Raw genomic sequence first — 55,924 nt, forward strand, 5'->3', positions numbered from 1 at the left:
CGGTTACATTCCGAACCCGGAAGCTAAGCCTCACAGCGCCGATGGTACTGCAGGGGGGACCCTGTGGGAGAGTAGGACACCGCCGAACAATTCTTATAAAAAGGTCGGATCCTGAACTTCGGTTCGGGGTCCGGCCTTTTTACGTTTTGCTTAACGTGTCGTTCACCCTGGGCACCCAGCATCCAGCACATGGGAACTGCTGCAATGCTCAGGGCCGCCGGCGTCGGAGTCGGTGACGAGGTCGTCGTACCTGCCTTTGGGAACGTCGAGGTCGCCGAGGCGGTGACCCTGGCCGGTGCGCTCCCGGTGTTCGCCGACATAGACCCGGTGACCTACTGCCTCGACCCCGGCTCTGTCGAGGCAGCTGTAACTCCGCTTACCGCGGCGGTCGTTGTCGTGCACCGCTTCGGACGGCGCGCCGATGTACGGCGGTTGCACGGGCTCGGGCAGCGGCACGGTGTCCTGGTGCTGGAGCAGGGCGAGTCCGAGGCGCCGTACGACGAGATAGCGCAGCGCAGGCAGCGGGCCGCCTACCTCGACGGCAAGCTCAAGGGCGTACGGACGCCGGACGGCGGTGACGGGCACACCTACCAGCAGTACGTCGTGCGAGTACCTGGCAACGGCCGGCCTGACCGGGACGCCTTCGCGATGGCCCTGCGGGCCAAGGGCGTTGACTGCCGGGTGCCGGTCAAGACGCCCGTGCACCGGCTGCCGGAGTTCCGTCGGTGCGTGTCCCTGCCGGACACCGAGCTGGCCGCCGACGAGACGCTGACGCTGCCCGTGGACGCCTCGCTCACCAAGCGGGAGATGCAGCGGATCGTGTCCGCGTGCAACGCGCTCGGGGGACTGCTGCAGCCCGCCTACTGAGCGGGTTCCGAACGAATTTGGGAACTCGGGCCCGCTCGGGGTAGAGTTTCTTCGTCGCCGCGAGGGAAACCTCGAAAACGACAGGCCCCTATAGCTCAGTCGGCAGAGCGTCTCCATGGTAAGGAGAAGGTCAACGGTTCGATTCCGTTTGGGGGCTCAAAGAGAAAGACCCCGCCCTTCGGGCGGGGTCTTTCTCATGCGTCCTTGTGGATTCCCGGGACGCGCATCGCCAGGATCGCCATGTCGTCCGACGGGGCGTCCGACGCGAAGCGTTCCACCGCCCGCATGATGCGCGCGGCGACCGCGCCCGCCGTCAGCCCCGTGCAGGTCGTGAGGACGTCGGCGAGGCCGTCGTCGCCCAGCATGCGCGCGCCCTCACGGCGTTCGGTGACGCCGTCCGTGACGCAGAGCAGCACATCACCGGGGTCGAGGGTGACCGTCTCCTCGTGCAGCTCCAGGTCCTCGATCACGCCCAGCAGCGGCTGCGGTTCGGCGGCCGGCGTCACCGTGCCGTCCTGGCGCAGGCGCAGGGGGAGCGGGTGGCCGGCGCAGACCACCTTCAGCTCGGCACTGCCGTCCTCCTGCGGGCGCATCTCGCCGTAGAGGAGGGTCAGGAAGCGGCTGCGGTCGCCCTCGTCGAGGATCGCGGAGTTCAGGCGCTGCAGGACCGCCGGCCCGGACAGGCCCTCGCGGGCCAGCAGGCGCAGGGCGTGCCGGGCGAGTCCGGTGACCGCCGCCGCGTTGGGGCCCGTACCGCAGACGTCGCCGATGGCGAAGCCGTAGGCGCCGTTGCCGATCGGGAAGAGGTCGTAGAAGTCACCGCCGACCTCGTTGCCCTCTCCGGCGGCGCGGTAGATGACCTCGACCTCGACGCCGTCGATCTGCGGCAGGCCCGGCGGGAGCAGGCTGCGCTGGAGGGACTGGCTGATGGCCGTGCGCTCCGAGTACAGGCGGGCGTTGTCCAGGGCGAGTGCCGCCCGGCGGGACAGGTCCTCGGCCAGTTCCAGGATTTCCTGGCGGAAGTGTTCGTCCGTGGGCTTGCCCAGGGTCAGCATGCCGATGACGCGGTTACGGGCGACGAGGGGCAGCACGACCGTTTCGCCGCCGACGGCGGAGGCCGTGGCGAGGGTGGGGCCGATGCCCGCGCTGACCCGGTGGGTGGGACCGCCGGACAGGCCGAGGCTGCGCATGGACGAGCGCAGGGCCGCCCGGTGCGCCACCTCGGCGGGGACGGCCCACACACGGGCGCCGGGGGTCGGTACCGGGTCCGGCGGCGGGACCTTCGACAGCAACGACTTGATACCGTCGATGAGTTCCTCGTCCTCGTGCAGGACGTACGACAGATACGGCTCGGAGGCCTGGTCGGCGATCGTATAGACGGCGCACCAGGTGGCCAGGGTGGGGACCGTCATCTGGGCCATCAGGGCCAGCGTCTGGTCGCGGTCCAGGGTGCCCGCCAGCAGGTCGGAGGCCTCGACCAGGAAGCTCAGGGAGCCGCGGCGCAGCCGCTCCAGCTCGCCGAGGCGGGCCGACTCGACGGCCAGGGCGATCCGGTCGGCGGCGAACTGCAGGCGCAGCGCCTCCTCGTTGGAGTACCGGCCCGGTGCCTCGGCCGCGACGCCGAGCGAGCCGGTGAGGCGGCCCTCGACCTTCAGCGGGACGGTGACGACCGAGCGCATCCCGGTGCCGGCGAGCAGCGGTACGGCGCCGGGGACGGACGTGAGGTCGTCGTGGACGGCCGGCATGCGTGCGGAGCCGTAGCGGCCGGGGCCTGCTTCGACGGGCACACGCGCGAAGCGCTGGCGGGCGGAGGGCAGGCCGGTGGAGGCGCGGACCTCCAGCTCGGTCTCGTCGTCGGTGGCCAGCAGCAGGAACGCGGAGTCGGCGTCGAGCATGTCGCGGGCGCGCTCCACCGTGCGCTGGAGCAGGCCGTCGAGGTCGTCCGGGGCGGGGGAGCCGATGAAGACCTCGAAAGGGTCGGTGCTCTGGCCGTCGGCGGACGGGGTCTGGTCGCCGGCCGGGACGCGCGGGGGAGTCTGGAGTACGGCGCGCTCGTGGTCGCGGACCAGGAGGCAGACGGTGGAGGGTTCGCCGCCGGTGTCGCGCACCCTGAGGTGGGAGGCGTAGACCGAGGCCACGCGGCCGTCGGCGCCGCGGATGCCGTAGCTGCCCTCCCAGCGGGAGAGCTGCAGGGCCTCGGCCACGCCGGTGCTGGTCCCCGGGGTGTGCGGCCAGGCCGCCAGTTCGGTGAGGGGCTTGCCGATGACCTCGCCGGCCGGATAGCCGAACAGTTCTTCGGCGTCCTCGTTCCAGGAGGTGATCGAGCCGTCCCGGTCCACCTGGAGGACCGCGACGCGCACCCGGCTGTCGGCCAGCGGGAGCAGGTCGGCGGGGAGGGAGGGGCCGGCGGTGCGGGTGCCGACGGGGCGTTCGGGGAGGTTGAGCTGGAACCAGACGTTCTTGTGGGTGGGCGTGTAGTCGACGCCCCAGCGGGTGGCCAGGGCCGCGCACAGCTGCAGGCCGCGGCCGCCCTCGCGGTCGGGGCTGCCCATGGAGGAGGCGGCGTGCTGGAGGGGGACCTCGCGTTCGGGGTAGCGGTCCGAGACCTCGACGCGCACACCGTCCTCGGTGCGCAGGCACAGAACGTCCGCGTGCGTGCCCGCGTGGACGACCGCGTTGGTCACCAGCTCGCTGGTGAGGACCACGGCGTCGTCGACGATGTCGGCGAAGCCCCAGCCCTGGAGGGTGTCGCGGACGAAGGACCGGGCGGTCGCGACCGATCGCCCCACGGGCTCGAAGGTGGCGGCCGCGCGCGCGGTGATCACAGAACTCCTCGGCCGGTTGTCTACGTGCAGGGCTGCGTGGCCGGCGGGCTCGCGCCGCTGCTGCGGCATCAGCTCGCCCGTCGGCTGTGGCTCCGGGGACTGTCCCCCGGGGATGACTCCGGTGGTCATGGTCTGCGGCCGCCCCTCCGATGCCCGCTCGTTCTCGTGCCACCGCCCAAGCCGGTCGGACCGGTGCGGCTGGACAGCCGCATGCAAGGTTACTTACCTTCGCCGTCCGAGCGGATGCCGGTCGCCGGTGTTTACCCCCCATGGTGTGCGGACGATGTGCGAAGCTGCCGAACTGTTATGGCCTGGTTGGGCCGGGGTGAAACACTGGGCAAGCTTCTGATGAAGGTCGGGTCAGCCTGCGTGTGTTCCGTGTACGGCGGGCAGCAGCCTCTGGTGTGGCCGGATCTCGTCTGGCAGAAATACGCAGCAGTAACCGGTACGCCGAAAGTAACCGGTATGCCGAAACCGGCAGGCCGGGCCGAAGCGGCCGAGCACAGCAGTAACGGTCTACCCCTCCGGGAGGGACACAGTGGAGTCTGGCGCGGCGACGCGTGGCACGAAGACGCGCGCGAAAGGCGGACCGTCCCTGGGCAGGCGCGGTGAGACCACCGCCGTGGACACGGCTGCCCTGAACCGGCTGCTGGCGGCTCTCGTCTCGATGCGGGACGGGAACTTCCGCAAGCGGCTCACGGTCTCCGGGGACGGCGTGATGTCAGAGATCGCGGCCGTCTTCAACGAGGTGGCCGACCGGAACCTGCATCTGACCGGTGAGCTGTCCCGGGTGCGGCGCATGGTGGGCCGTGAGGGCAAGCTGACGGAGCGGCTGGAGAAGGGGGCCTGCGAGGGCTCCTGGGCGTCCGCGATCGACGCCTCCAACGCGCTCGTCGACGATCTCGTGTGGCCGGTGTCGGAGGTCGGCCGGGTGCTCACGGCGGTCGCCGAGGGCGATCTGTCGCCGCGGATGGAGCTGCGGACGCAGGCGCTGGACGGCGGCACCGGGCACCCGTTGCGGGGCGAGTTCCTGAAGGTCGGCCGTACCGTCAACAATCTGGTCGACCAGCTGTCGACGTTCACGGACGAGGTCACGCGCGTGGCCAGCGAGGTCGGCACCGAGGGCAAGCTCGGCGGTCAGGCCCGGGTGCGCGGCATGTCCGGTTCGTGGAAGGACCTGACGGAGTCCGTCAACACCATGGCGCGGCAGCTGACCGCCCAGGTGCGCGACATCGCGCTGGTGACGACGGCGGTCGCTCGGGGTGATCTGTCACGCAAGGTGACCGTGCAGGTCGCCGGCGAGATGCTGGAGCTGAAGAACACCGTCAACACGATGGTGGAGCAGCTGTCGTCCTTCTCCGTGGAGGTGACCCGGGTCGCCCGTGAGGTGGGCACCGAGGGCATCCTGGGCGGTCAGGCGCAGGTGCCGGGTGTGGCCGGTGTGTGGAAGGAGCTGACCGACTCCGTCAACACGATGGCGGGCAACCTGACCGCGCAGGTGCGCGGGATCTCGCAGGTCACGACCGCTGTCGCCAGTGGTGATCTGTCGCAGAAGGTGACGGTTCCGGCGCGCGGTGAGGTGGCGCAGCTCGCCGAGACGATCAACCAGATGACCGAGACGCTGCGGATCTTCGCGGACGAGGTCACGCGCGTGGCGAACGAGGTCGGCGCGGAGGGCCGGCTCGGCGGGCAGGCGAACGTGCCGGGCGCCGCGGGTACGTGGAAGGACCTGACGGACTCCGTCAACACCGTGTTCCGGAATCTGACCATCCAGGTGAGGGACATCGCGACCGTGACGACGGCTGTGGCCAGTGGTGATCTGTCGCAGAAGGTCACGGTCGACGTGGCCGGCGAGATGCTGGAGCTGAAGAACACCGTCAACGGGATGGTGGACCAGCTGTCGGCGTTCGGTGCCGAGGTGACGCGGGTCGCGCGGGAGATCGGTGTCGAGGGTGAGCTGGGCGGTCAGGCGCAGGTGCCGGGCGCGGCCGGTGCCTGGAAGGACCTGACCGACTCCGTCAACACGGCGTTCCGCAACCTGACCGGTCAGGTGCGCAACATCGCCCAGGTGACGACGGCGGTGGCCAACGGCGACCTGTCGCAGAAGGTCACCGTGGATGTCTCCGGCGAGATGCTGAAGCTGAAGAACACCGTGAACACGATGGTGGACCAGCTGTCGAGCTTCGCCGACCAGGTCACGCGGATGGCCCGTGACGTGGGTACGGAGGGCCGCCTCGGCGGTCAGGCCCGGGTGGACGGCGTGTCGGGCACGTGGAAGGAGTTGACGGACTCCGTCAACTTCATGGCCGGCAACCTCACCTCGCAGGTGCGGCAGATCGCCCAGGTGACGACGGCCGTGGCGCGCGGTGACCTGTCGCAGAAGATCGACGTCGACGCGCGCGGCGAGATTCTTGAGCTGAAGAACACGATCAACACCATGGTCGATCAGCTGTCCGCCTTCGCCGACCAGGTGACCCGGGTGGCCCGTGACGTGGGTACCGAGGGCCGCCTCGGCGGTCAGGCGCAGGTTCCTGGTGTGGCCGGTGTGTGGCGGGACCTGACCGACTCCGTGAACGGCATGGCCGGCAACCTGACGGCCCAGGTCCGCAATATCGCGCAGGTCGCGACGGCCGTGGCGCGCGGTGACCTCTCCCAGAAGATCACCGTGGACGCGCGCGGGGAGATCCTGGAGCTGAAGAACACCCTGAACACGATGGTGGACCAGCTGTCGTCGTTCGCCCAGGAGGTCACGCGAGTGGCCCGTGAGGTGGGTACGGAGGGCATCCTGGGCGGTCAGGCCGAGGTGCAGGGGGTCTCCGGCACCTGGAAGGACCTCACGCAGTCGGTGAACTTCATGGCGAACAACCTGACGATCCAGGTGCGCAACATCGCCGAGGTCACGACCGCGGTCGCCAAGGGCGACCTGTCGAAGAAGATCACTGTTGACGCGAAGGGCGAGATCCTCGAACTCGTCACGACGGTCAACACGATGGTTGATCAGCTGTCCAGCTTCGCCGAGCAGGTGACCCGGGTGGCCCGTGAGGTGGGCACCGAGGGCATCCTGGGCGGTCAGGCGCACGTACCGGGTGTCACCGGTATCTGGAAGGACCTCAGCAACAACGTCAACCTCATGGCCAACAACCTGACCATGCAGGTGCGGAACATCTCCCAGGTGGCCTCGGCCGTCGCCAACGGCGACCTGACGCGGCAGGTGACGATCGAGGCGCGCGGTGAGGTCGCGCAGCTCGCCGACACCATCAACATCATGGTCAAGACGCTGAGTTCGTTCGCCGACCAGGTCACCAAGGTGGCCCGTGAGGTGGGCACGGACGGCATCCTGGGCGGCCAGGCGCACGTACCGGGTGTGGCCGGCACCTGGAAGGACCTCACCGAGTCCGTGAACCAGATGGCGTCCAACCTGACCGGTCAGGTGCGGAACATCGCCATGGTGACCACGGCGATCGCCAAGGGTGACCTGACCAAGAAGATCGACATTGACGCGCGCGGCGAGATCCTCGAGCTGAAGACGACGATCAACACCATGGTCGATCAGCTGTCCAGCTTCGCCGAGGAGGTCACGCGCGTGGCTCGTGAGGTGGGTACGGAGGGACAGCTCGGCGGCCAGGCACGCGTGCGTGACGTCGACGGCACCTGGCGGGACCTGACCGAGTCGGTGAACGAGATGGCCGGGAACCTGACCCGGCAGGTGCGTGCCATCGCGCGCGTGGCGACCGCGGTGACCCGCGGCGACCTGAACCTGAAGATCGACGTCGACGCGTCCGGCGAGATCCAGGAACTCCAGGACTACATCAACAAGATGATCGCCAACCTGCGCGACACCACGATCGCCAACAAGGAGCAGGACTGGCTCAAGGGCAACCTGGCCCGTATCTCCGGCCTCATGCAGGGCCGCCGGGACCTGGAGGACGTGGCCTCGCTGATCATGAGCGAGCTGACGCCGGTGGTGTCCGCGCAGCACGGCGCGTTCTTCGTGGCGATGCCGCTCATGGAGGAGGGCAAGGACGGCGGCGATGGCGAGGAGAACTACGAGCTGCGCATGCTGGGCTCGTACGGCTACTCGATGGGCTCCATGCCGACGTCGTTCCGGCCAGGTGAGGCGCTGGTCGGCACGGCCGCCGAGGAGAAGCGCACGATCCTTGTGGAGAACGCGCCCAGTGGCTACCTGAAGATCTCCTCCGGGCTCGGTGAGGCCCCGCCGGCGCAGGTGATCGTGCTGCCGGTGCTGTTCGAGGGCACGGTGCTCGGTGTGATCGAGCTGGCCTCCTTCACGCCGTTCACGCAGATCCAGAAGGACTTCCTCAACCAGATCGCCGAGATGATCGCGACGAGCGTCAACACCATCTCGGTCAACACCAAGACCGAGCAGCTGCTGAAGCAGTCGCAGGAACTGACCGAGCAACTCCGCGAGCGTTCGGCCGAGCTGGAGAACCGCCAGAAGGCGCTGCAGGCCTCCAACGCCGAACTGGAGGAGAAGGCCGAGCTGCTGGCCCGGCAGAACCGCGACATCGAGGTGAAGAACACGGAGATCGAGGAGGCCAGGCAGGTCCTGGAGGAGCGTGCCGAGCAGCTCGCGGTGTCGATGCGCTACAAGAGCGAGTTCCTCGCCAACATGTCGCACGAGCTGCGTACGCCGCTCAACTCGCTGCTGATTCTGGCCAAGTTGCTCGCCGACAACGCCGAGGGCAACCTGTCCCCGAAGCAGGTGGAGTTCGCCGAGACCATCCACGGCGCCGGATCCGACCTGCTCCAGCTGATCAACGACATCCTCGACCTGTCGAAGGTCGAGGCGGGCAAGATGGACGTCTCCCCGACGCGTATCGCGCTCGTGCAGCTCGTGGACTACGTGGAGGCCACCTTCCGGCCGCTGACCGCGGAGAAGGGCCTGGATCTGTCCGTACGGGTCTCCCCGGAGCTGCCCGCGACCCTGCACACCGACGAGCAGCGGCTGCTGCAGGTGCTGCGCAACCTGCTGTCGAACGCGGTGAAGTTCACCGACTCCGGGTCGGTGGAGCTGGTGATCAGGCCGGCCGGCGCGGACGTGCCGGTGGGCATCCGGGAGCAGCTGCTGGAGGCCGGCTCGCTGACCGATCCGGACGGACCGCTGATCGCGTTCTCGGTGACGGACACCGGCATCGGCATCGCGGCCGGCAAGATGCGGGTGATCTTCGAGGCGTTCAAGCAGGCGGACGGCACGACCAGCCGCAAGTACGGCGGCACCGGCCTCGGTCTGTCGATCTCCCGGGAGATCGCGCAGCTGCTCGGCGGTGAGATCCACGCGCAGAGCGAACCGGGGCGCGGCTCGACGTTCACGCTGTACCTGCCGCTGCACCCGAGCGAGCTGCCGCCGCAGGGCTACCAGCAGTCGGTGCCCCCGCTGGAGGCGGGCGAGCTGCTGGCCTCCGAGGCCCGGCAGTCCTCGGAGCTGTCCGCCGTGGAGATCGAGACTCCGGCCGAGGTGAAGTCGTACCGGGAGACGCAGAACGGTCCCGCCGCGCTCTTCCGGCGCCGGCGCCGGGGTCTGCCGCAGGGTGAGCAGCGGCCCGAGCACTGGGCGGTGCCGGAGCAGGAGAGCGCGCCGCAGTCCGCGCGCGGGGTGCGGTTCGGCGGCGAGAAGGTGCTGATCGTCGACGACGACATCCGCAACGTGTTCGCCCTCACCAGCGTCCTGGAGCAGCACGGTCTGTCGGTGCTGTACGCCGAGAACGGCCGCGAGGGCATCGAGGTGCTGGAGCAGCACGACGACGTGGCGGTCGTGCTGATGGACATCATGATGCCGGAGATGGACGGGTACGCGACGACCACGGCGATCCGCAGGATGCCGCAGTTCGCCGGGCTGCCGATCATCGCGCTGACCGCGAAGGCGATGAAGGGCGACCGGGAGAAGGCGATCGAGTCCGGTGCCTCCGACTACGTGACCAAGCCGGTCGACCCGGATCATCTGCTGGCCGTGATGCAGCAGTGGATGGGTGGGAAGTGACGAGATCGGCGCACCGGGATGTGAACACCCGGAGAACCCTTGGCGTGGGTCGGGAGTTGTCCACTTGAGGTGAGGGCGAAGGTACGGCTTAGGGTGGCCTGCGAACGTATGGGAATGTGGGATTCCGGGAACCATCACCACCCCCGCCGCGTTTTCGCTATGTGCACAGTGACATCGCGGTGACAGGGTGTGGCGACGGGCGGGGTGCGGCTACGATGACCGGCACAAGGACGGGCGGCGAAAGGGAGTCGTCCCCTGGGGCGGCGCCCGGTGTACCGCCGGGGCGAGGAGGGCGGGCCATGGTGCAGAAGGCCAAGATCCTCCTGGTCGATGACCGGCCGGAGAATCTGCTGGCGCTGGAGGCGATCCTCTCTGCGCTCGATCAGACGCTGGTGCGGGCATCGTCCGGGGAGGAAGCGCTCAAGGCACTGCTCACGGACGATTTCGCGGTCATTCTGCTGGACGTCCAGATGCCGGGCATGGACGGATTCGAGACCGCCGCGCACATCAAGCGGCGCGAGCGGACCCGGGACATCCCGATCATCTTCCTCACGGCGATCAACCACGGCCCGCACCACACCTTCCGGGGCTATGCGGCGGGCGCGGTCGACTACATCTCCAAGCCCTTCGACCCGTGGGTGCTGCGCGCGAAGGTCTCGGTGTTCGTCGAGCTGTACATGAAGAACTGCCAGCTGCGGGAGCAGGCGGCGCTGCTGCGGCTGCAGTTGGAGGGCGGCGGCAAGGGCGCGGTCGGCGGCAAGGAGTCCGCCGGGCTGCTCGCCGAGCTGTCCGCGCGGCTCGCGGCCGTGGAGGAACAGGCCGAGGCACTGTCCAAGCAGCTGGACGACGACTCGGCGGACGCCGCCGCGGTGGCCACGGCGGCCCATCTGGAGCGCAAACTCACCGGGTTGCGCCGCGCGCTCGACGCCCTGGAGCCGGGCGCCGGCCCCGGCGGCTCGTCGGTGCCGGCGCAGAACTGACGTACACCCGGGCGGCGGTTGCCCATGAGCGTGCGTCAGTTCCGGTCCTCGACAAGGGCGACACGAACGGGTGAAGCTGTGGGCACACGTGTCCGCCGTCGTCTCCCCCGGTAACCTCACACCCATGGCCTCACGTCCCTCCGCAGCCAAGAAGCAGCCCGCCAGGAAGGCGGCCGCTCCCGCGAAGGCTCCGGCGAAGAAGGCCGCAGCGAAGAAGGCTCCGGCCAAGAAGGCGCCCGCCAAGAAGGCCCCGGCCCGAAAGGCCGCGCCGCCGAAGCCGGCGCCCAGCCCCACCGGGGGCGTGTACCGACTCGTGCGCGCCCTCTGGCTGGGCCTCGCGCACGCCGTCGGCGCCGTCTTCCGCGGCATAGGGCAGGGCGCGCGGAACCTCGATCCGGCCCACCGCAAGGACGGCATCGCGCTGCTGCTGTTCGGCATCGCGCTGATCGTCGCCGCCGGCACCTGGGCCGACCTGAAGGGCCCCGTCGGCGACCTCGTGGAGATCCTCGTCACCGGTGCCTTCGGCCGGCTGGACCTGCTGGTGCCGATCCTGCTCGCGGTGATCGCCGTACGGCTCGTCCGGCACCCGGAGAAGCCGGAGGCCAACGGGCGGATCGTGATCGGCCTGTCCGCGCTCGTCATCGGCGTGCTCGGGCAGGTCCACATCGCCTGCGGCTCGCCCGCCCGCAGCGACGGCATGCAGGCCATAAGGGACGCAGGCGGCCTCATCGGCTGGGCGGCGGCCACTCCGCTGACGTACTCCATGAGTGACGCGCTCGCCGTACCGCTGCTGGTGCTGCTGACGGTCTTCGGGCTGCTCGTGGTGACCGCCACCCCGGTCAACGCCATCCCGCAGCGGCTGCGGGCGCTCGGCGTACGCCTGGGCGTGCTGCACGACCACGAGGCGGAGGACTTCACCGAGGACGACGAGCGCTACGACGAACAGTGGCGCGAGGCGCTGCCCGCGCGCCCCGGCAAGCGCTCGTCCGCCCCCAAGGCGTACGACCCCGACAGCGCCGAGGAGGAGGCCCTCTCGCGGCGCCGTGGGCGCCCCAGGCGCTCCGCGGTGCCCCAGCCGGATCCGCAGCGCCGGATGGACGCCGTGGACGTCGCGGCGGCCGCCGCCGCGGCGCTCGACGGCGCGGTGCTGCACGGCATGCCGCCCTCCCCGCTGGTCGCGGACCTGACCCAGGGCGTCAGCGTGGGCGACCGCGAGGAGACCACGCCGGTGCCCACCCCGGCACCGGCCCCCGCGCCCGCCCCGGCGCCGGTCCCGGCAGCGCGCCCCAAGCAGGAGAAACTCACGGCCGGGATCGTCCCCGACCTGACCAAGAGAGCCCCCGAGGAGCCGCGCGACCTGCCGCCGCGCGCGGAGCAGCTCCAGCTCTCCGGGGACATCACCTACTCACTGCCGTCGCTGGACCTGCTCACGCGCGGCGGGCCCGGCAAGGCGCGCAGCGAGGCCAACGACGCGGTCGTCGCCTCGCTCACCCAGGTCTTCACCGAGTTCAAGGTCGACGCGGCCGTCACCGGCTTCACCCGCGGCCCGACGGTCACCCGCTACGAGGTCGAGCTCGGCCCCGCCGTGAAGGTCGAGCGGATCACCGCGCTGACCAAGAACATCGCGTACGCCGTCGCCAGCCCGGACGTCAGGATCATCAGCCCCATCCCCGGCAAGTCCGCGGTCGGCATCGAGATCCCGAACACCGACCGGGAGATGGTCAACCTCGGCGATGTGCTGCGGCTCGCGGAATCCGCCGAGGACGACGACCCGATGCTGGTCGCCTTCGGCAAGGACGTCGAGGGCGGGTACGTGATGCACTCGCTGGCGAAGATGCCGCACATGCTGGTCGCCGGTGCGACCGGCTCCGGCAAGTCGTCCTGCATCAACTGCCTGATCACCTCGGTCATGATGCGGGCGACCCCGGAGGACGTCCGGATGATCCTGGTCGACCCCAAGCGGGTGGAGCTGACCGTCTACGAGGGCATCCCGCACCTGATCACGCCGATCATCACCAACCCCAAGCGGGCCGCCGAGGCCCTCCAGTGGGTCGTACGCGAGATGGACCTGCGCTACGACGACCTGGCGGCCTACGGCTACCGGCACATCGACGACTTCAACCAGGCCGTCCGCGACGGCAAGGTCAAGCCGCTGGAGGGCAGCGAGCGCGAGCTGCAGCCGTACCCGTATCTGCTGGTGATCGTGGACGAGCTGGCCGACCTGATGATGGTCGCCCCGCGCGACGTCGAGGACGCGATCGTGCGCATCACCCAGCTCGCGCGCGCGGCCGGCATCCATCTGGTGCTCGCCACCCAGCGTCCGTCGGTCGACGTGGTCACCGGCCTGATCAAGGCCAACGTGCCCTCCCGGCTCGCCTTCGCCACGTCCTCGCTCGCCGACTCCCGGGTCATCCTCGACCAGCCCGGCGCCGAGAAGCTCATCGGCAAGGGCGACGGCCTGTTCCTGCCGATGGGCGCGAACAAGCCGACCCGTATGCAGGGCGCGTTCGTCACCGAGGCCGAGGTCGCGGCCGTCGTCCAGCACTGCAAGGACCAGATGGCGCCGGTCTTCCGGGACGACGTCACGGTCGGCAGCAAGCAGAAGAAGGAGATCGACGAGGACATCGGCGACGACCTGGATCTGCTGTGCCAGGCGGCCGAGCTGGTCGTCTCCACCCAGTTCGGGTCGACCTCCATGCTCCAGCGCAAGCTGCGTGTCGGCTTCGCCAAGGCCGGGCGGCTCATGGACCTCATGGAGTCCCGCAACATCGTGGGCCCGAGCGAGGGATCCAAGGCACGTGACGTTCTTGTGAAGCCTGATGACCTGGACGGCGTGCTCGCCCTGATCCGCGGGGAGTCTGGGGAGTAGGGCGAAGGCCGTCCGGCGGGCGCCGGTTACGCCGGGTGGCGGCATCGTCCGTGATCCACCCGTTAGGGAGCGGCGAGCAACCGTTTCCCTTTGTCGTACGTCCAGTTGAGCGAAAGGACAGATGGGCATCCCACGATGGGGTACCTGCCTGTCGAACCATAAAAATGTCCGGCCATTCCTATGGTGTACAAAGTCAGACCGCCCGGTTGCCCCACCCTTTCGTACCCCCCCTAGACTGAGCTTCCAGCACAGGTGGCTACACGCTCGAAAGGCGCCCCCGTGTCCATCGGCAACTCCCCTGAAGACGAGCGTCCGTTGCAAGACGAGTCCCAGGAAGCCCGTGTCTCCGTGGGCCGCGCCCTGCAGCAGGCGCGGATCGCGGCCGGGCTCACCGTGGACGACGTGAGCACCGCCACTCGTGTCCGTATCGCCATCATCCACGCCATCGAGGCGGACGACTTCGCCCCCTGTGGCGGCGATGTGTACGCCCGCGGACACATCCGAACGCTGGCCAAGGCCGTCCACCTCGATCCCGCACCCCTGATCACCCAGTACGACGCCGAGCACGGCGGCCGTCCCGCACCCACCCCGGCGGCACCCCTGTTCGAGGCCGAGCGGATCCGGCCGGAGCGGCGCGGGCCGAACTGGACCGCCGCCATGGTCGCCGCGATCGTCGTCGTGATCGGCTTCGTCGGCTTCACCGCGGTCAAGGGCGGCAACTCGGGGAATGACGCGAAGTCGCAGGTCGCCGGGGGCGGCGGCACGCCCGCGGCGAGCAAGTCCGCCTCGCCCACGCCGAAGAAGGACAAGCCCGCCACACCGAGCACCGCGCCCTCCGACAGCGCCATCGCCGCCGCGCCCCAGGACAAGGTGACCGTCCAGGTCAGCGCGCCCAACGGACGCAGCTGGATCTCGGCCAAGGACCACAACGGCCGGATGCTCTTCGACGGGCTGCTGAGCAAGGGCGAGTCCAAGACCTTCCAGGACAGCTCCAAGATCAACCTGATCCTCGGCGACGCCGGCGCGATCGAGCTGTACGTCAACGGCAAGAAGATCGAAGACAACTTCCAGGCGGGCCAGGTGGAGCGCCTCACCTACACGAAGGGTGACCCGGTGGCGGGCTGAGGAGCCCTCGGGAAGAGCGTGTGGGACGGGGTTGGCCAAGATCGGCCAACCCCGTCGACGTGGGCTGTCAGTGAGACGAAGTACTCTTGAGCCCATGCCTGAACGCCGTACCGTCGCACTCGTCACTCTCGGCTGCGCCCGTAACGAGGTGGACTCGGAGGAGCTCGCAGGCCGTTTGGAGGCGGACGGCTGGCAGCTCGTCGAGGACGCCGCGGACGCCGATGTCGCCGTGGTCAACACGTGTGGCTTCGTCGAGGCCGCGAAGAAGGACTCCGTCGACGCCCTCCTCGAGGCCAACGACCTCAAGGACCATGGGAGAACCCAGGCCGTCGTGGCGGTGGGCTGCATGGCCGAGCGGTACGGCAAGGAGCTCGCCGAGGCGCTGCCCGAGGCGGACGGCGTGCTCGGCTTCGACGACTACGTGAACATCTCCGACCGCCTGCAGACCATCCTGTCCGGCGGTGTCCACGCCTCCCACACCCCGCGCGACCGCCGCAAGCTGCTCCCGATCAGCCCGGCCGAGCGCCAGAAATCGGCCGCGTCCGTCGCCCTGCCCGGGCACGCCCCTGCCGATCTCCCGGAGGGCCTGGCGCCCGCCTCCGGCCCCCGCGCCCCCCTGCGCCGCCGCCTCGACGGCTCCCCGGTCGCCTCGGTGAAGCTCGCTTCCGGCTGCGACCGGCGCTGCTCCTTCTGCGCCATCCCGTCCTTCCGCGGCTCCTTCGTCTCCCGCCGCCCCAGCGACGTGCTGAACGAGACGAGATGGCTGGCCGAGCAGGGTGTGAAGGAGATCATGCTGGTCTCCGAGAACAACACCTCCTACGGCAAGGACCTGGGCGACATCCGCCTGCTGGAGTCCCTGCTGCCCGAGCTGGCCGAGGTCGACGGCATCGAGCGGGTGCGGGTGAGCTATCTGCAGCCGGCCGAGATGCGTCCGGGTCTCATCGACGTGCTGACCTCCACCCCGAAGGTCGCCCCGTACTTCGACCTGTCCTTCCAGCACTCCGCGCCCGGCGTGCTGCGCGCCATGCGCCGCTTCGGCGACACCGACCGCTTCCTGGAGCTGCTCGACACCATCCGCTCCAAGGCGCCCGAGGCCGGCGTGCGCTCCAACTTCATCGTCGGCTTCCCCGGCGAGAGCGAGGCGGACCTGGCCGAGCTGGAGCGCTTCCTGAACGGCGCCCGCCTGGACGCCATCGGTGTCTTCGGCTACTCCGACGAGGAGGGCACGGAGGCCGCGACCTACGACGACAAGCTCGACGAGGACGTCGTGGCCGAGCGCCTGGCCCGGGTGTCCCGGCTGGCCGAGGAGCTCGTCTCGCAGCGCGCCGAGGAGCGCGTCGGCGCAACCGTGCGCGTCCTGGTCGAGTCCGTCGACGAGGAAGAGGGCGTGTACGGCCGTGCCGCGCACCAGGCGCCCGAGACCGACGGCCAGGTTCTGCTCACGAGCGGCGCGGGCCTGAGCGTCGGACGTATGGTCGAGGCGAAGGTGGTCGGTACGGAAGGTGTCGACCTGATGGCCGAGCCGCTGGCCGGCTCGCTCGCGTGCAGTGAGGAGGCGGACAGATGACCGGAGTCCCGGCATCCGCCGCGGGTGGCTCCTCCGGCGCGCACGGCGCCCGGAGTTCCGCCGCCGCTGCCGACGGCGCTCGGTCCGAGGTCTCCGGTTCTGCTCCAGGTCCCGACAGTGGCGGCCGGCCCGCGCGCGGCGGGAAGATCGCGGCCGCGGCCGTCAACCAGGCCAGCGTCTGGAACGTGGCCAATCTGCTGACCATGCTCCGGCTGCTCCTGGTGCCCGGCTTCGTGGCGCTGATGCTGGCGAACGGCGGCTATGACCCGGCCTGGCGCTCGCTGGCCTGGGCGGCCTTCGCCATCGCCATGATCACCGACCTGTTCGACGGGCATCTGGCGCGCACCTACAACCTGGTCACCGACTTCGGGAAGATCGCCGACCCCATCGCCGACAAGGCCATCATGGGGGCAGCGCTGATCTGTCTGTCGGCCCTGGGCGATCTGCCGTGGTGGGTGACGGCCGTGATCCTCGGCCGGGAACTCGGCATCACGCTGCTTCGTTTTCTGGTCATTCGCTACGGCGTGATCCCGGCCAGCCGTGGGGGCAAGCTCAAGACCCTCACCCAGGGCGTGGCGGTCGGGATGTACGTCCTGGCGCTGACGGGATGGCTGGCCACGCTGAGGTTCTGGGTGATGGCCGTGGCGGTCGTCCTCACCGTCGTCACCGGACTCGACTACGTGAGACAAGCCATTGTGCTGCGCAGGCAGGGAATCGCCGAGCGCGCGGCGGCGTTGGAGGAGAAGGAAGCGTGAGCTCGCAGGCCACCGAACTGGTGCGGCTACTGACCGTGAGGGGCGAGACCCTCGCCGTCGCCGAGTCGCTCACCGGTGGCCTGGTGGCGGCGGAGATCACCTCGGTCCCCGGAGCGTCCAAGGTGTTCCGGGGTTCGGTCACCGCCTACGCCACCGAGCTGAAGCATGAGCTGCTGGGCGTCGACGCCACCCTGCTGGCGCAGCGAGGAGCGGTGGATCCGCAGGTCGCGGGTGAGATGGCAGCCGGAGTACGGAAGGTTTTGGACGCCGACTGGGGCATCGCGACCACCGGAGTCGCCGGCCCCGAACCGCAGGACGGCCAGCCCGTCGGGACGGTCTTCGTGGCCGTGGACGGGCCGCTCACCGACCGCCCCGGTTCCGCCGGCGGCGGAAAAGTGGAAGCCCTGCGGTTGAACGGCAGCCGTGCGGAAATTCGTATGGAGAGTGTACGGAGCGTACTCGCAGTGCTCCTCGAGCAGCTGGCGGGCGAACAGACCGGTAATGAGCGGGCACAGGATACGGAACGGAACGGGGGGTTTTGATGTTTGCAGCCCTGAGTGAACACGACATCGCTCCCCGCACGGCCGCAGCGCGAGGCGGTACGGTGGGGCGAGAAGGATGCGGCTACGCGGTCCGAGGAGGGAGCCACCGATGATTCTGCTCCGTCGCCTGCTGGGTGACGTGCTGCGTCGGCAGCGCCAACGCCAGGGCCGTACTCTGCGCGAAGTCTCCTCGTCCGCCCGAGTCTCACTCGGCTATCTCTCCGAGGTGGAGCGGGGGCAGAAGGAGGCTTCCTCCGAGCTGCTCGCCGCCATCTGCGACGCGCTGGACGTACGGATGTCGGAACTCATGCGAGAAGTGAGCGACGAGCTGGCGCTCGCCGAACTGGCCCAGTCCGCCGCGGCCACCGAGCCCGTGCCCACGCCGGTCCGTCCGATGCTGGGTTCCGTCTCGGTGACCGGTGTGCCACCGGAACGGGTGACCATCAAGGCGCCCGCGGAGGCAGTGGATGTGGTCGCCGCGTGACACACGTGTGCGCGGCCTAGCGAACGTGTGAGGCCCCGGTCGGCTTCTCGGAACGAACCGAGAAGTGCGGCCGGGGCTTTCTTTTTGCCGGTCGCGCGTGTGGGTTGCATCACTTTTGTGCCCGTTTGCCGGGTTCGGTCCATGCGGTCATGGTGGAGGGACGTGACGGCGCCGAAGCACCGGAGGAAGCGGATGTACGTCGTGAAGAGCCCGTTGGCCGAGGGGGACCTGAAGACCGTGGCCGAGGCGCTGCAGGGTGCCCTCGTCGACCTGGTGGACCTCTCCCTGGTCGCCAAGCAGATCCACTGGAACATCGTCGGGCCCCGCTTCCGCTCCATCCACCTCCAGCTCGACGAGGTCGTCGCCTCCGCCCGTACCCACTCCGACACGGTGGCCGAGCGGGCCTCGGCCCTGGGCGTACCGCCGGACGGACGCGCCGCCACGGTGGCTTCCGGCAGCGGCATCGGCACCACTCCGGCGGGCTGGATCAAGGACGGGGACGCGGTCCGGGCGATGGTGGACGCGCTCGGCGCGGTGATCGCCGGGATGCGGGTGCGGGTGGCGGCGACGGGGGAGCCGGATCCGGTGTCCCAGGACATCTTCATCGGGATCACAGCGGATCTGGAGAAGCATCACTGGATGTTCCAGGCGGAGAACGCGTAGGTGTTCTGGCCGGGGTCGGTTGCCGGTGCTGCTCAGGTGCGGACGGGCTGATGTTCGTGCGCCGGTGAGCCCGTGGTGCGCCTTCCCCGCCGGGCGGGCGGAGGCCTAGCGTCCGGCAGGAGGTGGTGGCGGGCATGGTGGCGTGGACAGTGCGCTGGGCGGTCGGGCTGGGGTTCGCGGCCTTGTGGTGGTGGGCCGTGCTCCGGATCGCTCTGGGCCAGGGCGCGGGTCTCCTGGAAGGCGCCGTCGCGGCCGGCGGGTGGGGGCTGAGCCTGCTGCCCGTGCACTGCGTCCCCAAGGGGCAGACGGTGGGGGCCGTGTCGAAGGGGCGCTGGGTGGTCGCCTGGCGCGAGGGGGACGCTACCAGGGCATCGCCACACCCCCGTTCGGGCGAAGTATCTGACCAGTGGTGAACGCCGAGGCGTCCGACGCCAGGTAGAGCACGGCGTGAGCGACGTCGTCCGGCTCACCGACCCGGCCCAGCGGTGCCATCCGGGCCATCACGCCCTCGGTGTGCGCCTGCGTCTCGCGGTCGTGGCGGTCGGTCATCGGGGTGCGGATCCAGCCCGGCGCGATCGCGTTGACCCGGATGCCGTGCCGGCCGACCTCGGTGGCCAGCGTCCTGGTCAGCTGGACCACGGCCGCCTTCGCCGCGCCGTAGCAGAGCAGCCCGGGGCCTCCGGTGTCGACCGCGCCGGAGGCCATGGTCACGATGCTGCCCCGCGTGTCATGGGCCAGCATCGAACGGACCGCCTCCTGGCAGGCGTACAGCACGCCCTTGAAGTTGACGTTCAGCACCCGGTCGAGATCCTCGTCACGCGTCTCCAGCACGGGGCTGCTGTGCATGATCCCGGCGATCGCCGCCATCACGTCCAGGCGCTCGCAGGACCGGACGGCCTCGGCGAGCCGGGCCCGGTCGGTGACATCCAGGACATGCGTACGGGCCGTGCCGCCGCGCTTCTCGATCAGCTCCGCCGTGCCCTGCAGGCCGTCCGCGTCCCGGTCGGCGCAGTGCACGGTCGCCCCCGCCTCGGCGAGCAGCACGGCGGAGGCCCGGCCGATACCGCCGGCGGCTCCGGTGACGAACGCGGTGCGTGCGGTGAGGTCGTACGCGGTGAGGGGCATGGAGCGACGGTACGGCCGTTTCTGACGGATCGTCAATTACGGTGTCAGTGGCCGCCGATGTCGCTCCGACAACGCCAGTGCCGACGACGCCGGAGCGGTGTCGGGCGGGGCGTCAGGCGGTGCGGCGGGGTCGGCGGTCTCGCCGGTGTTGCGGTGAGCCCGGGGCCGGGGCGGGGCCCGTCTGGCAGGTCGGGCACCAGTAGGTGGGGCGTTCCCGGGAGCCGTCGCCCTGGTCGGCCATGCGGACCGGGGTGTGGCAGCGCAGGCAGGGGCGGGGTGCGCGGCCGTAGACGAACAGGTCGTGCCGGTGCAGGCCCGTGGTCTGGCGGACCGGGCGGTCCCGGTTCGCCTCCAGGAGTCTCTTGGCGAGCGCAGGCAGCTTCTCCGCGCGGTCCGCGGGCAGCGCGCCGACCGGCAGCCATGGGGTGACGCCCAGCAGGAAGCACAGCTCGCTCTTGTAGATGTTGCCGATGCCGGCGAGGTTGCGCTGGTCGAGCAGGGCCTCGCCGAGCGCGCGGGCGGGATCGCCGAGGAGGTTGGCGAGGGCACGCTCGGGATTCCAGTCCGGGCCGAGCAGGTCGGGGCCCAGATGGCCGACGACCCGCTCCTCCTCGCTCGTGCGCAGCAGCTCCAGGACCTGGAGCCGGTAGCCCACGGCCGTGCGGTCGGCGGTGCCGAGGATCGCCCTGATCTGGTGTGCCGGACCGCCCCGCCAGCGCTCGCCGATGCCGTACACCTTCCAGGCTCCCTCCATGCGCAGATGCGTGTGGAGGGTCAGGCCGCCCTCGAACCGGGTGAGCAGGTGTTTGCCGCGCGGGATCGTGCTGAGCACCGTAGTGCCGGTGATGTCGACCGTCGCGTACTTCGGCACCCGGAAGTCGCTGCGGGTCAGCGCCTTGCCCGCGAGGGCCTCGTGCAGCCGCCTCGCGGCCTGCCAGACCGTGTCACCTTCGGGCATGCGTCAAGGGTGCCACGGTCGGGTGAGGTGGGCGTTCGGGTGGCGGTGGCGGTGGCGGTGGCGGTGGCGGTGGCGGTGGCGGTGGCGGTGGCGGTGGCGGTGGCGGCGGGGACGCCCGTCGGCGGTCACGCTCTCAGGCGCAGGCCGCGCGGTGTCGCCACGAAGCCCGCTGCTTCGAGAAGGGTGCCTATGGGCGAGGTCAGGGCCTGGGCGCCGTTGATCCGCTCGACCGTGACCGTGCCGAGGGAACCCGCGCGGGCCGCCGCGGCCAGGGCCTGCGCGGCCGTACGGAGCCGGGGGTCGTCCGGGGCAGCGGTGTCCGGGCCGGCGGGCCAGGCCAGCAGGGTCTTGCCGCCGCGCTCCATGTACAGCGTCAGCTCGCCTTCCACCAGGACGACCAGCGAGCCCGCCTTGCGGCCCGGCTTGTGCCCGGCACCGGTCGGCGGCTCGGGCCAGGACAGGGCGGCGCCATACGCGTTGGCGGGATCGGCCGCGGCGAGGACCACGGCACGTGGGTCGGGTGCGGCCGTGCCCGTACGACCACTGCCATAACCCCGGTGCGCCGGTGAGCCGTAGGCGCCGGCTCTGGGGCCGCCGTAGCCGGGGGAGGCGAAGGGGTCGGCGAGGTCGCGGGGCGAGACATAGTCGCCGGGGCCGGGCGGGGGGTCTGCCGGTGGCCAGGTGAAGTCGCCGTCGAGGCCGGGGTGGGCGAAACCGCCGTCCGACCCGTCGAAGGCGCCGGGGAGGGGGTGTTCGTGGGGTGGGCCGTCGCCTCCGCCGAAGTCGTTCGGGAACGGCGGTGCGGCGAAGCCGTTCGAGGGACTTGGGAAACCGTTTCCGGGGGCCGCGGCGGTCAGGCTCTCGCCGCGGTCGCGGGCGTTGGACACCGCCCGGAGCCGGTCCACCGCGCCGTCCATGGCGAACTGGGCCGCGCCCAGGCCCTCGACCACATAGCCGCGCCGCGCCTGGCCGCTCTCCTCGAACGCGGACAGCACGCGGTACACCGCCGAGAAGCCGCCCTCGACCCCCTCCGCGGCGACCGCCCCGCGGGTGACCACGCCGTGCCGGTCCAGCAGGGTGCGGGCCAGCGCGTGCGCGCGCACGGTGGGGTCCGGCTCGGCCGTCGGGAGCAGTGACCAGCGCCCGGCGACCGTCGGCGGACCGGTACGGGACGCAGTACGCGCGGCGGCCGTCAGGGAGCCGTAGCGCCCGCGCGGGACGGCGCGCTTGGCGCGGTGCGCGGTCGACCCCGCCGTACGGCCCGAGCCCAGCAGGGAGCGCATCGGCGCGAGGGTGTCGTTGGTGAGCCGGCCCGACCAGGCCAGATCCCAGAGTGCATCGGCCAGTTGGGGGTCGGTGACGTCGGGGTGGGTGGTGGCACGGACCTGGTCGGCGATCTGGCGGAAGAACAGGCCGTAGCCACCGGAGAGGGCGTCCAGTACGGACTGGTGGAGCGCGGTCAGCTCCAGGGGATGGGGCGGCGGGAGCAACAGCGGGGCCGCGTCCGCCAGATAGAGGGAGACCCAGCCGTCCTTGCCGGGCAGCGCGCCCGCGCCGGACCACACCACTTCGCCGGCGGCCGTCAACTCGTCGAGCATCGCGGGCGTGTAGTTCGCCACGCGGGAGGGCAGGACCAGCTTCTCCAGCGCGGAGGCGGGCACGGAGGCGCCCTGCAACTGCTCGACGGCGCGCACCAGTCCGTCGACGCCGCGCAGACCGTGCCCCTTGCCGATGTGCTGCCACTGGGGCAGGAATTGGGCGAGCGCGGCCGGTGGCACGGGCTCCAGCTCATGGCGCAGGGCCGCCAGGGAACGGCGGCGCAGGCGGCGCAGTACGGCCGCGTCGCACCACTCCTGGCCGATGCCCGCCGGATGGAACTCGCCCTGCACCACTCGGCCGCTCGCGGCGAGCCGTTGCAGGGCGCCCTCGGTGACCGCCACGCCCAGGCCGAAGCGGGCCGCGGCCGTGGCCGACGTGAACGGGCCGTGGGTGCGGGCGTACCGGGCGAGGAGATCGCCCAGCGGGTCCTTGACCGGCTCGGTGAAGGCCTCGGGCACGCCGACCGGCAGTGCCGTGCCGAGCGCGTCGCGCAGCCGGCCCGCGTCCTCGACCGCCGCCCAGTGGTCGGCGCCGGCGATCCGGACCTTGATGGCCCGGCGGGCGCCGGCCAGCTCGCGCGCCCACTGCGCATCCGCGCCCCGCGCGACCAGCTCGGCGTCGGTCAGCGGGCCGAGCAGCCGCAGTACGTCGGCGACGCCTTCCACGTCCTTGACCCGGCGGTCCTCGGTGAGCCACTGCAGCTCGCGCTCCAGCTCGGTCAGCACCTCGGCGTCGAGCAGTTCGCGCAGCTCCGCCTGGCCCAGCAGCTCGGACAGCAGCCGGGAGTCCAGGGACAGCGCGGCGGCGCGGCGCTCGGCGAGCGGGGAGTCGCCCTCGTACAGGAACTGGGCGACGTACCCGAAGAGGAGGGAGCGGGCGAAGGGGGACGGCTCCGGGGTGGTGACCTCGACCAGGCGTACCTTGCGGGACTCGATGTCGCCCATCAGCTCCGTGAGCCCGGGGACGTCGAAGACGTCCTGGAGGCATTCGCGGACGGCCTCCAGGACGATCGGGAACGAGCCGAACTCGCTCGCCACCTGGAGAAGTTGGGCAGCGCGCTGGCGCTGTTGCCACAGAGGGGTGCGCTTGCCGGGGTTGCGGCGCGGCAGCAGCAGCGCGCGGGCGGCGCACTCGCGGAACCGGGAGGCGAACAGGGCGGAGCCGCCGACCTGGTCGGTGACGATCTGGTCGACCTCGCCCTTGTCGAAGGCGACGTCCGCCGCGCCGACGGGCGCCTGCTCGGCGTCGTACTCCGTCCCGGCCTTCATCGGTGCCTGGTCGAGCAGGTCCAGGCCCATAAGGTCGGCGTCGGGCAGGCGCAGCACGATGCCGTCGTCGGCGTGCATGACCTGCGCGTCCATGCCGTACCGCTCGGACAGGCGGGCGCCGAGCGCGAGGGCCCACGGGGCGTGCACCTGGGCGCCGAAGGGTGAGTGCACGACGACCCGCCAGTCGCCCAGTTCGTCACGGAAGCGCTCCACGACGATCGTGCGGTCGTCCGGGACATGGCCGCAGGCATCGCGCTGCTCGTCCAGGTACGACAGCACGTTGTCCGCCGCCCAGGCGTCCAGGCCCGCCGCGAGCAGCCGCAGCCGGGCGTCGTCCTTGGGCAGCGAGCCGACCTCGCGCAGGAACGCGCCCACCGCGCGGCCCAGTTCGAGCGGGCGGCCCAGCTGGTCGCCCTTCCAGAAGGGCAGCCGGCCCGGCACGCCGGGCGCGGGGGAGACCAGGACCCGGTCGCGGGTGATGTCCTCGATGCGCCAGGAACTCGTGCCCAGCGTGAAGACGTCGCCCACCCGGGACTCGTAGACCATCTCCTCGTCCAGCTCGCCGACCCGGCCGCCGCCCTTCTTGGGGTCGGAACCGGCGAGGAAGACCCCGAACAGGCCGCGGTCGGGGATCGTGCCGCCGGAGGTGACGGCCAGGCGCTGGGCACCCGGGCGGCCGGTGATCTCGCCGGTCACGCGGTCCCACACCACGCGCGGACGCAGCTCCGCGAACGCGTCGGACGGATAGCGGCCCGCGAGCATGTCGAGGACCGCCGTGAACGCCGACTCGGGCAGCGAGGCGAAGGGGGCCGCACGGCGGACCACGGCGAGCAGGTCGTCGAACTGCCAGGTGTCCAGGGCCGTCATCGCGACCAGTTGCTGCGCTAGCACGTCGAGCGGGTTCGCCGGCACCTTCAGGGACTCGATCGAGCCCGTGCGCATCCGCTCGGTGACCACGGCTGCCTGGACGAGGTCGCCGCGGTACTTGGGGAAGACGACACCGGTGGAGATGGCGCCCACCTGGTGCCCCGCGCGGCCGACGCGCTGGAGACCGGAGGCGACCGAGGGCGGCGACTCGACCTGCACGACCAGGTCGACGGCGCCCATGTCGATGCCCAGCTCCAGGCTGGACGTGGCGACCACGGCGGGCAGCCGGCCCGCCTTCAGATCCTCCTCGACCAGGGCGCGCTGCTCCTTGGAGACCGAGCCGTGGTGCGCGCGGGCGATCACCGGGGGTGCGCCCTGGGCCGCGCCGGAGCCGCCCATCAGCTGGGCCGGCGCGTGGTGCTCGTCCAGGGTCTCGCCGGTCGCCCGTTCGTAGGCGATCTCGTTGAGCCGGTTGCACAGCCGCTCGGCGAGCCGCCGGGAGTTGGCGAAGACGATCGTGGAGCGGTGGGACTGGACCAGGTCGGCGATCCGCTCCTCCACATGCGGCCAGATCGACGGCCGCTCCCCGCCCTCGGCCGCGTCCGTCGCCGGGGAGCCGCCCAGTTCGCCCATGTCCTCGACCGGGACGACCACGGAAAGGTCGAACTCCTTGCCGGACTCCGGCTGAACGATCTCCACCTTGCGCCGGGGCGAGAGATACCGGGCCACCTCGTCCACCGGACGGACCGTCGCCGACAGGCCGATCCGGCGGGCCGGCTTCGGCAGCAGCTCGTCGAGTCGCTCCAGGGAGAGCGCGAGGTGGGCGCCGCGCTTGGTGCCCGCGACCGCGTGCACCTCGTCCAGGATCACCGTCTCCACGCCCGTGAGCGCGTCGCGCGTGGCCGAGGTCAGCATCAGGAACAGCGACTCGGGGGTGGTGATCAGGATGTCCGGCGGGCGGGTGGACAGGGCGCGCCGCTCGGCCGCCGGGGTGTCGCCGGAGCGGATGCCGACCCTGACCTCGGGCTCGGGCAGGCCCAGGCGCACGGATTCCTGTCGGATGCCGGTCAGCGGGCTGCGGAGGTTGCGCTCGACGTCGACCGCGAGGGCCTTCAGCGGGGACACGTAGAGCACCCGGCAGCGCTTCCTCGGGTCGGCCGGGGGCGGGGTCGCGGCCAGCTGGTCCAGGGCGGCGAGGAACGCGGCCAGTGTCTTGCCCGAGCCGGTCGGGGCCACCACCAGCACGTCCGAGCCCGCACCGATGGCCCGCCACGCGCCGGCCTGGGCCGCGGTGGGCGCGGAGAACGCCCCCGTGAACCAGCCGCGGGTCGCGGGTGAGAAGCCGTCGAGGGCTCGGTGTGCGGAGCTGACCATGCGTCCATGTTGCACCCGGCCACTGACAATCACCCTGACCTGGGCAAACGCCGTGCGGCAGGGAGTGGGCCCCGGGGCGCGGTCGCGGGCAGTGATGTAGTGGCGGCTGCGGGACTGTGGGACGGGGAGCGGGCCGCGGGCGGGTGCGGGCGGTGGGCGGAGAATGGACGCATGGCGGGTGCGGCTCGGCGGGGCGAGCAACGGACGGGCGGGGAGACGGGCGGGCGTCGGCCGGTGGAGCGTGCGCGGCACTGGCGGTACGACGACCTGCCGGGCGTGGACCTCCTGCGGGCCCGGTACATCCACAAGACCTTCGTCCGGCACACCCACGAGCACTTCGTGATCGCGGCCATAGCCGACGGCGTCGAGGTCTTCCACCACCGCGGCTCCGACGTGTCCGCGGGCGCGGGAGCCCTCGCCCTGGTCAACCCCGACACCGCCCACACCGGGCGCGCCGGCGTCCCCGAGGGCTGGCGGTACGGCGCGGTCTACCCCTCGCCCGAGGTGGTCGCCGCGATCGCCGCCGAGACCACCACCATCCGGGGCACGCCGGGTTTCGTCAGTCCCGTCCTCGACGACCCCTACACCGTCCGCCTGGTCCACCAGGTGCTGCGCGCCGCCGACGAGGGCAACGCGCTGGCCGCCGACACCCTGCTGCGGGTCGCCGTGACGAGACTGCTGCGATTGAACGGCGGACCGCTGCCCCAGCGGCCGGTCCGCACGGCCGGAGCCGGTATCGCGGCACGCGCGCGTGCGGTGCTGGACGAGCGGATGGCCGAGCCGCCGACCCTGGAACGGCTGGCCGCCGACCTCGGCACCAGCCCGTTCGCGCTCCTGCGGGCGTTCCGTGACGCGTACGGCATGCCGCCGCACACCTGGCTGACCGACGCCCGCGTGCGCCGCGCGCGGCTCCTGCTGGACGCGGGGTCGCCCCCCGCCGAGGCGGCGACCGCGGTCGGCTTCACCGACCAGCCGCACCTCAACCGGCACTTCACCCGGATCATCGGCGTGCCCCCGGGCGCCTACCAGCGCGAGCGCAGGAACACCGGCGAGCCGAAGAACATGCGCGGGCGCAAGAACGTACAAGACCCGGGGTGAGGGATGTCCGTACCGTCTGCGGCGTGGCACAGCAGACAGCACTCGCGGACATGATCGCCGACGGCGCGGACAAGTCCGACCGGGCCGTCGTACGGGACGCCCTCGGGGTCGGCGTCGCCGTCGGCCTGTCCGGATTCGCCTTCGGGGTGACCTCGGCCGGCAGCGGGCTCGGACTGCTCCAGACCTGCGCGCTCAGCCTCCTGGTCTTCACCGGCGCATCCCAGTTCGCCCTGGTCGGAGCGCTCGCCGCGGGAGGCAGTCCGTTCACGGCGGCCGCTGGCGCCTTCTTCCTCGGCGTGCGCAACGCCTTCTACGGGCTGCGGCTGTCGCAGCTGCTCGACCTCCCGCGCGGGGTACGGCCGTTCGCCGCCCAGTGGGTGATCGACGAGACCACGGCGGTCACCCTGGCCCAGCCGACCCGGCGCGCCCGGCGGATCGGCTTCACCGTCACCGGGCTCACGCTGTACGCGCTCTGGAACCTCACCACGCTGCTCGGCGCGCTCGGCGCCAAGGCGATCGGCGACACGCGCGCGTGGGGGCTGGACGCGGCCGGGCCCGCCGTGTTCCTGGCGCTGCTCGCGCCGATGCTGCGGACGGCCACCGAGCGCGCGGTCGCCGGCCTGGCGGTCCTGCTGGGCCTCGGTCTGCTGCCCGTCCTCCCGGCCGGCGTCCCGGTCCTGGTGGCGGCCCTGGCGGCACCGATCGCTCTGGTCGCCGAGGGACGCAGAAGGCCACGCGGCCCACAGGGCGAGCCGGTGAGCGGACCGAACGGCGGCGCCGCAGCGGAGGAGGACCGGTGAACACCTGGACAGCGATCGCCTTGACCGCCTTCGGCTGCTACGCCGTCAAGCTCGCCGGGCTGCTGGTGCCCGCGGGCGCCATGGAGCGACCGTTCGTACGGCGGCTCGCCGCCCTGCTGCCCGTCGCCCTCCTCGCCGCGCTCACGGCGCAGCAGACGTTCGCCGACGGGCACGGGCTCGTGCTGGACGCACGGGTCGCGGGGCTCGGCGCGGCCGCCGTGGCGCTCGTGCTGCGTGCGCCGTTCCTGCTGGTCGTCGCGGCGGCCGTGATCGTGACGGCGGGCGTACGGGCCCTCGGCGGATGACGCGGGACCGACGCGGGCCGACGCGGCTCACGGGGGCGGTTCCGCGCGCGAACCGGTCGGGCCCGGACGCCGGGCGGGCGGCCGTACGCCACCGGCTCACCCGACGAAACGGCCGTACGCCCGCAGGGTGCGCAGTGCCTCGATCGTCACCCGGGGGCGTGCCTCCAGTGCGGGGGCCGGTGCCCACTGGTGCCACCGGATCGGCCAGCCGCCGTCGTCCTGCTGCTCGGCGGCCAGGTGGTCCAGGGAGCGTGCCATCTCGTCGTCCGTGAACCACGCGCGCGCGAGTGAGTCCGGAGTCCTGGCGAAGTCGTGCGGGAAGTGATGCTCGCCCGGAGCGTAACCGGGCGCGACCGGATACGCGTCGAGCCGGTCCGGCTCCAGGGCCGCGAGCCGCTGCTCCCGCACCAGGCGGCCGAGCCGGTCCGCGGCGGCCTCAGCGCGCGAGCGGTCGGGAGCGGAGTCCAGGAAGGCCACGGCGGCCTCCACCTCGTACGGATGGGACTTCTCCAGGGACTCCACGGCCTGCCAGCAGAAGTCGGTGGCCCGGAACAGCCAGGCGTGCCACACCTCGTTGCGGTGCAGCAGCCCCACCACCGGTCCCGTGGCGAGCAGCGCGCTGGGAGGGTCGTCGACGACCGGGACGAACGGTGCCACCGGATATCCGCGCTGGCTGGGATGGATCGCCGGCAGGGCGCCGTCCGCGGTGGAGATCGAGGTCAGATAGCGGCACACGCGCTCGACCCGCTGCCCGCCGCAGCGCCCGATGTCGTCCAGGACGCGCAGCGCGTGCGCAGAGTGCAGGGGCTGGCTCACGGGGCCGCGCAGATCGGGCTCCAGCGCGTGCCCGTACCCGCCGTCCTCGTTGCGGTAGGCGTCCAGTGCCGCTTCGACCGCGTCCGGGGTGCCGTGCAGGAAGTGGTACGCGAAGAGGCGCTGCTCCAGCACGCGCGCGGTGAGCCACACGAACTGCTCGGCGCGGAAGAGCGGGGAGCGCGCCGGGGGCGTGGAAGGGAGTGGGGAAGCTCCTGTTTCGGCCATGCGTCAGACCGTAGGACGGAAAGCGGTCTCGGCAAGCGCTCCCGGCCGGGGCCCACCCCCAGGGGCGGGATACTGGAGTCATGCGGTTGACGGTCTTCTGGCAGCGGATGGCGGAACACTTCGGTCCGGGGTACGCCGACACCTTCGCGCGCGATCACGTCATGTCCGAGCTGGGCGGGCGCACGGTGCACGAGGCGCTGAACGCCGGCTGGGACGCGAAGGACGTGTGGCGCGTGGTCTGCACGGTCATGAACGTGCCGGGCGAGCGGCGCTGACGCGCTGCCTGGAAGTTTCCGATTCGTCCGTGAAGAGACCGGCCGTACGGCACCGATCGGTCACGAAGATCGCAGGTGGGCGCCGGTTGTCGGTGGCGTGGGCGAGACTTGGCCGGTGGCACCGATTGACGAGGACAACGAGTCGCTGACCGGGGACGCGGCAGCGACCGGCACGACACGGCCCGAGCGGCCCACGGCTCCCGACGCCGTCGCCGCGGTCGGCCGCATGCCGCGCTGGCTGCCGCGCGCCATGGTGCTCGCGCTCGCGCTGATCGCCGCGTTCCAGCTCGGCAGCTGGGCCTTCCACCAGCTGACCGGGCTGTTGATCAACATATTGATCGCGTTCTTCCTGGCCCTCGCGATAGAGCCCGCGGTGAGCCGGATGGCCGCCCGCGGCATGCGCCGGGGGCTGGCCACCTTCCTGGTCTTCCTCGGGCTGACGATCGCCGTCGCCGGGTTCGTCACCCTGCTCGGCTCCATGCTGGCCGGCCAGATCATCAAGATGGTCGAGGGCTTCCCGGACTACCTTGACTCGCTCATCAACTGGATCAACGAGAGCTTCCACACCGAGCTGCGGCGGGTGGACGTCCAGGAGGGCCTGCTCCACTCCGACTGGCTGCGCAAGTACGCGCAGAACAGCGCCGCCGGTGTCCTCGACGTCTCCGCACAGGTGCTCGGCGGGCTGTTCCAGATGCTGACGGTGGGGCTGTTCTCCTTCTGCTTCGCGGCCGACGGTCCCCGGCTGCGCCGCGCCCTGTGCTCCGTCCTGCCGCCCGCACGTCAGGCCGAGGTGCTGCGCGCCTGGGAGATCGCCGTCGACAAGACGGGCGGCTACCTCTACTCGCGCGGCCTGATGGCGCTCATCTCCGGCATCGCCCACTACATCCTGCTCCAGGCCCTCGGCGTGCCGTACGCGCCCGTGCTCGGCGTCTGGGTGGGCCTGGTCTCGCAGTTCATCCCGACCATCGGCACCTATCTCGCCGGCGCGCTGCCGATGCTGATCGCGTTCACCGTCGACCCCTGGTACGCGGTGTGGGTGCTGGCCTTCGTGGTGGTCTACCAGCAGTTCGAGAACTACATGCTCCAGCCGAAGCTGACCGCCAGGACCGTCGACATCCACCCCGCGGTCGCCTTCGGCTCGGTCATCGCCGGCACCGCGCTGTTGGGCGCCGTCGGCGCGCTGATCGCCATCCCGGCGGTGGCCACCCTCCAGGCGTTCCTCGGGGCGTATGTGAAGCGCTACGCCGTCACGGACGACCCCAGGGTGCACGGGCACCGGAGCCGGGGCCCGGGCGGTGCCGGGGTGCTGGCGCGGATACGCCGACCGCGGGCCGTGCAGCCCGAGCCGGAGGAGTCGTCGTAGGGCGGTGCGCCTCGGAAACGGATGCCGCGGGCCGGTGACCGGAGAAGCACGGGGTGGGCCGGTGCCGCCTGGGTCCGGTCATCGGTACGTCAGCACCGCCCGCACTCCCGCTGCGGCGACGGCCGCCGTATAGCAGCCGACCGCTGTGGCCACGATCCGCCGGCGTGTCCGTTCGCTCCAGGGTGAGCGGGACAGCAGCCAGGCCAGCGCGGGCAGGGCGAACACGGCGTGCAGGCTCACGCCGTGCAGGGGCTTGAGCGGGGCCGTCGAACGGTAGGCGGCCTCCTGATGGCCGGTGCGGGTCAGTACGACCCCGCGCGCGATCATCGCCGCCCCGGAGGCCAGTGCCACCAGCAGGATCGCGAACCCGGAGCGGACCGCGAGCGGCATTCCGGCCGGGCCTGTCGGCCGGTGCGGGAAGGACGCGACGGCGAACACCGTGAGCAGGGCGACCAGGACACCGCCGCCGACCGCGAGGGTCATGGACACCGCCGTGTCGAAGGGGGTCTCCATGTTCAGGTGCGAGGGCACCCTGCGCCACGCCTGGAGGGTGATCCCGCCGGCCTCCACCACGCAGTCGGCGGCGAGGACGAGCAGCAGGGCCGAGCGCAGCCGCGGGCCGACGTGCAGATACGACGTGACCCATGTGATCGCGATGAGCGTCAGCCCGAAGGACAGTCCGAACGTGACGGGCTTGCGCCAGGAGACAGGGCCGACCCACGGGCCCCCGTCGACCGCGAACACGCCCAGGTGCCCGAGACCGGACAGGACGAGAAGCAGCCCCGTCGCATGACAGAGGCGGTCGACGGCGCGCGGATTGTCCATGGGCCAAGGCTCCCGGGAGCGGCACGCCCGGTCGTCGTCCGGCCGAAGACACCCGCCGTACGCCGCCGGGAGTAGCGGTGCGGCGCCGGAGCACGGGTTCCGGGCACCGCGTGGTGTGCTTGACACCAAAATCGAACATCCATTCTTATGGAGGCTCAGGCGAGGCTTTGGCGGTGGATTTCGCCCCGTTTTGCGGGAAGAAGTCCCAGGGTTATCCACAGGCTGGGCCTGCGTCGGGGCGCATTGTCAGTGGCAGGCGTTAGCGTCTTTGACGTGAAGCGATCGACTCAAGCAAACCGGGTGGAACCCATGGCAGGAACCGACCGCGAGAAGGCGCTCGACGCCGCGCTCGCGCAGATTGAACGGCAATTCGGCAAGGGCGCGGTCATGCGCATGGGCGAGCGGTCGAAGGAGCCCATCGAGGTCATCCCGACCGGGTCGACCGCGCTCGACGTCGCCCTCGGCGTCGGTGGCCTGCCGCGCGGCCGTGTCGTCGAGATCTACGGCCCGGAGTCCTCGGGTAAGACGACCCTGACCCTGCACGCCGTGGCCAACGCCCAGAAGGCCGGCGGTCAGGTCGCCTTCGTGGACGCGGAGCACGCCCTCGACCCCGAGTACGCGCGCAAGCTCGGCGTCGACATCGACAACCTGATCCTCTCCCAGCCCGACAACGGCGAGCAGGCCCTGGAGATCGTGGACATGCTGGTCCGCTCCGGTGCCCTCGACCTGATCGTCATCGACTCCGTCGCCGCGCTCGTCCCGCGCGCGGAGATCGAGGGCGAGATGGGCGACAGCCACGTCGGCCTCCAGGCCCGGCTGATGAGCCAGGCCCTGCGGAAGATCACCAGCGCGCTCAACCAGTCCAAGACCACCGCGATCTTCATCAACCAGCTCCGCGAGAAGATCGGCGTGATGTTCGGCTCCCCGGAGACCACGACTGGTGGCCGCGCGCTGAAGTTCTACGCCTCGGTGCGTATCGACATCCGCCGCATCGAGACCCTGAAGGACGGCACGGAGGCGGTCGGCAACCGCACCCGCTGCAAGGTCGTGAAGAACAAGGTCGCCCCGCCCTTCAAGCAGGCCGAGTTCGACATCCTCTACGGCCAGGGCATCAGCCGCGAGGGCGGCCTGATCGACATGGGCGTGGAGCACGGCTTCGTCCGCAAGGCCGGTGCCTGGTACACGTACGAGGGCGACCAGCTCGGCCAGGGCAAGGAGAACGCGCGCAACTTCCTCAAGGACAACCCCGATCTGGCCAACGAGATCGAGAAGAAGATCAAGGAGAAGCTGGGCGTCGGTGTCCGGCCGGAGGAGCCCGCCGCCGAGCCGGGCGGGGATGCCGCGGTCACTGCCGCGGCCGCCGACGACGCCAAGACGGCGCCCGCCCCGGCAGCCGCCAAGGCCACCAAGCCCAAGGCCGCCGCAGCCAAGAGCTGACCCGTGACACGACGAACCGACTGGGCCGAGTACGAGTACGCCACCCCCGGTGCCCCACGGGGGAGGGGCACCGGGGGCCACCCGGGCGCCGCCCCGGGCGGCGACGGCGGATACCCGGACGACGGTTACGAGGGTCACGACGGGCACGACGAGTACCGCGGCACCGGCGGGTACGGGGATGCCGGCGGCGCCCACCGAGGTGACACGGGCGACGAGCCGTACGGGGGCGGCTCGCCCGGCCGGCGCTCCCGAGGTGGCGTCGGCCCGCGGGGCGAGCGCGGGCGCGGCCGGCGGCGGCGCGGCTTCGGGGACGCGCCCGATGAGGACGAAGGCGCCCCTTCCTCGTCGAGGGCCGAGCGGGGGGAGTCTTCAGGGGACCCGGCTGAGCGGGCACGGGCGATCTGCCTGCGCCTGCTCACCGGGACCCCGCGCACCCGCAAGCAACTCGCGGACGCCCTGCGCAAGCGGGAGATCCCCGAGGACGTGGCCGAGGAGGTGCTGTCGCGGTTCGAGGAGGTCGGGCTGATCGACGACAGCGCGTTCGCCGACGCCTGGGTGGAGTCCCGGCACCATGGCAGGGGGCTTGCGCGCCGGGCGCTGGCCCAGGAGCTGCGCACCAAAGGGGTCGACAAGACGCTGATCGACGAGGCCGTCTCCCAGCTCGACTCCGAGCAGGAGGAGGCGACGGCCCGCGAACTCGTGGACCGCAAACTGCGCGCCACCCGTGGCCTCGACCGTGACAAGCGGCTCCGCCGGCTCGCCGGGATGCTCGCCCGCAAGGGCTACCCCGAGGGCATGGCCCTCCGTGTCGTCCGCCAGGCCATGGAGGAAGAGGGCGAGGACACGGACTTCCTGGGAGAAGGCGACTTCTGAGTCTTCGGTGCGCAGGGCGGGGAGCCGTCGGGTTCTGCGAACCCCTCGCGTCCGCGGTGGGTCAACCGGGCGTCGTCGGCTCCACTGGAAGTCCCTCGGCCCGCCACGCCTGGAAGCCGCCCACGAGGTCCGTGGCCCGGTGCAGGCCCAGTTGCCGGAGGGAAGCGACCGCGAGGCTGGAGGCGTAGCCCTCATTGCAGATCACTACGACGCGCAGGTCGTGGCCGGTTGCCTCGGGGACGCGGTGGCTGCCCTGGGGATCGAGACGCCATTCCAGTTCGTTGCGCTCGATGACGAGAGCGCCGGGGATCAGCCCGTCCCGCTCGCGCAGGGCCGCGTACCGGATGTCGACCAGCAGCGCCTCGCCGGTCCGCGCCGCCTCGTGCGCCTCCCGAGCCTCGATGCGCCGGTAGCCGGCGCGTACCCGCTCCAGCAACTCGTCGATGCCGACCGGGGCTTGACCGATGGTGCCGCTCACTGCCAGTCCTCCGGGCGTTCGACCTGCTCGAGGCGGAGCACATGCCCCGTACGGCTGTAGCGCCGGATGCGCGGCAGGGGCGGGTAGTAGGCGTGCACGGAGATCGCGTGCTCGTCGTGGGACTCGTTGAGGACCTCGTGGACATGGTGGCAGCCGAAGGAGCGGCCCTCGCCCGCGGGCATCCGGCGTGCGCGGTCCACGTCCTCGGTGAGTTCCAGGGTCTTCCAGCCGTCGGTCGGCAGCCGGGCGGCGAGCGAGTTCTCCTTGAGAACGCCCGAGGCGGTGAGGAACGCGCCGACCGAGTCGGCGTGGTCGTGCCAGCCGGTGCCGGTTCCGGGCGGCCAGCCGATGAGCCATGCCTCGCTGCCGCCCGGACCCTGCAGCCGCACCCAGGTGCGGCCCTCCGGGTCGAGCGGAAGGGAGGCGATCAGCTCTGCGTCGGCGGCCGTGCGCCGGACGAAGTCGAGGAGGTCCGCCTGGGTGGGTGCCGAGCCGACGGCAGGGGACACGGGAGCGGGAGAGACAGACACGTACACCGTCCTGAAGCCTGAAGAAGGTTCGCGGAACGGGCGCACCGCGGCGCCCGGACAGGAAGAGGGATGCGAATTCAGCAGGACGGGCGACACACGCAGCCCGCATAGCGGACGAGGTCCATATGGACCCTCCGCCACAGACGCACGCAGGTGTCGGTCATGGTCCGGAGTACAGCATGCCGGTGTACTCCGGTCAACTCACCGTCACCATGTGGACAGAGGGTGACTGGGCTGCGGTCAGCGGGCGGCGGAGGCCGCCTGGGCCGGCTCCTCCTTGGCCGCGCCGCCCACCGCCGCCTCCGCCGCCGCGTAGAGGTCGGCCGGACGAACGCCGCTCAGCGCGGTGATCAGGTGGCCGTCGGGGCGCACGAGCAGCACGCTGTGCGCCGGCGCACCCGGGTAGCTCTCGGCGACCAGCAGTTCGGCGGGGTAGGGCAGCGCGGTCACGGCCGCCGCGAGCCGGGGCATCACTCCTGCGGAGACCCAGTGCTTGCGGTCCCACACCCCCGTGCCGGGCGCGATCAGCACGACGAGCAGGGCGCCGCGGCCGAGCCGGTCGCGCAGTTGAACGAAGGAACCATCCTCCGCGGTGACCCGTACGTCGGTGACGGGTGCTCCGGCCGGGGTGTCGACCGGGACCTCACCCTCCAGATGCCGGGGCGCGAGCGGCGAGTTGGCGTACGCCCCCGGCGCACCGAGCGGCCCGCGCCCCAAGTGACCGTCCATGAGTAGCGCATCGTGGCCGCGCCCCGCACCCGGGACGATCTGACGCAGGCCGCCGGCGCCGCGCAGCACCGGCAGCACCTGGTCGGCGGCGCGCAGCCGGGCGGCGACCACCGCGCGCCGTTCGGTCTGGTAGCTGTCCAGCAGCGCCTCGCGCGGGCCGTGGTGCCAGGCCGGGGCCAGCTTCCAGGCGAGGTTGTCGGCGTCCCTGAGGCCCTCGTCCAGCCCCTGGGTGCCGAGCGCGCCGAGCAGATGGGCCGCGTCCCCGGCGAGGAAGACCCGGCCGACGCGCCACCGGCGGGCCAGCCGGTGGTGCACCGTGTGGACACCGGTGTCGAGCAGCTCGTACGCCGGTGTGGAGCCGTCCGTCCAGCCCGCGAGCGTCTCGCGGATCCGGGCCACCAGGATCTCGGGCGTGACCAGGTCCTTGCCCGGTGGCAGCAGCCAGTCCAGGCGCCACACGCCGTCCGGGAGGGGGCGGGCGGTCACCTCCCCGGCCGGGGGCCCGGACTGCCGCCACGGCGGCGTCCGATGGAGCAACGCCCGACCCTGCCACGGAAGTTCCGTGCGCAGCGCGGCGACCGCGTGCCGCTCCACCGCCGTACGGCCGGGGAAGCGGATGTCCTGGAGTTTGCGCACCGTCGAGCGCGGTCCGTCGCAGCCGACCAGGTAACTGCCGCGCCACCAGGTGCCGTTCGGGCCGCGGGTGTGCGCGGTGACGCCGGAACGCTCCTGCTCGATCGAGTCCAGACGGCTGTCCACGGCCACCTTCACCAGTGGCTCGTCGGCGATGGCCGCGCGCAGGGCGCCGCTGAGGACGTGCTGGGCGATGTGCAGCGGGGCGGCGGGGTCCGCCGCCCCGAAGGTGATCTCGCTCATCACCTGCTTGCGCCTGAGGGACCGCCATCCGGCCCAGCGCACACCCTGTTCACCGAGCGCCACCCCGGTCAGCCGCTCCAGCAGGGCGGCCGTGTCCTCGCGCAGGACGACGGTGCGCGCCGGACGGGGTTCGTCCTTGCCGGGGCCCTCGTCCAGGACGACGCACGGCACCTCCTGGCGGCCCAGCGCCAGGGCGAGCGTGAGTCCGACCGGCCCCGCTCCGACGATGATCACCGGGTCCATGACGCGGCGCCCCCTGCCCGTGACGATGCCCTGACGGAGACAAGTGAACAGGAAGGGGGAGCGGGGTGCACGATCACAGAACGTATGCAACCCATTGGCAGAGTTTGCGTCAAGCGACCGGAGGCAGTGGCGATCACGCCACTGCCCTCGGTCGTCTCATGTCACCTGGATGAGCGTCAGTTCCCGTGCCCATCGCTGTGATGACCGCCGCCGACGAACGGACCGCTGAGGTCCACGGCGCCGGCCGAGCCTCCGGCTCCCGTCGCCGCCGTACCCGGGATGCCCGCGGCGTCCTGGACGCCGAGCACCGCCCCGGTCGACTTCTTGCCGCGCCGCAGCCGGCCCTCCAGCCAGCTCGCGAACGAGGTCAGGGAGAAGTTGATGATCACGAAGATCACCGCCACCACCGTGAAGGACGCGATGGTGTTGGCGCCGTAGTAGCCGCTCATCGTGTTCGCCGACGCGAGCAGTTCGGGGAAGGTGAGGACGGCACCGCCGAGCGCGGTGTCCTTCACGACGACCACGAGCTGGCTGACGATCGCCGGGAGCATCGCGGTGACCGCCTGCGGCAGCAGGATGAGCCGCATCACCTGGCCCTTGCGCAGACCGATCGCCATGGCCGCCTCGGACTGGCCCTTCGGCAGGGCGAGGATGCCCGCGCGGACGATCTCGGCGAGCACGGACGCGTTGTACAGCACCAGGCCGGTGACGACCGCGTACAGCGGACGGTCGTCGGAACTCACGTTGGTGTACTGGCTGTACAGCTCGTTGCCGAAGATCATCAGGACGAGCACCGGAATCGCACGGAAGAACTCGACCACGACCGTCGCCGGTATCCGCACCCACACATGGTCCGAGAGCCGGGCGATGCCGAAGAAGGCGCCCAGCGGAAGCGCGATGACCATCGCCAGGGCCGCCGCCTTCAAGGTGTTCTGCAGACCCGGCCAGATGTACGTCGAGTACGCCTCGGAGCTGAAGAACGGCTTCCACAGCACCCAGTCCAGCTGGCCCTTGTCGTCCAGGGCCTTGTACACCCACCACAGGACGGCCGTTAGGACGACGAGGAAGCCCGCCGTGTACAGGACGTTGCGCCGCTTGGCGCGGGAGCCCTGGGCGTCGTACAGGACCGAACTCATCGCTTCACCGCCACCTTCTTGCTCACCCATCCGAGGATCAGACCCGTCGGCAGGGTCAGGCAGCAGAACCCGAAGGCGATGACTGCCGAGATCGGCAGCAACTGCGCCTCGTTCTCCACCATCTTCTTCATCAGGAGCGCCGCTTCCGCCACGCCGATCGCGGCCGCCACCGTCGTGTTCTTCGTCAACGCGATCAGGACGTTGGTCAGCGGGAGGACGGCCGCGCGAAAGGCCTGCGGCAGCACGATCAGGCCCAGCACCTGGGTGAAGCTCAGGCCGATGGCCCGGGCGGCCTCCGCCTGGCCGACCGGCACCGTGTTGATGCCGGCCCGGATCGCCTCGCACACGAAGGCCGACGTGTAGACGACCAGACCGAGTACGGCCAGCCGGAAGTTGGTCGTGTCGACCTGCTTCGAGCCCATGTCGATGAGCAGCGTCTGGTTGAGCCCGAGCGAGGCGAACAGGATGATCACCGTGAGCGGGATGTTCCGCACGATGTTCACGTAAGCGGTGCCGAAACCGCGCATCAGCGGCACCGGGCCCACCCGCATGGCGGCCAGCAGGGTGCCCCAGACCAGGGAGCCCACGGCCGAGAGCAGCGTGAGCTGCACCGTCGTCCAGAAGGCGCCCAGCACGTCGTACTTGTCAAGAAAGTCGAACACGTCTCCCGCGCTTCCGCGTGTAGGGATGCCCTGGTGCGCCGCCGTCAGGGACGGCGCACCTGCCGGGCGTTTCCTCAGCTCTTGATGTCGCCGATCTTCGGGGCGGGCTCGTACTTGTAGTTGGCCGGGCCGAAGTTCTTCTCCACGGCCGCCTTCCAGGAACCGTCGGAGACCATCTCCTCCAGCGCCTTGTTGATCTTGGCCTTGAGGTCGCTGCCCTTCTTGACGCCGATGCCGTAGTTCTCGTTGGTCATCTTGAAGCCGCCGAGCTTGAACCTGCCCTTGAACTGGGCCTGGGCGGCGTAGCCGGCGAGGATCGAGTCGTCCGTGGTCAGGGCGTCGATCGCCTTGCTCTGCAGACCGGTCAGGCACGCCGAGTACGTCGGGTACTGCTGGAGCTGCGCCTTGGGGGCCAGCTTGTCGTGCACGTTCTGCGCCGAGGTCGAGCCGGTCACCGAGCACAGCTTCTTCTGGTTCAGGTCCGCCGGCGACTTGATGGAGTTGTCGTCCGCGCGGATCAGCACGTCCTGGTGGGCCAGCAGGTACGGGCCGGCGAAGTCGACCTTCGCCTCACGCTTCGGCGTGATCGAGTACGTGGCGGCGATGAAGTCGACGTCCCCGCGCTGCAGCATGGTCTCGCGGTCGGCGCTCTTCGACTCCTTCCACTCGATCTGGTCCGCGCTGTAACCGAGCTTCTTGGCGACATAGGTGGCCACGTCCACGTCGAAGCCCGAGTAGCCCTGCGGGGTCTTCTGGCCGAGGCCCGGCTGGTCGAACTTGATGCCGATGGCGATCTTCTTGCCGCCGCCGGAGGAGCCGGTGTCGTCCTTCTTGCCGCCGCCGCACGCGGTGGCGCCCACGGCGAGCGCGAGTACGGCGGCCGAGGCGGCGGTGACCTTGCGGAGCTTCATGGTGAACATCCTTTGAGGGAGTGCGGAACGAGGTCCGTTTGGAAAAGGCAACCCACGGCCTGGAAAGGCGACCCAGGGGCGCGGGGCGGCCGGCGTCGTCAGTGGTGCAGGATCTTGGACAGGAAGTCCTTGGCCCGGTCGCTGCGCGGGTTGCTGAAGAACTGGTCGGGCGCAGCCTCTTCGACGATCCGGCCGTCGGCCATGAACACCACACGGTTCGCAGCCGATCGGGCGAAGCCCATCTCGTGGGTGACGACGACCATCGTCATGCCCTCGCGGGCGAGCTGCTGCATGACCTCGAGGACCTCGTTGATCATCTCGGGGTCGAGGGCGGAGGTCGGCTCGTCGAAGAGCATGACCTTCGGATCCATCGCCAGTGCGCGGGCGATGGCGACGCGCTGCTGCTGGCCGCCGGACAGCTGGGCGGGGTACTTGTCGGCCTGGGTGCCCACGCCGACCCGGTCGAGCAGGGACCGGGCCTTGTCCTCGGCCTGCTTCTTGTCCGCCTTGCGGACCTTGAGCTGACCCAGCATCACGTTCTCGAGCACGGTCTTGTGCGCGAAGAGGTTGAAGGACTGGAAGACCATCCCGACGTCCGCCCGCAGCCGCGCCAGTTCCTTGCCCTCCTGGGGCAGGGGCTTGCCGTCGATGGCGATGGTGCCCGAGTCGATCGTCTCCAGACGGTTGATGGTGCGGCACAGGGTCGACTTTCCGGACCCGGAGGGCCCGATGACCACGACGACCTCGCCGCGGGCGATCGTCAGGTCGATGTCCTGGAGAACGTGCAACGCGCCGAAGTGCTTGTTGACGCTCTTCAGGACGACCAGTTCGCCGGACGTGACCACCTCTTCCTTGGTCACCGATACATTGGTCATCGCTCTCGGGCTCCGTCCTCCTCGGTTTCGGAGGACAGTAGTGAGCGGCTGTGACCTGCGTCATCACATCTGAGGGAGATCTGAGCATCACGATCCGATAGCTCTCGGACACGTGTCGTGACACATGCCGCCCCTGCGCGTATCGGCCGGATAACGGAAGCGACGGGCAACCGGAACCCTCTTGACGCCGTCCTAGTCCATCGGCGTCACTGCCATGGTGCACGCGCGCGTGAGCTATACCGCCCACGCGAATCCAGGACGTACGACCGCTGAACCGGAGGGGGCCGGGATGAGACTGCTGCTCGTCGAGGACGACAACCACGTCGCCGCGGCCCTGTCCGCCGTACTCGCGCGGCACGGCTTCGACGTCACTCATGCGCGCAGCGGCGAGGAGGCCCTGCAGGCGCTCGTCCCCGAGGGCGACGGTTTCGGTGTGGTCCTGCTCGACCTGGGCCTGCCCGACCAGGACGGCTACGAGGTCTGCGGCAAGATCCGCAAACGCACCAGCACCCCGGTGATCATGGTGACGGCCCGCTCCGACGTCCGCTCCCGCATCCACGGGCTCAACCTGGGCGCCGACGACTACGTGGTGAAGCCGTACGACACCGGGGAACTGCTCGCCCGCATCCACGCCGTCAGCCGGCGCACCGTCCACGAGGACCCGGCGGCCGGCGGCGAGAGCGCCCTGCTGCTCGGTCCCGTACGCATCGAACTGCCCACCCGGCAGGTCACCGTGGACGGTTCGGTCATCCAACTGACCCGCAAGGAGTTCGATCTGCTCGCCCTGCTCGCGCAGCGCCCCGGGGTGGTCTTCCGGCGGGAGCAGATCATCAGCGAGGTCTGGCGCACCAGTTGGGAGGGCACCGGCCGCACCCTGGAGGTGCACGTCGCGTCCCTGCGCGCCAAACTGCGCATGCCCGCGCTGATCGAGACCGTACGCGGCGTCGGCTACCGGCTCGTCGCCCCGGCCGCCTAGCGGGGACGGGTGCGCTCACGGCTCCTGCCGCTGCTCATCGTCCTGATGGCGGCCCTCCTCCTCGCCCTCGGGCTGCCGCTCGCCCTCAGCCTGGCCGCCGCGCAGCAGCAGAAGGTCGTCGTCGACCGCATCGACGACACGGCACGCTTCGCGGCGCTCGCCCAGTTCGTCACCGACGCGCCCAGCGGATCGCGCCGGACCAGCACCGACGAGCGACTGGCGGCCCTGCGCAGCGAACTGGGCAGCTACTACGGTGTCTACGGCATCCGCTCGGGTGTCTTCTACCGCAACGGCTCGGCGATGGCCAACGCCCCCGACGACTGGTTCGTCCCGCGGACGGGGGAGGTGCGGAACGCCTTCGAGGAGGCGCTGCTCAGCCGGCGCAGCCATGACCCGCGGCAGGTGTGGCCGTGGCAGCGCAGCCGGCTGGTCGTGGCCTCGCCGGTGATCCGGGACGGGGACGTCGTGGCGGTCGTCGTCACCGACTCGCCCACCGGGCAGATGCGTTCACGGATCCTCCGCGGCTGGCTGGTCATCGGGGCCGGCGAGATCGCGGCCATGCTGCTGGCCGTCGGCGCGGCGCTGCGGCTGACCGGCTGGGTGCTCAGACCGGTACGGGTCCTGGACGCCACCACCCACGACATCGCCACCGGACGGCTGAAGTCACGGGTCGCGGTCGGTGGCGGGCCGCCGGAACTCAGACGGCTCGCCCGTTCGTTCAACGAGATGGCGGACAACGTCGAGGACGTGCTGGAGCAGCAGCGCGCCTTCGTCGCGGACGCCTCGCACCAGCTGCGCAACCCCCTCGCGGCGCTGCTGCTGCGCATCGAACTGCTCGCCCTCGAACTCCCCGAGGACAACGAGGAGATCGCCTCGGTCCGCACCGAGGGCAAACGTCTCGCACAGGTCCTGGACGACCTGCTGGACCTGGCGCTGGCCGAGCACGCCGAGGCGGACCTGAGGCTGACCGACATCGGCGCCCTCGCCGAGGAGCGGGTCGCCGCCTGGTCTCCGGCCGCCGAGGCCGTGGGGGTCCGGCTGACCGGGGACTGCCCGCCCACGACCGCCTGGGCGGACCCGATCACCCTGTCCAGTGCCCTGGACGCGGTGATCGACAACGCCGTGAAGTTCTCCCCCGAGGGCGGCACGGTGGAGGTCACCGTCGCCGCCGACGGCGACAGCTCCACGGTCGTCGTCACCGACACCGGGCCCGGCCTCACCGACGAGGAACTCGCCCGCGTGGGCGACCGGTTCTGGCGCAGCGGCCGCCACCAGAACATCAAGGGCTCGGGCCTCGGCCTGTCCATCGTGCGTGCGTTGCTCATGGCGGGCGGAGGCTCGATCGACTACGCCCACCACGAGCCGCGGGGGCTGCGGGTGACGGTGACCGTGCCTCGGCACGGGGAATCCTGACGCAGCGAGCAGCGGCGATGCCGGAGTCGGCGGCGGCCGGGCCGGGCGGGCACCGCCGCGGGCGGCGGAACGGGGCGCGCCCGGGCTACGGCTTGACCGAGCGGTAGTAGCGCCGGGCGCCGTCCTGCAAGGGCAACGGGTCGGTGTAGATGGCGGTGCGCAGATCGACCAGTTGGGCGGAGTGGACATGGGCGCCGATGTCGTCGCGGCTCTTGATGACCGTGCGGGTCACCCATTCGGTGAGCCGGGGGTCCATGTCCGCGCGGGTCATCAGGAGGTTGGAGACGGAGATCGTCGGAACCTCGTTGCCCTGCTGCACGGCCGGGTAGGCCGACTCCGGGATGTTGGTGGCCCGGTAGTAGCGCGCTTCCTCGCTCTGGCTGTGCAGCTTGGTGACCAGATCGCCCTCGATCGGTACGAACTTGAAGGCGGCCCTCTGGGCCAGCGCGGCGAGTCCCTTGGTGGGCAGACCGCCCGACCAGAAGAAGGCGTCGATCCTGCGCTGCTCCAGCCGGTCCGGCCCGGTGTCGATGCCGTCCGCGACCGGGGTGATGTCCTTGCGGGGGTCGATGCCGGCGGCCTTGAGCACCCGGTCGGCTATCAGCCGTACCCCGGAGTCGGGCAGCCCGATCGCCACCCGCTTGTGCCGCAGGTCCGCGACGTTTCTGATGTCCGAGTCGCTGCGCACGACGAGGTGGACGTAGTCGTCGTAGAGCCGGGCCACCCCGCGCAGCCGCCCGGCGCCGCCTCCGTGCCGCAACTCGTACGCCTCCACGGCGTCGGCCGCCGCGATGGTGAAGTCGGCCCTGCCGGTCGCCACCCGCTGTACGTTCTCCTGCGAGCCGGCGCTGTTCAGCAGCTTCACCTTCAAGCTGGGCATGTCCTTGGCGAACTCGGCGCGCAGCCGCTCGCCGTACTCCTGGTAGACGCCACGGGGCGTGCCCGTGCTGAAGACGATCTCCCCGCTCGGCGGCTTCTCGCCCAGTGGCAGCAGCCACCACAGCAGCAGCCCGAGCACCACGGCACCGGCGGCCGTGGCCGGCAGCGCCCGGCGCCTGCTGATACGGGGGAACACCTTGGACATGCGGCGATCCTGCCAGGCCGGGCGCGACGCTGACCAGGGCGGGGTCGGTCCATGGCCCGGAAGTGGACGGAAGGCTCTGTCAGTGGTGGCCGTTACAGTCGTCGCATGAGCACTTCGCCCGCAGACCTCGTCCGAGAGTTCCACCTCGCCTTCGGCCTCGACGCCCGCAGTACGCCGACCGAGGTGGACCCCGAACTGGCCGCGCACCGTGGGGCACTGCTCGCCGAGGAGGCCGCGGAGGTCGCCGAGGTCGCTGTCGACGGCCCGCTGGACAAGCTCGCGCACGAACTGGCGGACGTGGTCTACGTGGCGTACGGCACGGCGCTGGTCCACGGCATCGATCTCGACCAGGTGATCGCCGAGATCCACCGCGCCAACATGAGCAAGCTCGGCCCGGACGGACAGGTCGCCCGCCGGGCCGACGGCAAGGTCCTCAAGGGCGAGCACTACCGGGCGCCGGACGTGTCGGCCGTGCTGCGCCGCCAGGGCTGGATACCGGCGGCGCAGGACAGTTCTGCGCAGGCGGGTGTCTAGAAGGTGCCGCCCGCCAGCTTCCACTCGCGGTTCAGAGTGCCCAGCGGAATGCTCCGCTGGATGACCGGTGTGCCGAAGACGGAGAGCTGGAGCCGCAGGGTCCCGGACAGATCGACCCCGCCGTACACGCCCCAGGCGCCCGAGGCCTTCGCCCCGCCGCCCGTGGCGGCGGTGACTGTGCCGGAGGCCTCGCCCCGCAGATACGGCGCCAGGTCGGCGGTGACGCCGACGGTGCCGTAGAGGCCCACGGAGGCCTCGGCGCCGAGTGCCGTCTTCATGTTCCCGGCGGCGGTGACGGAGGCGCGCACGGGCGTGCTCGTCATGTCCGAGGAGCTGACCGGTGTCCAGCCCCTGGCCGGGCCGAAGGTGCCGCCCGCCTTGAAGCCGCCCTTGAGGCTCTGCTGGACGTCGACGGTGATCCGTCCGTCGCCGCTGATCTGGACGTAAGCGGTCAGGTCCAGGTTGACGACGACAGGGACCGGGCCGACCTGGAGGACGGGGTCGGCGTGCAGCTTGGCGAACGGGATCCGCAGCGGCGTGCCGGTGGCCGCGGCGGCCCGGCCCTCGACCGCCCAGCCGGAGGTCCAGTCGCCGGACAGGCCGAGGTAGGCGGAGCCGGGCGGGGCATCGGTACCGGCGCCGCCGTAGGCGAAGTCGACCTGCGGGGCGACCTGGACGAAACCGTGCACCGAGGCGGTGGCGGAGACCGGGGCGTTCGGGGCCGTCGGTATGCCGGCGCTCACGTCGAGCCGGAGGCTGCCGAGCGGCACCGTGGCACCCTTCGGGCCGGCGTGCAGGTGGCCGGCCGTCGCCCAGGACACCTTCACACCGGGAAGCAGCTTGTCGACGGCGAAGGACGAGGGGTCGACCGGTACGGCGCCCTTGGCCGTCTCGTCGCCGAGCAGCGCGTTGAGGGTGGCCGGTTCCGTCTGTACCTCGGTCCCGCCGTCCGTCTCGCCGAGCACCTTGGTGACCTTGGCGAGCAGCCCGTGCGGTGCCCCGGGTGCGGGCGCACTGGCGATCACATCACCGACGGAGGTCTTGTGCGGGGCGCTGGACGGGACGGGGGAGGTGGTCGGGGACGAAGAGGATGAACTCCTGTGCGGGACGGGCTTGTTGGACTTGTCGGTGAGGACGGCTCGCCGGGTGCGGCTGTCGTACGAGGTGATGGAGAGCGCCGTCCTGTGCGCCCGCTGCCCGGAGCCGGCCGGCCCCGCCGTGGCGGACGCGGCGGTCGTGGCGGTGGTCGCGGGTGCGGCGGCGACGGCGAGCGAGTGGTCCGCACCGTCGGCGGAGCGGTCCGCGACCTCGACCTGCCGGTCGTGCCCCGCGGTGGCCGACGGTCCGGCGTGCGAGGTGGGCGAGGAACAGGCCGCGGCGAGGAAGAGGGTGGTCACGGCGAAGGCGGGCAGCAGGGCACGTCTGTGCCGCATGCGTCTGCGCATGGTCGGTCCTGGGTGAAGTGGGGGGTGGCAGAGAGGTACCGGGCGAGTTGACTACTGGTTAGTAGAACCGGCCGGTAACTCGTGATCGGCCATGAGCATGCCATGCCCTTGTGTGGGGGGCCCGCACAATCCGGCCACATCTCAAGGTGACCTGCCCCACCGCGAGTTCACGCCACGGCGGGGCCGAAAAACGGTGATGTGAAGCTGGGCCTCAGGGCCCGGCCAGGCCGGTGCCGCCGAGGCGGGTCAGCAGGGCCGACAGCTGTGTGATGTCCTCGGTGTTCAACGCCGGGGCCGTGAAGACCTCGGTGGCGGTCTCCTCGGCCGTCGTGAGCATCTCCTTCAGCCGCCGGCGGCCCGCCCCGGTCAGCGACGCGTACGCCACGCGCGCGTCCCGGGCATCCGCCTCGCGGGTCACCAGTCCGATCCGCTCCAGTGGCGCGAGCCCGCGCGTGACCCCGGAGGCCGTCAGGCCCAGTGCCTCGGCGAGATCGACCCGCCGCATACGGCCGCCGGGCGCCTGGCTCAGCCGTAGCAGCAGGGTGAAGTCGGCGAGGCTCACGCCGTGCAACCCGCTCAGCCGGGAATCGAAGCGCCGCACGAGCGCCGCCTGGGCCCGTACCAGTCGCAGTGCCGCGTCCAGGGCGTCACTCATGGCCCCTCACCGCCCGCTCCCGGTGTCCTCGGGGCCGCTCATTGCGATCTCCTTGAGTACTCAAGTTTATGCGCCGTTCGCACGCGCGGCGCGTCGCTGCCGCTTGCCCATCGGTGCCTGGGAGAGGTCCTCGGCGGTGGAGCGGAGGTTCTTGAAGCCGTAGCCGCGCTCGGTCAGCCAGGCCTTCGCCGCCTCCTCGGCCCGCTCGGTCGCCTCCAGGATGTCCTCCTCTTCCTCCCCGGCGGCGGAGAAACGGAAGACGAAGGCCGGCCGGGCGGCGATGTCGTAGGTCAGGTTGCCTTCGGGGGTGAACGCGGCGCGCAGCACGTCGTGTTCGGCGGCGTCGGCCAGCAGTGCGGCCCGCTGTGCGTCGGTGAGACCGTCGAAGGCCCCGCGGACGGTGATTCGGAAGGTGCGAGTGCTCATCCCGCGAGCCTAGGCACGGCGGGCCTTCGGTCTCCACCGCGTTTCCAGGCACCGGGGCCTGTGCTCACGCCCCGCCGAGGTGCCGCGGCGCAGCTCGGCTCCTGGGGCGAGCGCCTACCCTTGAGCCGCGGACAGCGAGCCGGCGGACTGCCGTGGCCCGTCCGGGAAGGCGGTGGCGTTCCATGCGGTACGTGGCGGTGAGCGCGCTGAGTCATCCCGGGCTGCTCCGCGAACGGAACGAGGACAGCCTCGTGATCGGGCCGTGGACCCTGTGCGCCACGGTGACGGAGAGTCCGCAGACCCTCATGTTCCCGCTCGGCACGCCCCTTGCCGTCGCCGTTGCCGACGGGCTCGGCGGACATCCCGGCGGCGACGTGGCCAGCGCCCTGGTCGCCCGCCGGATCGCGTCCGTCGGACCCTCCCTGAGCGGCGAGGACGCCGTCCGCGACGCCCTGAACGCCTGCAATCGCGCCGTGTACGCGGCCGCCGGCGGCGAGGAGGAGACCGAGCTCACCGCCATGGGCACGACGGTCGCCGGCATCGTCGTACAGTCCGGCTCGCTGCTGGTGTTCAACGTGGGGGACAGCCGGGTCTACGCGGCTTCCCGCGACGGGCTGCGCCAGGTGAGCGTCGATGACAGCCCGCCGCTCGAACCCGGGCAGCGCACCACGCACATCGTCACCCAGTGCCTGGGCGGCAGCCCCTCGTACCGCGCCGTCCACCCCCATGTGACGGCCGAGTCCCTGTCTCCCGGCGACCGCTACCTCGTCTGCACCGACGGCCTGACCGATCCGCTGCCCGCGGATGTGCTCGACGAGGTGATGCGGGAGCACGACGACGGCCGCGCCGCCTTCGAGCTGTGGAAGGCGGCCATCGCCGCGGGCGGCCCCGACAACATCACGCTGGCGGTCGTTCGCGTCGCGGACGACTAGGGATACCGGCACGCATGACCAGGGATACGCGTCGCGCACGACTAGGGAGAGCCCGGATCCGACTCCGCCTCGCCGAGGGGGAAGCCGTATCGCCCCTGCAACCGGACGAAGCAGGCCGAGGTCACCACCCGCAGCCGCGCCAGCCCCGCCGCGGTGCGCCCGAAGCAGACCACCTGCTCGTGTCCCCCCGGCCCGATCGGCTGCACCAGACGGCCACCCGGGCGCACCTGCGCGACCAGCGGCGCGGGCACCTCCGGGAAGGCGGCCGACACGAGGACGGCGTCGTACGGAGCCCGGTCCGGCACGCCGCCGCTGCCGTCGCCGACCCGCAGCTGCACGTTCCGCACGCCCTGACGTGCCAGATTCACGCGCGCCTCGCGGGCTATGTCCGCCCGCATCTCGATGCTGACCACGTCCGCGGCCAGCTGTGCGAGCAGAGCGGTCTGGAAGCCCAGGCCCGTGCCGACCTCCAGGACGTGCTCCGACCCGTCCAGCTCAAGGCCCTCGATCATCATGGCGGACAGCGAGGGCTGGGTGGTGACCTGCCCCTGCCCGATCGCAATGGGCACGTCGAAGTAGGCGGCGGCCTGCTGGTCGGCCGGGACGAATCCCGCGCGGGGCGTCGTCCGGACGGCGGCGAGCAGTCGCTCGTCCCCGACCCCGGCGGCCACCAGGGCCCGCACGAGATCGTCCGGTTCTCCGCGTACGGGGTTCACGGCCGGGTTCACCCGCACCATCAGGTGGCGACGCCTACGGTGGAGACATGAGCGAGATCGTCGTCTACGAACTCGGCAGGCCGGGCGCAACACGCTCCACCGGGGCCACGGGGCCGGCGGGTGGCGTGGAACGCCGCGTCCGCAAGGTGCACGCGGCACCCGCGGCACCGGGGTCGCGGACGGCCGCGGGGCCGCGGACCCTCTGTGGCAGGGACACCTTCGCCATGGAGACGACCGACTGGAAGCCCGCCGAACATCCGGGAGCGCCCTGGTACCCCGAGGAACACGCCTCTCTGGTCTGCCCGGACTGCGATGCCGTGATGGAGACCTGACCGGCGTAGCCGCCGCCCGGCGCTGCCACGCTCACCGTGTGCGCGCCGCTCACCCGCGTTCCAGGTACTCCTTGAAGTGCTCCAGATCGCCGCGGACGAGCCGTTCGATCGCGTTCGTCTGGGCGAACCCCTTCGGCCCGCCGAAGGCGTCCCGGACCGTGCCGGGGTCATACTCCAGCCGTGCCTGGATCCGGGTGTGATTCTGGTCGATCGGCTGGACCGAGAAGGAGCCCGTCAGCTCGGGAGCGCTCGTGGTGAGCCACTCCATCACGTGCTCGCCGCGGTCGGTCACCTCGGCCTCGACCTCCCGGGCCCGGCCGCCTGTCTCGACCTCCAGATGTGCTCGGCCCCCCGCTTCCGTACGCGCGCCCCGCACTCCGTCCACGAAGCGCGGGTAGTTCTCCACCCGGTGAAGCGTCTCCCAGGCCCTGTCGACCGGAACATCGACGTCGACATGCAGCTCAAGGGTGCTCATGGCTCACCTCCACGTGCGGCTCATGACGCATGGCCTTCCGCTTACAAGTGTGCGCCCGGCGGGGCACGAGGGGAGCCGTGCGGCCCGCACCGGGGGCAGCGCCGAAGCGTCGGCTTCCGTGAGCAGCACATGCGAAATTGCAAAATTTCGCAATTGGTTAGATGCTTTGTCGACTGTGTCCGCTCCGAGGCGGGCCGCGTCGTGGGGAAGCCGAGGGCTCGTGTCCGTTCCGCTGTACCAGGCCAAGGCCGAGTTCTTCCGGATGCTGGGGCATCCCGTACGGATACGGGTGCTGGAACTGCTGCAGGACGGACCGCGGCCGGTGCGGGACCTGCTGGCCGCCATCGAGGTGGAACCCTCGGGCCTGTCCCAGCAGCTGGCGGTGCTGCGCCGGTCCGGGATCGTCACCGCCGCCCGGGAGGGATCGACCGTCGTCTACGAGCTGGCCGGAGGGGACGTCGCCGACCTGATGAAGGCCGCGCGCCGGATCCTGACCGAGATGCTCGCCGGCCGCAGCGAACTGCTGGCCGAGCTGCGGGACGCCGAGGTCGCCGCGCGATGACTTCGGGGATCAGCGGGGCGAAGGCCCGGCTCACCGCACTCCTGCCCGCCCGCGCCGACCTGGCGGACATGCGCCGCGCCCCCCGGCGGGACCTGCTGGCCGGTCTCACCGTGGCGATCGTGGCTCTGCCGCTCGCGCTCGGCTTCGGCGTCTCCTCCGGTCTCGGCGCCGAGGCGGGACTGGCGACCGCCGTGGTCGCCGGCGCGCTCGCCGCGCTGTTCGGCGGGTCCAACCTCCAGGTGTCCGGGCCCACCGGAGCCATGACCGTGGTGCTGGTGCCGATCGTCGGCAAGTACGGGCCGACCGGCGTACTGACCGTCGGGCTGATGGCGGGCCTCATGCTTGTGGCGTTGGCCGCGCTGCGGGCCGGCACGTACATGCAATACGTGCCCGCACCCGTGGTCGAGGGCTTCACTCTCGGCATCGCCTGCGTGATCGGGCTCCAACAGGTCCCGAACGCGCTCGGCGTGCCCAAGCCCGAGGGTGACCGGGTGCTGGTGGTGACCTGGCGGGCCGTCGAAGCGTTCGCGCGGCATCCGAACTGGACGGCGGTCGGATTCGCCGGGGCGGTGGCCGTGGTCATGCTGATCGGCGCCCGCCGGTGGCCGACCGTCCCGTTCTCCATCCTCGCGGTCATCGCGGCGACCGTCGTGTCCCAGTGCGCGCGGCTGGACGCGGCGAAGCCGATCGGCGACCTGCCGTCCGGGCTGCCCGCGCCGTCCCTCGGTTTCCTGGACCTCGGTTCGCTCGGCACCCTGCTCGGCCCGGCCGTGGCCGTGGCGGCGCTCGCGGCCCTGGAGTCACTGCTGTCCGCCTCGGTCGCGGACGGGATGACGGTGGGGCAGAAACACGACCCGGACCGGGAGCTGTTCGGGCAGGGCCTCGCCAATATCGCCGCTCCGCTCTTCGGCGGCGTCCCCGCTACCGGTGCGATCGCCCGTACCGCGGTCAATGTCCGCACCGGCGCGGGCTCCCGGCTGGCCGCCCTCACCCACGCCGCGGTCCTCGCGGTGATCGTCTTCGCGGCGGCGCCCCTTGTCTCGAAGATCCCGCTGGCCGCCCTGGCCGGGGTACTGCTGGCCACCGCGATCCGCATGGTCGAGGTCGGCTCGCTGTGGGCGATGGCGAAGGCGACCCGCTCGGACGCGCTGATTCTCGTCCTCACCGCCGCGGCGACCCTCGTCCTGGACCTCGTCTACGCCGTGATCATCGGCTTGGTCGTGGCGGGCGCCCTGGCCCTGCGCGCCGTGGCCAAGCAGGCCCGCTTCGACCAGGTGCCCCTCGACCGGGGCGACCACAGCGCCGAGGAGCACGCCCTGCTGGCCGAGCACATCGTCGCGTACCGCATCGACGGGCCGCTGTTCTTCGCCGCCGCGCACCGCTTCCTGCTGGAGCTGACCGATGTGGCCGACGTCCGGGTGGTCATCCTGCGCATGTCGCGGGTGTCGACCATGGACGCCACCGGGGCGCTGGTCCTCAAGGACGCGGTGGAGAAGCTGACACGGCGCGGCATCCTCGTCCTGGCCTCCGGTATACGCCCTGGCCAGCACCAGGTCCTGGACTCCGTCGGCGCGCTGGAGCTGCTGCGGCACGACGGCCGGGAATACGCCACCACCCCGGAGGCGATCCGAGGCGCGTGCGACTACCTGGAACTCGCCGGACTCCTGCCCGCACCTCCCCACCACAAGCCCCGAACCTCCAGCGAGGAAGCCCTGCGATGAGCACTCTCCCCGGTCCCCTCCGCATGGTCGAGGTCTCCGGCCCGGAGACCCGGAGCTGACCCGGGAGCTCGGCGCCACCGCGGTGGTCCGCGCGGACGCCGACGGGCGGGGCAAGAGCATCTGGATCACCCTCCCCCTCTGACCCCGACGGGCCGCACCGCAAAGAAGTTCACCCCCATGACCATCGAGGGGCGCTGCACCATCGAGCAGGATCTCGGCATCCTCTCCGTCGCCGGACATCTGGGCCGGGAGGCGGTCCGTCGCTTCGGTGGCGCGGTCGGCTGGGTGGTCGCCCGCGGCACCGGACCGGTCATCCTCGACCTGACCGCGCTGCTCAGCCGGTCCGCCGAGGGCCGGCTGGCCATCACCGAGGCCGCACGCCGCCTCGCCGGGGCGGGTCGTGGCCTGGAACCGGCCGCCATCCCCGTCGGCGGCTCGCTGGTCCCGACCGGCGACTGCCCGGATCCGCGTCCACTGCGACCTGGCCGCCGCCCTCGCCGCCGATGCCCGGCACCCATCGGTCCCCGAGGAGGGGCAGCAGGCATGGCGCACCGACGGCCGGCCCGCCTGACCCCTGCCCGACCCGCACACCCGCTCACCCGCTCACTGACGGAAAGACCCTTGTGCCATGAGTGACAACCTTGCCCCCTGCCCCGAATGCTCCGGTGCGTACACCTACGAGATGGGTACGCTCCTGGTCTGCCCCGAGTGCGGCCACGAATGGTCGCCGTCCGCGGAGTCCGCAGGTGATGCCGGGGCCAAGGTGATCAGGGACGCGGTGGGCAATGTGCTCGCCGACGGTGACAACGTGACGGTGGTCAGGACGCTCAAGGTCAAGGGCAGCCCCACCGGGATCAAGGCGGGTACCAAGGTGCGCAACATCCGCCTCGTCGACGGTGTGGACGGCCACGACATCGACTGCAGGGTCGACGGGTTCGGCGCCATGCAGCTCAAGTCCAGCGTGGTCAAGAAGGCCTGACCCGACACCTCGCCGTGCCGGCCGCCCGCACGACGTCCCGGGCGGTTGCGCGTCCGCGGTCCTCGTCCTCGCCTGCGGATTCGGCTTGGCCGCGTCCGCAGGCGAGGATGGGCCGCATGTTCGTGACGAGTGGGTGGATGCGATGCGCCGAGGCCCGGCCGGCGGGGCCGTGCCGCTGCACCGGGGAGGGGACGGCCAGGTGAGTACGCCGCTGTACCAGCTGAAGGCCGAGTTCTTCAAGACGCTCGGTCACCCGGCCCGCATCCGGGTCCTGGAGCTGTTGAGCGAGCGCGAGCACGCGGTCGCGGAGATGCTGCCCGAGGTGGGCATCGAGCCCGCGCACCTCTCGCAGCAACTCGCCGTGCTGCGGCGGGCCAACCTGGTCAAGACCCGCAAGGAGGGCTCGACCGTGTACTACTCGCTCACCAGCCCGCACGTCACCGAACTGCTGCGCGTGGCCCGTACGATCCTCTCCGGCGTGCTCGCCGGCCAGGCCGAACTCCTCGCCGACCTGCAGGCCGCGCAGGGCGAGGGGACGCCGCCGTCGTAGCGAAGGCCGCCTCCCGAGCCGACACGGGGTGGCCCGAGCCGCGCCGCCGGCGCCCTTCAACCGTGTACGACGCTGAGCGGCATGGCGCCCGTGCTTCAACCTGCCCGCGCGGGCGACGACCGCTGACGGTCTCAGATGTCTCCCTGCACCAGGGCGTGCAGATGCTCGTCGTGCCATCCGTCCTCGTGCAGCAGCGCGCTGCGCTGGGTGCCCTCGTAGGAGTAGCCGGCCTTCTCCGCCACGCGGCAGGACGCGGGATTCGCGGTCGAGTGGCACAGGCGGAGCCGGTGCAGGCCCAGCTCGTCGAGGGCCCACCGGCTGACGACCCGGGTCGCTTCGGCGACGACACCGCCGCCTCGTGCGGCGGGCAGGATCCAGTAGAGGATCTCGGCGTTGCCGTCGGCGAGGTCGATGTCCCCCCATCCGATCAGGCCCAGGGCCTCGCCGCCGTCCGCCCGGGCGATGGCCCAGATCGCGGCCTCCTCGGTCTGCCAGCGCCGGTGCATCCGCTCGATCCTCCGGCGCGCGCCCTCCGGTGACCCCACCTCCAGGCGGTTCCACTTCCGTATGGCCGGATCCTGGCCGGCGGCCACCAGGACACCGGCGTCGTCGACGTGCCACGGCCGCAGCTCCAGGCCGTGGGGCAGACCGAGCACCGGCTGCTGGAGCTGGGCCATCCGACCTGCGGGAACGACCGGGGGCACCGGTGACGACGGGATCATGGACACATCCTGTCAGAGGCGCCGAGCCCTGATCCACCGCCCCGTGGGGCGGTTATCGGCAGAGTCGGAGTGCAGCCGCCCATAGGGACAGCCGGTCTTCTCGTCCCGGGCCACCGCGACGGAGCCCGGGGCGGGGTTCTCCGGGGACGGCCTACCCTTTACGCATGACCAGCAGCAGCGACCGGAGCCCCGCAGTGGACGTTCAAGCACCCAAGACGTATGAAGTGCGCACCTACGGGTGCCAGATGAACGTCCACGATTCCGAGCGGTTGGCCGGCCTGCTCGAAGACGCCGGGTATGTGCGGGCCCCCGAGGGGTCGGACGGGGACGCGGACGTGGTCGTGTTCAACACCTGCGCCGTACGGGAGAACGCCGACAACCGGCTGTACGGCAACCTCGGCAGGCTCGCGCCGAAGAAGGCCTCGCGGCCCGGCATGCAGATCGCGGTCGGCGGCTGCCTCGCGCAGAAGGACCGCGACACCATCGTGAAGAAGGCGCCCTGGGTGGACGTCGTCTTCGGTACGCACAACATCGGCAAGCTGCCGGTCCTGCTGGAGCGCGCCCGCGTGCAGGAGGAGGCGCAGGTCGAGATCGCCGAGTCGCTGGAGGCCTTCCCGTCCACCCTGCCGACCCGGCGCGAGAGCGCCTACGCGGCCTGGGTGTCGATCTCCGTCGGCTGCAACAACACCTGCACCTTCTGTATCGTCCCGGCGCTGCGCGGCAAGGAGAAGGACCGCCGGCCCGGCGACATCCTCGCCGAGGTGGAGGCGCTGGTCGCCGAGGGTGTCTCCGAGATCACGCTGCTGGGCCAGAACGTCAACGCGTACGGCTCCGACATCGGCGACCGCGAGGCCTTCAGCAAGCTGCTGCGCGCCTGCGGGAACATCGAGGGCCTGGAGCGGGTCCGCTTCACCTCCCCGCATCCCCGTGACTTCACCGACGACGTCATCGCCGCCATGGCCGAGACGCCGAACGTGATGCCGCAGCTGCACATGCCGCTGCAGTCCGGCTCGGACACCGTGCTGAAGGCGATGCGCCGCTCCTACCGGCAGGAGCGTTACCTGGGGATCATCGAGAAGGTGCGGGCCGCCATCCCGCACGCCGCGATCACCACCGACATCATCGTGGGCTTCCCCGGCGAGACCGAGGAGGACTTCGAGCAGACCCTGCACGTGGTCCGTGAGGCGCGCTTCGCGCAGGCCTTCACCTTCCAGTACTCCAAGCGGCCCGGCACCCCGGCCGCGACCATGGAGAACCAGATCCCCAAGGAGGTCGTCCAGGCGCGCTACGAGCGGCTGGTCGCCCTCCAGGAGGAGATCTCCTGGGAGGAGAACAAGAAGCAGGTCGGTCGCACGCTGGAGCTGATGGTGGCCGAGGGCGAGGGGCGCAAGGACGGCGCCACGCACCGGCTCTCCGGCCGCGCCCCCGACAACCGCCTCGTCCACTTCACCAAACCGGAGCAGGAGGTCCGCCCCGGTGACGTGGTCACGATCGAGGTGACGTACGCCGCCCCGCACCACCTCCTCGCCGAGGGCCCCGTCCTCTCCGTGCGCCGCACGCGCGCGGGGGACGCCTGGGAGAAGCGCAACGCCGCCGAGGCCGCCAAGCCGGTCGGCGTCATGCTGGGCCTGCCGAGGATCGGGGTGCCGGAGCCGCTGCCGGTCGCCACGGCAAGCGGCTGCGGCTGCGACTGAGGGCCCGTCACGACAGAGATCGACCTGACCGACGTGCTCATCGAGGACCGACTCGGCCGGCGGCTGGCGTACGGCGTACCCTGCCGATCATGCTTGTCGCCGCCGCAGTCTGTCCCTGCCCTCCGCTGATCGTGCCCGAGGTGGCCGTGGGCGCCGCGCACGAGATGGATGCCGCGCGCGCGGCCTGCGCCGACGCCCTGGGTGTGCTCGCCGCTTCCCGCCCGGACCTCCTGGTGGTCGTCGGGCCCGCCGAGCAGAGCGGGCGCGGATCGTTTCCGCAGGGCACTCGGGGGTCCTTCCGCGGCTTCGGGGTCGACGTGGAGGTCCGCCTGGGCCCCGCCGAGGCGGACGTCTCCGAGCGCGAGCTGCCGCCGTCGCTGGCCGT

Annotated in this window: 50 protein-coding genes, 1 tRNA gene, 1 rRNA gene and 1 pseudogene (1 of these 53 cut by a window edge); 32 read left to right on the plus strand and 21 right to left on the minus strand. The window is 71.3% G+C overall.

Going from position 1 to position 55,924, the window contains the following annotated elements:
* The 3 genes from rrf to ACFYOH_RS38625 all read left to right on the plus strand — a co-directional run.
* Window positions 1–88 (plus strand): 5S ribosomal RNA (gene rrf / locus ACFYOH_RS38615); the annotation flags it as partial.
* 116 nt (window positions 89–204) lie between these two features.
* Window positions 205–867, plus strand: coding sequence for a DegT/DnrJ/EryC1/StrS family aminotransferase (locus ACFYOH_RS38620; protein WP_388635764.1), 663 nt, complete (start codon window positions 205–207; stop codon window positions 865–867).
* An 84-nt stretch (window positions 868–951) separates the two neighbouring features.
* A tRNA-Thr gene (locus ACFYOH_RS38625) sits at window positions 952–1,024 on the plus strand.
* 37 nt (window positions 1,025–1,061) lie between these two features.
* On the opposite strand, the gene ACFYOH_RS38630 is transcribed toward ACFYOH_RS38625, so the two are convergent.
* Window positions 1,062–3,821, minus strand: coding sequence for a SpoIIE family protein phosphatase (locus ACFYOH_RS38630; protein WP_388635627.1), 2,760 nt, complete (start codon window positions 3,819–3,821; stop codon window positions 1,062–1,064).
* 409 nt (window positions 3,822–4,230) lie between these two features.
* On the opposite strand from ACFYOH_RS38630, the gene ACFYOH_RS38635 reads away from it, so the two are divergent.
* The 9 genes from ACFYOH_RS38635 to ACFYOH_RS38675 all read left to right on the plus strand — a co-directional run bounded on the left by ACFYOH_RS38635 (window position 4,231) and on the right by ACFYOH_RS38675 (window position 18,675).
* Complete coding sequence (locus tag ACFYOH_RS38635; RefSeq protein ID WP_388635629.1) at window positions 4,231–9,690, plus strand: HAMP domain-containing protein; 5,460 nt, start codon at window positions 4,231–4,233, stop codon at window positions 9,688–9,690.
* A gap of 299 nt (window positions 9,691–9,989) precedes the next feature.
* Entirely contained in the window at window positions 9,990–10,670 is a 681-nt protein-coding gene (locus ACFYOH_RS38640; protein ID WP_069778400.1) for a two-component system response regulator, read from the plus strand.
* 124 nt (window positions 10,671–10,794) lie between these two features.
* Entirely contained in the window at window positions 10,795–13,539 is a 2,745-nt protein-coding gene (locus ACFYOH_RS38645; protein WP_388635631.1) for a DNA translocase FtsK, read from the plus strand.
* A 279-nt stretch (window positions 13,540–13,818) separates the two neighbouring features.
* Window positions 13,819–14,664, plus strand: coding sequence for a helix-turn-helix domain-containing protein (locus ACFYOH_RS38650; protein WP_388635633.1), 846 nt, complete (start codon window positions 13,819–13,821; stop codon window positions 14,662–14,664).
* 94 nt (window positions 14,665–14,758) lie between these two features.
* On the plus strand, window positions 14,759–16,231 hold the full coding sequence (gene rimO, locus ACFYOH_RS38655) for a 30S ribosomal protein S12 methylthiotransferase RimO (protein WP_388635635.1): 1,473 nt from the start codon (window positions 14,759–14,761) through the stop codon (window positions 16,229–16,231).
* Window positions 16,228–16,986 (plus strand): CDP-diacylglycerol--glycerol-3-phosphate 3-phosphatidyltransferase, encoded by a 759-nt coding sequence (pgsA, locus tag ACFYOH_RS38660; protein ID WP_388635637.1) that lies wholly within the window; start codon window positions 16,228–16,230, stop codon window positions 16,984–16,986. Before rimO ends, pgsA begins: the two co-directional genes overlap by 4 nt.
* A complete protein-coding gene (locus tag ACFYOH_RS38665; protein WP_388635639.1) occupies window positions 16,983–17,528 on the plus strand; it encodes a CinA family protein in 546 nt (181 codons plus the stop codon). The genes pgsA and ACFYOH_RS38665 overlap by 4 nt, the downstream gene beginning before the upstream one ends.
* 109 nt (window positions 17,529–17,637) lie before the next feature.
* A complete protein-coding gene (locus ACFYOH_RS38670) occupies window positions 17,638–18,012 on the plus strand; it encodes a helix-turn-helix domain-containing protein (protein ID WP_053666341.1) in 375 nt (124 codons plus the stop codon).
* Between the two features lie 192 nt (window positions 18,013–18,204).
* Window positions 18,205–18,675: a Dps family protein gene (locus ACFYOH_RS38675; RefSeq protein ID WP_388635641.1), complete on the plus strand. Its 471-nt coding sequence runs from the start codon at window positions 18,205–18,207 to the stop codon at window positions 18,673–18,675.
* Window positions 18,676–19,035: 360 nt separating this feature from the next.
* Here the strand turns inward: ACFYOH_RS38675 and ACFYOH_RS38680 are convergent, their stop codons facing one another.
* The 3 genes from ACFYOH_RS38680 to ACFYOH_RS38690 form a co-directional block, all read right to left on the minus strand.
* Complete coding sequence (locus tag ACFYOH_RS38680) at window positions 19,036–19,800, minus strand: SDR family NAD(P)-dependent oxidoreductase (RefSeq protein ID WP_388635643.1); 765 nt, start codon at window positions 19,798–19,800, stop codon at window positions 19,036–19,038.
* A 112-nt stretch (window positions 19,801–19,912) separates the two neighbouring features.
* Entirely contained in the window at window positions 19,913–20,758 is an 846-nt protein-coding gene (locus ACFYOH_RS38685) for an Fpg/Nei family DNA glycosylase (RefSeq protein WP_388635645.1), read from the minus strand.
* A gap of 125 nt (window positions 20,759–20,883) precedes the next feature.
* A complete protein-coding gene (locus ACFYOH_RS38690) occupies window positions 20,884–25,866 on the minus strand; it encodes an ATP-dependent helicase (protein WP_388635647.1) in 4,983 nt (1,660 codons plus the stop codon).
* A gap of 171 nt (window positions 25,867–26,037) precedes the next feature.
* Here ACFYOH_RS38690 and ACFYOH_RS38695 point away from each other — a divergent pair, with 171 nt between their 5' ends.
* The 3 genes from ACFYOH_RS38695 to ACFYOH_RS38705 are packed head-to-tail and all read left to right on the plus strand — an operon-like array spanning window position 26,038 to window position 28,069.
* On the plus strand, window positions 26,038–26,964 hold the full coding sequence (locus ACFYOH_RS38695; protein WP_388635649.1) for an AraC family transcriptional regulator: 927 nt from the start codon (window positions 26,038–26,040) through the stop codon (window positions 26,962–26,964).
* Between the two features lie 23 nt (window positions 26,965–26,987).
* Window positions 26,988–27,764, plus strand: a complete 777-nt coding sequence (locus ACFYOH_RS38700) for an AzlC family ABC transporter permease (RefSeq protein ID WP_388635651.1) — start codon at window positions 26,988–26,990, stop codon at window positions 27,762–27,764.
* Window positions 27,761–28,069 (plus strand): AzlD domain-containing protein, encoded by a 309-nt coding sequence (locus ACFYOH_RS38705; RefSeq protein WP_388635653.1) that lies wholly within the window; start codon window positions 27,761–27,763, stop codon window positions 28,067–28,069. The genes ACFYOH_RS38700 and ACFYOH_RS38705 overlap by 4 nt, the downstream gene beginning before the upstream one ends.
* 96 nt (window positions 28,070–28,165) lie before the next feature.
* Here ACFYOH_RS38705 and ACFYOH_RS38710 read toward each other — a convergent pair whose 3' ends face one another.
* A complete protein-coding gene (locus ACFYOH_RS38710; RefSeq protein WP_388635655.1) occupies window positions 28,166–29,110 on the minus strand; it encodes a hypothetical protein in 945 nt (314 codons plus the stop codon).
* 80 nt (window positions 29,111–29,190) lie between these two features.
* Between ACFYOH_RS38710 and ACFYOH_RS38715 the strand changes: the two genes are divergently transcribed.
* On the plus strand, window positions 29,191–29,385 hold the full coding sequence (locus tag ACFYOH_RS38715) for a DUF3046 domain-containing protein (protein ID WP_388635657.1): 195 nt from the start codon (window positions 29,191–29,193) through the stop codon (window positions 29,383–29,385).
* A gap of 115 nt (window positions 29,386–29,500) precedes the next feature.
* The gene (locus ACFYOH_RS38720; protein ID WP_388635659.1) at window positions 29,501–30,748 is read left to right on the plus strand and encodes an AI-2E family transporter; all 1,248 of its coding nucleotides are present in this window, start codon (window positions 29,501–29,503) and stop codon (window positions 30,746–30,748) included.
* Window positions 30,749–30,826: 78 nt separating this feature from the next.
* On the opposite strand, the gene ACFYOH_RS38725 is transcribed toward ACFYOH_RS38720, so the two are convergent.
* On the minus strand, window positions 30,827–31,573 hold the full coding sequence (locus tag ACFYOH_RS38725) for a hypothetical protein (RefSeq protein ID WP_388635661.1): 747 nt from the start codon (window positions 31,571–31,573) through the stop codon (window positions 30,827–30,829).
* Window positions 31,574–31,882: 309 nt separating this feature from the next.
* On the opposite strand from ACFYOH_RS38725, the gene recA reads away from it, so the two are divergent.
* Window positions 31,883–33,010, plus strand: a complete 1,128-nt coding sequence (gene recA / locus ACFYOH_RS38730; RefSeq protein ID WP_388635663.1) for a recombinase RecA — start codon at window positions 31,883–31,885, stop codon at window positions 33,008–33,010.
* A gap of 3 nt (window positions 33,011–33,013) precedes the next feature.
* Window positions 33,014–33,883 (plus strand): recombination regulator RecX, encoded by an 870-nt coding sequence (gene recX / locus ACFYOH_RS38735; protein ID WP_388635665.1) that lies wholly within the window; start codon window positions 33,014–33,016, stop codon window positions 33,881–33,883.
* A gap of 61 nt (window positions 33,884–33,944) precedes the next feature.
* Here the strand turns inward: recX and ACFYOH_RS38740 are convergent, their stop codons facing one another.
* The 8 genes from ACFYOH_RS38740 to ACFYOH_RS38775 all read right to left on the minus strand — a co-directional run bounded on the left by ACFYOH_RS38740 (window position 33,945) and on the right by ACFYOH_RS38775 (window position 40,323).
* Complete coding sequence (locus ACFYOH_RS38740) at window positions 33,945–34,361, minus strand: rhodanese-like domain-containing protein (RefSeq protein ID WP_388635667.1); 417 nt, start codon at window positions 34,359–34,361, stop codon at window positions 33,945–33,947.
* On the minus strand, window positions 34,358–34,891 hold the full coding sequence (locus tag ACFYOH_RS38745) for a cysteine dioxygenase (RefSeq protein WP_388635669.1): 534 nt from the start codon (window positions 34,889–34,891) through the stop codon (window positions 34,358–34,360). The genes ACFYOH_RS38740 and ACFYOH_RS38745 overlap by 4 nt, the downstream gene beginning before the upstream one ends.
* A 77-nt stretch (window positions 34,892–34,968) precedes the next feature.
* Window positions 34,969–35,055, minus strand: coding sequence for a putative leader peptide (locus ACFYOH_RS38750; RefSeq protein WP_313960178.1), 87 nt, complete (start codon window positions 35,053–35,055; stop codon window positions 34,969–34,971).
* Between the two features lie 76 nt (window positions 35,056–35,131).
* Entirely contained in the window at window positions 35,132–36,739 is a 1,608-nt protein-coding gene (locus ACFYOH_RS38755; protein WP_388635671.1) for an FAD-dependent monooxygenase, read from the minus strand.
* Between the two features lie 176 nt (window positions 36,740–36,915).
* Window positions 36,916–37,875 carry an amino acid ABC transporter permease gene (locus tag ACFYOH_RS38760; RefSeq protein ID WP_388635673.1) on the minus strand — a complete coding sequence of 320 codons (960 nt, stop codon included), beginning with the start codon at window positions 37,873–37,875 and terminating at the stop codon, window positions 36,916–36,918.
* On the minus strand, window positions 37,872–38,537 hold the full coding sequence (locus tag ACFYOH_RS38765; protein ID WP_388635675.1) for an amino acid ABC transporter permease: 666 nt from the start codon (window positions 38,535–38,537) through the stop codon (window positions 37,872–37,874). The genes ACFYOH_RS38760 and ACFYOH_RS38765 overlap by 4 nt, the downstream gene beginning before the upstream one ends.
* A gap of 74 nt (window positions 38,538–38,611) precedes the next feature.
* Entirely contained in the window at window positions 38,612–39,448 is an 837-nt protein-coding gene (locus ACFYOH_RS38770) for a glutamate ABC transporter substrate-binding protein (RefSeq protein ID WP_388635677.1), read from the minus strand.
* Window positions 39,449–39,546: 98 nt separating this feature from the next.
* Window positions 39,547–40,323 (minus strand): amino acid ABC transporter ATP-binding protein, encoded by a 777-nt coding sequence (locus ACFYOH_RS38775; protein WP_388635679.1) that lies wholly within the window; start codon window positions 40,321–40,323, stop codon window positions 39,547–39,549.
* 289 nt (window positions 40,324–40,612) lie between these two features.
* Between ACFYOH_RS38775 and ACFYOH_RS38780 the strand changes: the two genes are divergently transcribed.
* A complete protein-coding gene (locus tag ACFYOH_RS38780) occupies window positions 40,613–41,299 on the plus strand; it encodes a response regulator transcription factor (protein ID WP_388635681.1) in 687 nt (228 codons plus the stop codon).
* Between the two features lie 9 nt (window positions 41,300–41,308).
* The gene (locus ACFYOH_RS38785) at window positions 41,309–42,712 is read left to right on the plus strand and encodes a sensor histidine kinase (protein WP_388635683.1); all 1,404 of its coding nucleotides are present in this window, start codon (window positions 41,309–41,311) and stop codon (window positions 42,710–42,712) included.
* An 85-nt stretch (window positions 42,713–42,797) separates the two neighbouring features.
* Here the strand turns inward: ACFYOH_RS38785 and ACFYOH_RS38790 are convergent, their stop codons facing one another.
* Entirely contained in the window at window positions 42,798–43,796 is a 999-nt protein-coding gene (locus ACFYOH_RS38790; protein ID WP_388635685.1) for a TAXI family TRAP transporter solute-binding subunit, read from the minus strand.
* 105 nt (window positions 43,797–43,901) lie between these two features.
* Here ACFYOH_RS38790 and ACFYOH_RS38795 point away from each other — a divergent pair, with 105 nt between their 5' ends.
* Window positions 43,902–44,330: a MazG nucleotide pyrophosphohydrolase domain-containing protein gene (locus ACFYOH_RS38795; protein WP_388635687.1), complete on the plus strand. Its 429-nt coding sequence runs from the start codon at window positions 43,902–43,904 to the stop codon at window positions 44,328–44,330.
* Here ACFYOH_RS38795 and ACFYOH_RS38800 read toward each other — a convergent pair.
* The 3 genes from ACFYOH_RS38800 to ACFYOH_RS38810 form a co-directional block, all read right to left on the minus strand.
* Window positions 44,327–45,763 carry a hypothetical protein gene (locus ACFYOH_RS38800; RefSeq protein WP_388635689.1) on the minus strand — a complete coding sequence of 479 codons (1,437 nt, stop codon included), beginning with the start codon at window positions 45,761–45,763 and terminating at the stop codon, window positions 44,327–44,329. The two genes, ACFYOH_RS38795 and ACFYOH_RS38800, sit on opposite strands and share 4 nt — an antisense overlap.
* A 223-nt stretch (window positions 45,764–45,986) precedes the next feature.
* Window positions 45,987–46,430: a MarR family winged helix-turn-helix transcriptional regulator gene (locus ACFYOH_RS38805; protein WP_388635691.1), complete on the minus strand. Its 444-nt coding sequence runs from the start codon at window positions 46,428–46,430 to the stop codon at window positions 45,987–45,989.
* Window positions 46,431–46,496: 66 nt separating this feature from the next.
* The gene (locus ACFYOH_RS38810; RefSeq protein WP_388635692.1) at window positions 46,497–46,856 is read right to left on the minus strand and encodes a DUF6204 family protein; all 360 of its coding nucleotides are present in this window, start codon (window positions 46,854–46,856) and stop codon (window positions 46,497–46,499) included.
* Window positions 46,857–47,038: 182 nt separating this feature from the next.
* Between ACFYOH_RS38810 and ACFYOH_RS38815 the strand changes: the two genes are divergently transcribed.
* A complete protein-coding gene (locus ACFYOH_RS38815; protein WP_388635694.1) occupies window positions 47,039–47,788 on the plus strand; it encodes a PP2C family protein-serine/threonine phosphatase in 750 nt (249 codons plus the stop codon).
* A 41-nt stretch (window positions 47,789–47,829) separates the two neighbouring features.
* Here ACFYOH_RS38815 and ACFYOH_RS38820 read toward each other — a convergent pair whose 3' ends face one another.
* Window positions 47,830–48,504, minus strand: a complete 675-nt coding sequence (locus tag ACFYOH_RS38820; RefSeq protein ID WP_388635695.1) for a protein-L-isoaspartate O-methyltransferase — start codon at window positions 48,502–48,504, stop codon at window positions 47,830–47,832.
* A gap of 47 nt (window positions 48,505–48,551) precedes the next feature.
* On the opposite strand from ACFYOH_RS38820, the gene ACFYOH_RS38825 reads away from it, so the two are divergent.
* Window positions 48,552–48,836: a hypothetical protein gene (locus ACFYOH_RS38825; RefSeq protein ID WP_388635697.1), complete on the plus strand. Its 285-nt coding sequence runs from the start codon at window positions 48,552–48,554 to the stop codon at window positions 48,834–48,836.
* A 49-nt stretch (window positions 48,837–48,885) separates the two neighbouring features.
* Here ACFYOH_RS38825 and ACFYOH_RS38830 read toward each other — a convergent pair whose 3' ends face one another.
* Window positions 48,886–49,311, minus strand: coding sequence for an SRPBCC family protein (locus ACFYOH_RS38830; RefSeq protein WP_388635699.1), 426 nt, complete (start codon window positions 49,309–49,311; stop codon window positions 48,886–48,888).
* Window positions 49,312–49,531: 220 nt separating this feature from the next.
* Between ACFYOH_RS38830 and ACFYOH_RS38835 the strand changes: the two genes are divergently transcribed.
* The 6 genes and pseudogenes from ACFYOH_RS38835 (at window position 49,532) to ACFYOH_RS38860 (ending at window position 53,123) form a co-directional block, all read left to right on the plus strand.
* Window positions 49,532–49,873, plus strand: coding sequence for an ArsR/SmtB family transcription factor (locus ACFYOH_RS38835; protein WP_388635701.1), 342 nt, complete (start codon window positions 49,532–49,534; stop codon window positions 49,871–49,873).
* Window positions 49,870–51,594 carry a SulP family inorganic anion transporter gene (locus ACFYOH_RS38840; RefSeq protein WP_388635703.1) on the plus strand — a complete coding sequence of 575 codons (1,725 nt, stop codon included), beginning with the start codon at window positions 49,870–49,872 and terminating at the stop codon, window positions 51,592–51,594. Before ACFYOH_RS38835 ends, ACFYOH_RS38840 begins: the two co-directional genes overlap by 4 nt.
* Before the next feature lie 52 nt (window positions 51,595–51,646).
* A pseudogene (locus ACFYOH_RS38845) lies at window positions 51,647–51,736 on the plus strand (ATP-binding protein); the annotation flags it as partial.
* A 35-nt stretch (window positions 51,737–51,771) separates the two neighbouring features.
* Window positions 51,772–52,230 (plus strand): anti-sigma factor antagonist, encoded by a 459-nt coding sequence (locus ACFYOH_RS38850; RefSeq protein WP_388635705.1) that lies wholly within the window; start codon window positions 51,772–51,774, stop codon window positions 52,228–52,230.
* Window positions 52,223–52,573: a zinc ribbon domain-containing protein YjdM gene (locus tag ACFYOH_RS38855; RefSeq protein ID WP_388635707.1), complete on the plus strand. Its 351-nt coding sequence runs from the start codon at window positions 52,223–52,225 to the stop codon at window positions 52,571–52,573. Before ACFYOH_RS38850 ends, ACFYOH_RS38855 begins: the two co-directional genes overlap by 8 nt.
* A 199-nt stretch (window positions 52,574–52,772) precedes the next feature.
* Window positions 52,773–53,123, plus strand: coding sequence for an ArsR/SmtB family transcription factor (locus ACFYOH_RS38860; protein WP_388635709.1), 351 nt, complete (start codon window positions 52,773–52,775; stop codon window positions 53,121–53,123).
* 131 nt (window positions 53,124–53,254) lie between these two features.
* Here the strand turns inward: ACFYOH_RS38860 and ACFYOH_RS38865 are convergent, their stop codons facing one another.
* Entirely contained in the window at window positions 53,255–53,845 is a 591-nt protein-coding gene (locus tag ACFYOH_RS38865) for a GNAT family N-acetyltransferase (protein WP_388635711.1), read from the minus strand.
* Between the two features lie 164 nt (window positions 53,846–54,009).
* Here ACFYOH_RS38865 and miaB point away from each other — a divergent pair, with 164 nt between their 5' ends.
* Window positions 54,010–55,539, plus strand: a complete 1,530-nt coding sequence (gene miaB / locus ACFYOH_RS38870) for a tRNA (N6-isopentenyl adenosine(37)-C2)-methylthiotransferase MiaB (RefSeq protein WP_388635713.1) — start codon at window positions 54,010–54,012, stop codon at window positions 55,537–55,539.
* A gap of 89 nt (window positions 55,540–55,628) precedes the next feature.
* Window positions 55,629–55,924: the 5' portion of a class III extradiol dioxygenase subunit B-like domain-containing protein gene (locus tag ACFYOH_RS38875; RefSeq protein ID WP_388635715.1), read on the plus strand. The gene runs 418 nt beyond the window's last position; the window shows 296 of its 714 coding nt (coding positions 1–296); its start codon is at window positions 55,629–55,631; its stop codon lies off the right edge, out of view.

This window comes from Streptomyces sp. NPDC007856 (assembly GCF_042868225.1).
Classification (GTDB): Bacteria; Actinomycetota; Actinomycetes; order Streptomycetales; family Streptomycetaceae; genus Streptomyces.

Coding starts and splice junctions, on each gene's coding strand:
- ACFYOH_RS38865 (WP_388635711.1), bottom strand. CDS start 53,845: ATGATCCCGTCGTCACCGGTGCCCCCGGTCGTTCCCGCAGGTCGGATG.
- ACFYOH_RS38645 (WP_388635631.1), top strand. CDS start 10,795: ATGGCCTCACGTCCCTCCGCAGCCAAGAAGCAGCCCGCCAGGAAGGCG.
- ACFYOH_RS38760 (WP_388635673.1), bottom strand. CDS start 37,875: ATGAGTTCGGTCCTGTACGACGCCCAGGGCTCCCGCGCCAAGCGGCGC.
- ACFYOH_RS38840 (WP_388635703.1), top strand. CDS start 49,870: ATGACTTCGGGGATCAGCGGGGCGAAGGCCCGGCTCACCGCACTCCTG.
- ACFYOH_RS38725 (WP_388635661.1), bottom strand. CDS start 31,573: ATGGACAATCCGCGCGCCGTCGACCGCCTCTGTCATGCGACGGGGCTG.
- ACFYOH_RS38710 (WP_388635655.1), bottom strand. CDS start 29,110: ATGGCCGAAACAGGAGCTTCCCCACTCCCTTCCACGCCCCCGGCGCGC.
- ACFYOH_RS38750 (WP_313960178.1), bottom strand. CDS start 35,055: ATGACCGACACCTGCGTGCGTCTGTGGCGGAGGGTCCATATGGACCTC.
- ACFYOH_RS38855 (WP_388635707.1), top strand. CDS start 52,223: ATGAGTGACAACCTTGCCCCCTGCCCCGAATGCTCCGGTGCGTACACC.
- ACFYOH_RS38715 (WP_388635657.1), top strand. CDS start 29,191: ATGCGGTTGACGGTCTTCTGGCAGCGGATGGCGGAACACTTCGGTCCG.
- ACFYOH_RS38675 (WP_388635641.1), top strand. CDS start 18,205: ATGTACGTCGTGAAGAGCCCGTTGGCCGAGGGGGACCTGAAGACCGTG.
- ACFYOH_RS38780 (WP_388635681.1), top strand. CDS start 40,613: ATGAGACTGCTGCTCGTCGAGGACGACAACCACGTCGCCGCGGCCCTG.
- ACFYOH_RS38695 (WP_388635649.1), top strand. CDS start 26,038: ATGGCGGGTGCGGCTCGGCGGGGCGAGCAACGGACGGGCGGGGAGACG.
- ACFYOH_RS38795 (WP_388635687.1), top strand. CDS start 43,902: ATGAGCACTTCGCCCGCAGACCTCGTCCGAGAGTTCCACCTCGCCTTC.
- ACFYOH_RS38815 (WP_388635694.1), top strand. CDS start 47,039: ATGCGGTACGTGGCGGTGAGCGCGCTGAGTCATCCCGGGCTGCTCCGC.
- rimO (WP_388635635.1), top strand. CDS start 14,759: ATGCCTGAACGCCGTACCGTCGCACTCGTCACTCTCGGCTGCGCCCGT.
- ACFYOH_RS38810 (WP_388635692.1), bottom strand. CDS start 46,856: ATGAGCACTCGCACCTTCCGAATCACCGTCCGCGGGGCCTTCGACGGT.
- ACFYOH_RS38790 (WP_388635685.1), bottom strand. CDS start 43,796: ATGTCCAAGGTGTTCCCCCGTATCAGCAGGCGCCGGGCGCTGCCGGCC.
- ACFYOH_RS38640 (WP_069778400.1), top strand. CDS start 9,990: ATGGTGCAGAAGGCCAAGATCCTCCTGGTCGATGACCGGCCGGAGAAT.
- ACFYOH_RS38620 (WP_388635764.1), top strand. CDS start 205: ATGCTCAGGGCCGCCGGCGTCGGAGTCGGTGACGAGGTCGTCGTACCT.
- pgsA (WP_388635637.1), top strand. CDS start 16,228: ATGACCGGAGTCCCGGCATCCGCCGCGGGTGGCTCCTCCGGCGCGCAC.
- ACFYOH_RS38680 (WP_388635643.1), bottom strand. CDS start 19,800: ATGCCCCTCACCGCGTACGACCTCACCGCACGCACCGCGTTCGTCACC.
- ACFYOH_RS38850 (WP_388635705.1), top strand. CDS start 51,772: ATGACCATCGAGGGGCGCTGCACCATCGAGCAGGATCTCGGCATCCTC.
- ACFYOH_RS38630 (WP_388635627.1), bottom strand. CDS start 3,821: ATGACCACCGGAGTCATCCCCGGGGGACAGTCCCCGGAGCCACAGCCG.
- ACFYOH_RS38805 (WP_388635691.1), bottom strand. CDS start 46,430: ATGAGTGACGCCCTGGACGCGGCACTGCGACTGGTACGGGCCCAGGCG.
- recA (WP_388635663.1), top strand. CDS start 31,883: ATGGCAGGAACCGACCGCGAGAAGGCGCTCGACGCCGCGCTCGCGCAG.
- ACFYOH_RS38690 (WP_388635647.1), bottom strand. CDS start 25,866: ATGGTCAGCTCCGCACACCGAGCCCTCGACGGCTTCTCACCCGCGACC.
- ACFYOH_RS38830 (WP_388635699.1), bottom strand. CDS start 49,311: ATGAGCACCCTTGAGCTGCATGTCGACGTCGATGTTCCGGTCGACAGG.
- ACFYOH_RS38825 (WP_388635697.1), top strand. CDS start 48,552: ATGAGCGAGATCGTCGTCTACGAACTCGGCAGGCCGGGCGCAACACGC.
- ACFYOH_RS38770 (WP_388635677.1), bottom strand. CDS start 39,448: ATGAAGCTCCGCAAGGTCACCGCCGCCTCGGCCGCCGTACTCGCGCTC.
- ACFYOH_RS38755 (WP_388635671.1), bottom strand. CDS start 36,739: ATGGACCCGGTGATCATCGTCGGAGCGGGGCCGGTCGGACTCACGCTC.
- ACFYOH_RS38670 (WP_053666341.1), top strand. CDS start 17,638: ATGATTCTGCTCCGTCGCCTGCTGGGTGACGTGCTGCGTCGGCAGCGC.
- ACFYOH_RS38775 (WP_388635679.1), bottom strand. CDS start 40,323: ATGACCAATGTATCGGTGACCAAGGAAGAGGTGGTCACGTCCGGCGAA.
- miaB (WP_388635713.1), top strand. CDS start 54,010: ATGACCAGCAGCAGCGACCGGAGCCCCGCAGTGGACGTTCAAGCACCC.
- ACFYOH_RS38685 (WP_388635645.1), bottom strand. CDS start 20,758: ATGCCCGAAGGTGACACGGTCTGGCAGGCCGCGAGGCGGCTGCACGAG.
- ACFYOH_RS38800 (WP_388635689.1), bottom strand. CDS start 45,763: ATGCGGCACAGACGTGCCCTGCTGCCCGCCTTCGCCGTGACCACCCTC.